Annotated in this window: 55 protein-coding genes and 1 tRNA gene (2 of these 56 only partly in view); 25 read left to right on the top strand and 31 right to left on the bottom strand. The window is 42.2% G+C overall.

What is annotated here, in order from left to right; genetic code table 11:
* Window positions 1–1,082 carry the 3' portion of a nucleotide sugar dehydrogenase gene (locus MN200_RS13445; protein WP_242759643.1) on the top strand. Its footprint begins 88 nt before the window's first position, so the window shows 1,082 of its 1,170 coding nt (coding positions 89–1,170); its start codon lies beyond the left edge, outside the window; its stop codon occupies window positions 1,080–1,082.
* A 53-nt stretch (window positions 1,083–1,135) separates the two neighbouring features.
* Here the strand turns inward: MN200_RS13445 and MN200_RS13450 are convergent, their stop codons facing one another.
* The 4 genes from MN200_RS13450 to MN200_RS13465 all read right to left on the bottom strand — a co-directional run bounded on the left by MN200_RS13450 (window position 1,136) and on the right by MN200_RS13465 (window position 6,635).
* On the bottom strand, window positions 1,136–2,062 hold the full coding sequence (locus MN200_RS13450; RefSeq protein ID WP_004983545.1) for a branched-chain amino acid transaminase: 927 nt from the start codon (window positions 2,060–2,062) through the stop codon (window positions 1,136–1,138).
* Between the two features lie 33 nt (window positions 2,063–2,095).
* Complete coding sequence (gene glnE, locus MN200_RS13455) at window positions 2,096–4,840, bottom strand: bifunctional [glutamate--ammonia ligase]-adenylyl-L-tyrosine phosphorylase/[glutamate--ammonia-ligase] adenylyltransferase (protein ID WP_242759646.1); 2,745 nt, start codon at window positions 4,838–4,840, stop codon at window positions 2,096–2,098.
* Between the two features lie 81 nt (window positions 4,841–4,921).
* Window positions 4,922–6,190, bottom strand: coding sequence for a HAMP domain-containing sensor histidine kinase (locus MN200_RS13460; RefSeq protein WP_242759649.1), 1,269 nt, complete (start codon window positions 6,188–6,190; stop codon window positions 4,922–4,924).
* 358 nt (window positions 6,191–6,548) lie between these two features.
* Window positions 6,549–6,635, bottom strand: a tRNA-Leu gene (locus MN200_RS13465).
* 184 nt (window positions 6,636–6,819) lie between these two features.
* On the opposite strand from MN200_RS13465, the gene queA reads away from it, so the two are divergent.
* The 7 genes from queA to secF all read left to right on the top strand — a co-directional run bounded on the left by queA (window position 6,820) and on the right by secF (window position 14,294).
* A complete protein-coding gene (gene queA, locus MN200_RS13470; RefSeq protein ID WP_004983539.1) occupies window positions 6,820–7,860 on the top strand; it encodes a tRNA preQ1(34) S-adenosylmethionine ribosyltransferase-isomerase QueA in 1,041 nt (346 codons plus the stop codon).
* Between the two features lie 9 nt (window positions 7,861–7,869).
* Window positions 7,870–8,898 (top strand): hypothetical protein, encoded by a 1,029-nt coding sequence (locus MN200_RS13475; protein ID WP_058870293.1) that lies wholly within the window; start codon window positions 7,870–7,872, stop codon window positions 8,896–8,898.
* 25 nt (window positions 8,899–8,923) lie between these two features.
* Complete coding sequence (locus MN200_RS13480; protein ID WP_058870294.1) at window positions 8,924–9,493, top strand: LemA family protein; 570 nt, start codon at window positions 8,924–8,926, stop codon at window positions 9,491–9,493.
* Between the two features lie 296 nt (window positions 9,494–9,789).
* The gene (tgt, locus tag MN200_RS13485) at window positions 9,790–10,920 is read left to right on the top strand and encodes a tRNA guanosine(34) transglycosylase Tgt (protein ID WP_004697695.1); all 1,131 of its coding nucleotides are present in this window, start codon (window positions 9,790–9,792) and stop codon (window positions 10,918–10,920) included.
* A 104-nt stretch (window positions 10,921–11,024) separates the two neighbouring features.
* The gene (gene yajC, locus MN200_RS13490; protein ID WP_004697692.1) at window positions 11,025–11,354 is read left to right on the top strand and encodes a preprotein translocase subunit YajC; all 330 of its coding nucleotides are present in this window, start codon (window positions 11,025–11,027) and stop codon (window positions 11,352–11,354) included.
* 55 nt (window positions 11,355–11,409) lie between these two features.
* Window positions 11,410–13,311 (top strand): protein translocase subunit SecD, encoded by a 1,902-nt coding sequence (secD, locus tag MN200_RS13495; protein WP_058870295.1) that lies wholly within the window; start codon window positions 11,410–11,412, stop codon window positions 13,309–13,311.
* Window positions 13,312–13,319: 8 nt separating this feature from the next.
* Window positions 13,320–14,294, top strand: a complete 975-nt coding sequence (gene secF / locus MN200_RS13500) for a protein translocase subunit SecF (protein WP_005401700.1) — start codon at window positions 13,320–13,322, stop codon at window positions 14,292–14,294.
* A gap of 31 nt (window positions 14,295–14,325) precedes the next feature.
* On the opposite strand, the gene MN200_RS13505 is transcribed toward secF, so the two are convergent.
* From MN200_RS13505 to MN200_RS13600, 20 genes are all read right to left on the bottom strand, one after another.
* Complete coding sequence (locus tag MN200_RS13505) at window positions 14,326–15,000, bottom strand: 4'-phosphopantetheinyl transferase superfamily protein (protein WP_058870297.1); 675 nt, start codon at window positions 14,998–15,000, stop codon at window positions 14,326–14,328.
* A 90-nt stretch (window positions 15,001–15,090) separates the two neighbouring features.
* On the bottom strand, window positions 15,091–16,500 hold the full coding sequence (gene der, locus MN200_RS13510; protein WP_004697684.1) for a ribosome biogenesis GTPase Der: 1,410 nt from the start codon (window positions 16,498–16,500) through the stop codon (window positions 15,091–15,093).
* A 168-nt stretch (window positions 16,501–16,668) separates the two neighbouring features.
* Complete coding sequence (bamB, locus tag MN200_RS13515) at window positions 16,669–17,814, bottom strand: outer membrane protein assembly factor BamB (protein ID WP_058870298.1); 1,146 nt, start codon at window positions 17,812–17,814, stop codon at window positions 16,669–16,671.
* Window positions 17,811–18,509 (bottom strand): tetratricopeptide repeat protein, encoded by a 699-nt coding sequence (locus MN200_RS13520; protein ID WP_234304490.1) that lies wholly within the window; start codon window positions 18,507–18,509, stop codon window positions 17,811–17,813. The genes bamB and MN200_RS13520 overlap by 4 nt, the downstream gene beginning before the upstream one ends.
* A gap of 27 nt (window positions 18,510–18,536) precedes the next feature.
* The gene (hisS, locus tag MN200_RS13525; RefSeq protein ID WP_242759652.1) at window positions 18,537–19,832 is read right to left on the bottom strand and encodes a histidine--tRNA ligase; all 1,296 of its coding nucleotides are present in this window, start codon (window positions 19,830–19,832) and stop codon (window positions 18,537–18,539) included.
* Entirely contained in the window at window positions 19,829–20,944 is a 1,116-nt protein-coding gene (ispG, locus tag MN200_RS13530) for a flavodoxin-dependent (E)-4-hydroxy-3-methylbut-2-enyl-diphosphate synthase (protein ID WP_004697677.1), read from the bottom strand. The genes hisS and ispG overlap by 4 nt, the downstream gene beginning before the upstream one ends.
* Window positions 20,945–20,962: 18 nt before the next feature.
* On the bottom strand, window positions 20,963–21,739 hold the full coding sequence (locus MN200_RS13535; protein WP_058870301.1) for a helix-turn-helix domain-containing protein: 777 nt from the start codon (window positions 21,737–21,739) through the stop codon (window positions 20,963–20,965).
* Entirely contained in the window at window positions 21,730–22,530 is an 801-nt protein-coding gene (gene pilW / locus MN200_RS13540; RefSeq protein ID WP_058870302.1) for a type IV pilus biogenesis/stability protein PilW, read from the bottom strand. Before pilW ends, MN200_RS13535 begins: the two co-directional genes overlap by 10 nt.
* 16 nt (window positions 22,531–22,546) lie before the next feature.
* A complete protein-coding gene (rlmN, locus tag MN200_RS13545) occupies window positions 22,547–23,782 on the bottom strand; it encodes a 23S rRNA (adenine(2503)-C(2))-methyltransferase RlmN (protein ID WP_004697671.1) in 1,236 nt (411 codons plus the stop codon).
* 122 nt (window positions 23,783–23,904) lie between these two features.
* Window positions 23,905–24,336 (bottom strand): nucleoside-diphosphate kinase, encoded by a 432-nt coding sequence (ndk, locus tag MN200_RS13550; protein ID WP_004983508.1) that lies wholly within the window; start codon window positions 24,334–24,336, stop codon window positions 23,905–23,907.
* Between the two features lie 110 nt (window positions 24,337–24,446).
* Complete coding sequence (gene iscX / locus MN200_RS13555; protein ID WP_004697668.1) at window positions 24,447–24,647, bottom strand: Fe-S cluster assembly protein IscX; 201 nt, start codon at window positions 24,645–24,647, stop codon at window positions 24,447–24,449.
* Window positions 24,648–24,736: 89 nt separating this feature from the next.
* Entirely contained in the window at window positions 24,737–25,288 is a 552-nt protein-coding gene (locus MN200_RS13560; RefSeq protein WP_058870303.1) for a phosphatase PAP2 family protein, read from the bottom strand.
* A gap of 192 nt (window positions 25,289–25,480) precedes the next feature.
* On the bottom strand, window positions 25,481–26,761 hold the full coding sequence (locus MN200_RS13565) for a glycosyltransferase family 1 protein (RefSeq protein ID WP_058870304.1): 1,281 nt from the start codon (window positions 26,759–26,761) through the stop codon (window positions 25,481–25,483).
* A gap of 140 nt (window positions 26,762–26,901) precedes the next feature.
* A complete protein-coding gene (locus MN200_RS13570; RefSeq protein ID WP_004983505.1) occupies window positions 26,902–27,318 on the bottom strand; it encodes a hypothetical protein in 417 nt (138 codons plus the stop codon).
* Window positions 27,319–27,331: 13 nt separating this feature from the next.
* Complete coding sequence (locus tag MN200_RS13575; RefSeq protein ID WP_242760543.1) at window positions 27,332–29,635, bottom strand: fimbria/pilus outer membrane usher protein; 2,304 nt, start codon at window positions 29,633–29,635, stop codon at window positions 27,332–27,334.
* Between the two features lie 20 nt (window positions 29,636–29,655).
* Window positions 29,656–30,360, bottom strand: coding sequence for a fimbria/pilus periplasmic chaperone (locus MN200_RS13580; RefSeq protein ID WP_201701623.1), 705 nt, complete (start codon window positions 30,358–30,360; stop codon window positions 29,656–29,658).
* 72 nt (window positions 30,361–30,432) lie between these two features.
* Window positions 30,433–30,921 carry a hypothetical protein gene (locus MN200_RS13585; RefSeq protein WP_201701624.1) on the bottom strand — a complete coding sequence of 163 codons (489 nt, stop codon included), beginning with the start codon at window positions 30,919–30,921 and terminating at the stop codon, window positions 30,433–30,435.
* Between the two features lie 1,012 nt (window positions 30,922–31,933).
* On the bottom strand, window positions 31,934–32,950 hold the full coding sequence (gene ilvC, locus MN200_RS13590) for a ketol-acid reductoisomerase (protein WP_004983494.1): 1,017 nt from the start codon (window positions 32,948–32,950) through the stop codon (window positions 31,934–31,936).
* A 105-nt stretch (window positions 32,951–33,055) separates the two neighbouring features.
* Window positions 33,056–33,547, bottom strand: a complete 492-nt coding sequence (ilvN, locus tag MN200_RS13595; RefSeq protein WP_004697653.1) for an acetolactate synthase small subunit — start codon at window positions 33,545–33,547, stop codon at window positions 33,056–33,058.
* The gene (locus MN200_RS13600; protein ID WP_058870307.1) at window positions 33,544–35,271 is read right to left on the bottom strand and encodes an acetolactate synthase 3 large subunit; all 1,728 of its coding nucleotides are present in this window, start codon (window positions 35,269–35,271) and stop codon (window positions 33,544–33,546) included. Before MN200_RS13600 ends, ilvN begins: the two co-directional genes overlap by 4 nt.
* Window positions 35,272–36,040: 769 nt before the next feature.
* Between MN200_RS13600 and MN200_RS13605 the strand changes: the two genes are divergently transcribed.
* The 7 genes from MN200_RS13605 to MN200_RS13635 all read left to right on the top strand — a co-directional run bounded on the left by MN200_RS13605 (window position 36,041) and on the right by MN200_RS13635 (window position 45,773).
* Window positions 36,041–36,424 (top strand): DUF4124 domain-containing protein, encoded by a 384-nt coding sequence (locus tag MN200_RS13605; protein ID WP_058870308.1) that lies wholly within the window; start codon window positions 36,041–36,043, stop codon window positions 36,422–36,424.
* 149 nt (window positions 36,425–36,573) lie between these two features.
* Window positions 36,574–39,195 carry a leucine--tRNA ligase gene (leuS, locus tag MN200_RS13610; protein ID WP_114392683.1) on the top strand — a complete coding sequence of 874 codons (2,622 nt, stop codon included), beginning with the start codon at window positions 36,574–36,576 and terminating at the stop codon, window positions 39,193–39,195.
* A gap of 203 nt (window positions 39,196–39,398) precedes the next feature.
* Window positions 39,399–39,908, top strand: a complete 510-nt coding sequence (lptE, locus tag MN200_RS13615) for an LPS assembly lipoprotein LptE (RefSeq protein ID WP_058870310.1) — start codon at window positions 39,399–39,401, stop codon at window positions 39,906–39,908.
* A 12-nt stretch (window positions 39,909–39,920) separates the two neighbouring features.
* Window positions 39,921–40,910 (top strand): DNA polymerase III subunit delta, encoded by a 990-nt coding sequence (holA, locus tag MN200_RS13620; RefSeq protein ID WP_058870311.1) that lies wholly within the window; start codon window positions 39,921–39,923, stop codon window positions 40,908–40,910.
* Between the two features lie 115 nt (window positions 40,911–41,025).
* Complete coding sequence (locus MN200_RS13625) at window positions 41,026–42,360, top strand: MacA family efflux pump subunit (protein ID WP_058870312.1); 1,335 nt, start codon at window positions 41,026–41,028, stop codon at window positions 42,358–42,360.
* 2 nt (window positions 42,361–42,362) lie between these two features.
* Window positions 42,363–44,354, top strand: coding sequence for a MacB family efflux pump subunit (locus MN200_RS13630; RefSeq protein WP_058870313.1), 1,992 nt, complete (start codon window positions 42,363–42,365; stop codon window positions 44,352–44,354).
* Between the two features lie 9 nt (window positions 44,355–44,363).
* Entirely contained in the window at window positions 44,364–45,773 is a 1,410-nt protein-coding gene (locus MN200_RS13635; protein WP_058870314.1) for an efflux transporter outer membrane subunit, read from the top strand.
* 24 nt (window positions 45,774–45,797) lie between these two features.
* On the opposite strand, the gene MN200_RS13640 is transcribed toward MN200_RS13635, so the two are convergent.
* Entirely contained in the window at window positions 45,798–46,214 is a 417-nt protein-coding gene (locus MN200_RS13640; protein WP_058870315.1) for a hypothetical protein, read from the bottom strand.
* A 210-nt stretch (window positions 46,215–46,424) separates the two neighbouring features.
* Between MN200_RS13640 and MN200_RS13645 the strand changes: the two genes are divergently transcribed.
* Window positions 46,425–47,018, top strand: a complete 594-nt coding sequence (locus MN200_RS13645) for a hypothetical protein (protein WP_058870316.1) — start codon at window positions 46,425–46,427, stop codon at window positions 47,016–47,018.
* A 102-nt stretch (window positions 47,019–47,120) separates the two neighbouring features.
* Here the strand turns inward: MN200_RS13645 and MN200_RS13650 are convergent, their stop codons facing one another.
* The 3 genes from MN200_RS13650 to orn form a co-directional block, all read right to left on the bottom strand.
* Window positions 47,121–47,924, bottom strand: a complete 804-nt coding sequence (locus MN200_RS13650) for an enoyl-ACP reductase (RefSeq protein WP_004697637.1) — start codon at window positions 47,922–47,924, stop codon at window positions 47,121–47,123.
* 144 nt (window positions 47,925–48,068) lie between these two features.
* A complete protein-coding gene (locus MN200_RS13655; protein ID WP_004697636.1) occupies window positions 48,069–48,803 on the bottom strand; it encodes a Bax inhibitor-1/YccA family protein in 735 nt (244 codons plus the stop codon).
* 158 nt (window positions 48,804–48,961) lie between these two features.
* Complete coding sequence (gene orn / locus MN200_RS13660; protein ID WP_004697635.1) at window positions 48,962–49,516, bottom strand: oligoribonuclease; 555 nt, start codon at window positions 49,514–49,516, stop codon at window positions 48,962–48,964.
* Window positions 49,517–49,640: 124 nt separating this feature from the next.
* On the opposite strand from orn, the gene rsgA reads away from it, so the two are divergent.
* The 4 genes from rsgA to secB all read left to right on the top strand — a co-directional run bounded on the left by rsgA (window position 49,641) and on the right by secB (window position 51,955).
* Complete coding sequence (gene rsgA / locus MN200_RS13665) at window positions 49,641–50,699, top strand: ribosome small subunit-dependent GTPase A (RefSeq protein ID WP_004983468.1); 1,059 nt, start codon at window positions 49,641–49,643, stop codon at window positions 50,697–50,699.
* Between the two features lie 97 nt (window positions 50,700–50,796).
* Window positions 50,797–51,204 (top strand): rhodanese-like domain-containing protein, encoded by a 408-nt coding sequence (locus MN200_RS13670; RefSeq protein WP_004697633.1) that lies wholly within the window; start codon window positions 50,797–50,799, stop codon window positions 51,202–51,204.
* A 19-nt stretch (window positions 51,205–51,223) separates the two neighbouring features.
* A complete protein-coding gene (grxC, locus tag MN200_RS13675) occupies window positions 51,224–51,478 on the top strand; it encodes a glutaredoxin 3 (RefSeq protein ID WP_004697632.1) in 255 nt (84 codons plus the stop codon).
* Window positions 51,479–51,505: 27 nt separating this feature from the next.
* Window positions 51,506–51,955 carry a protein-export chaperone SecB gene (gene secB, locus MN200_RS13680; RefSeq protein ID WP_004697631.1) on the top strand — a complete coding sequence of 150 codons (450 nt, stop codon included), beginning with the start codon at window positions 51,506–51,508 and terminating at the stop codon, window positions 51,953–51,955.
* A 60-nt stretch (window positions 51,956–52,015) separates the two neighbouring features.
* Here secB and MN200_RS13685 read toward each other — a convergent pair whose 3' ends face one another.
* Window positions 52,016–52,405 (bottom strand): cytochrome b562, encoded by a 390-nt coding sequence (locus tag MN200_RS13685; RefSeq protein ID WP_242759653.1) that lies wholly within the window; start codon window positions 52,403–52,405, stop codon window positions 52,016–52,018.
* A gap of 76 nt (window positions 52,406–52,481) precedes the next feature.
* Window positions 52,482–53,756, bottom strand: a complete 1,275-nt coding sequence (gene coaBC / locus MN200_RS13690; protein WP_242759654.1) for a bifunctional phosphopantothenoylcysteine decarboxylase/phosphopantothenate--cysteine ligase CoaBC — start codon at window positions 53,754–53,756, stop codon at window positions 52,482–52,484.
* A 111-nt stretch (window positions 53,757–53,867) separates the two neighbouring features.
* Between coaBC and radC the strand changes: the two genes are divergently transcribed.
* Both radC and MN200_RS13700 read left to right on the top strand, forming a co-directional pair.
* Complete coding sequence (gene radC / locus MN200_RS13695; RefSeq protein WP_242759655.1) at window positions 53,868–54,560, top strand: DNA repair protein RadC; 693 nt, start codon at window positions 53,868–53,870, stop codon at window positions 54,558–54,560.
* A gap of 75 nt (window positions 54,561–54,635) precedes the next feature.
* Window positions 54,636–55,547 (top strand): bestrophin family protein, encoded by a 912-nt coding sequence (locus MN200_RS13700; protein ID WP_004983451.1) that lies wholly within the window; start codon window positions 54,636–54,638, stop codon window positions 55,545–55,547.
* 67 nt (window positions 55,548–55,614) lie between these two features.
* Here MN200_RS13700 and MN200_RS13705 read toward each other — a convergent pair whose 3' ends face one another.
* A complete protein-coding gene (locus MN200_RS13705; protein WP_242759656.1) occupies window positions 55,615–56,466 on the bottom strand; it encodes a PHP domain-containing protein in 852 nt (283 codons plus the stop codon).
* 44 nt (window positions 56,467–56,510) lie between these two features.
* On the opposite strand from MN200_RS13705, the gene MN200_RS13710 reads away from it, so the two are divergent.
* The 3 genes in view from MN200_RS13710 to MN200_RS13720 are tightly spaced (at most 29 nt apart) and all read left to right on the top strand, a layout consistent with a single transcriptional unit that may run on beyond the window.
* Window positions 56,511–57,125: a septation protein IspZ gene (locus MN200_RS13710; RefSeq protein ID WP_004697624.1), complete on the top strand. Its 615-nt coding sequence runs from the start codon at window positions 56,511–56,513 to the stop codon at window positions 57,123–57,125.
* 29 nt (window positions 57,126–57,154) lie between these two features.
* On the top strand, window positions 57,155–57,457 hold the full coding sequence (locus tag MN200_RS13715) for a YciI family protein (protein WP_004697623.1): 303 nt from the start codon (window positions 57,155–57,157) through the stop codon (window positions 57,455–57,457).
* Between the two features lie 4 nt (window positions 57,458–57,461).
* A protein-coding gene (locus MN200_RS13720; RefSeq protein ID WP_242759657.1) for a hypothetical protein crosses the window boundary here: on the top strand, window positions 57,462–57,671 show its beginning. The gene runs 294 nt beyond the window's last position; the window shows 210 of its 504 coding nt (coding positions 1–210); the start codon lies at window positions 57,462–57,464; its stop codon lies off the right edge, out of view.

Consider the following 57,671-nt stretch of genomic DNA (forward strand, 5'->3'; position numbering starts at 1 on the left):
TCGATGAAAATCGTATTCATCAGTTAAATCAAAGAATTTCCCCAATTCAAGATAAAGACATCTCATTATTCCTAGATAATGACAACCTTCATTTTAAAGCAACATCAAATAAAATAGACAGTTACCTCAATGCTGAGGTTATTCTCATTGCAACACCCACCAATTACGACACCATCACCAATCAATTTGACACTTCAAGTGTGGAGCAAGTCATTCACGACATCCAACACACCAACCCGCTTGCGACCATCATCATTAAATCAACAGTGCCTGTCGGCTTTACACAAAGAATGCGACAGCGATTTAGCACAAACAATATTATTTTTTCGCCTGAATTCTTACGTGAAGGCAAAGCACTTCAGGATAATCTCTATCCATCTCGAATTATTATAGGCGAGCAATCAGAACGTGCAGAAACATTGGCTCAACTCTTTCTTAATAGTGCTATTAAGAAAGACTGCCCTGTACTATTTACTCACTCGACTGAAGCAGAGGCTATAAAATTATTTGCCAATACTTATCTTGCCATGCGTGTCGCTTATTTCAATGAACTTGACACCTATGCTCAAGTTTTTGATTTAGATACTCGTCAAATTATTGATGGCGTGTGTCTTGATCCGCGTATTGGAAAGTTTTACAACAATCCCTCTTTTGGCTATGGTGGATATTGCCTCCCTAAAGACACTAAACAACTTTTAGCAAATTATGAGCAAGTCCCAAGTAACTTAATTCAAGCGGTTGTAGATGCAAATAGAACCCGTAAGGATTTCATTGCTGAAACGATTATTCATAAAAATCCCAAAGTGGTTGGTATCTACCGTTTGGTCATGAAATCAGGATCTGATAATTTCCGCTCATCCGCAATTTTAGGGATTATGCGCCGAATTAAGGCGCAAGGCATTAAGGTAATTATTTACGAGCCAAATATTTCAGAAAAAAAATTTGCCAATAGTAAAATTATTCGCGATCTAAAAAAATTTAAGCAAGTCGCTGACTTAATTATTAGCAATCGTCAAACATCAGAACTAAATGACGTCCAAAATAAACTCTACACTCGAGATATTTTCGGTATCGATGACTAAACTGAAGACCAACAAAAAAGGGCTCCGAAGAGCCTTTTTTTTCACCGAATCACTTATTTTACATAAGTTAACCAGTGTGCGTATTTCGGGTCTTTACCCTTAACCGCATTAAAGAATGTGGTTTGAATTTGTTCAGTAATAGGACCACGCGTACCTGAACCGATTTCACGGTCATCATATTCACGAATAGGCGTCACTTCAGCAGCAGTACCTGTAAAGAATGCTTCATCTGCAATGTAGAATTCATCACGCGTAATACGACGTTCAACCACGTCATATCCTAGGTCTTTTGCAATCGTAATAATGGTTTGACGTGTAATACCATCAAGCGCCCCACCTGCGATATCTGGCGTATGTAAAACACCATCTTTCACCAAGAATACGTTTTCGCCAGAACCTTGACATACATAACCTTGAGGGTCGAGCAGCATTGCTTCGTCATAACCTGAATGCGCTACTTCTTGGTGAGCCAAAATCGACAAAGTGTAATTACCTGACGCTTTTGCTTTACACATCGTCACGTTTGGATGGTGATGGGTAAATGATGAAGTTTTCACACGAATACCTTTCGCCATTGCTTCGTCACCGAGGTACGCACCCCAGCTCCACGCAGCAACCACCGCATGAATGGTATTGTCTGTTGCAGCAATACCTAATTTTTCCGAACCAATAAAAATAATTGGGCGCAAGTAGCAAGACGCTAATTTATTTTCACGAACCACATCAATTTGAGCTTGCTCTAGTGTTGCTTGATCAAATGGGACTTTCATTTGATAAATTTTTGCAGAGTTCAATAAACGCTTAGTGTGTTCTTTTAAACGGAAAATAGCCGTGCCATTCGGTGTTTCATAGGCACGGACACCTTCAAACACACCCATGCTGTAGTGCAAGGTATGTGTTAGTACGTGAGTTTTTGCCTCACGCCAGTCAACCAATTGTCCATCTTGCCAAATAAAACCATCACGATCAGCCAAATTCATGACACACACTCCAAATTTATATACACAGTCATGTTACCCAATGCTCACGATTGAGCTTGGATCAATTAATCTTTGCCATAATTTGCAAACGATCACTCGGGTATCGCGCCAGTCCGCAGCATTTACTTGCATGGATTGATTCGCAAGGGCTAAACGGTGGCTCTCGGCTCGTTCACTGAGATAAGCTTGAATCAATACAGTCGCATCGTCACTGGATAAGCAACTGGCTTTTGCGGCGTCTTCAAGGATTCGTACATTGTCGGAATAATGGGCAAGATCTGGATGAGATCCGCTCCATGCCAACACAGCATACTGTGCCATAAATTCGATATCGACGATACCACCTGCGTCTTGTTTTAAATGAAAAATTCCATCTTTTTGTTGTTCTTTAGAAGAACCCAAATGGTCTTTCATTTTTTGACGCATCTTCAGCACTTCTGCGCGAACATTTTCTTCATCTCGTGGCTGCGTCAAAATCCGACAGCGCAATGCTTCAAACTTATCACGCAAACTTGGCTCACCCGCAATCGAGCGAGCACGTACCAATGCTTGATGCTCCCAGACCCATGCATTTTTCAACTGATATTGCTCAAAGGCTTTTAAACTGGTGACCAAGACCCCCGCTTCACCCGATGGGCGTAAGCGCGTATCGATTTCATAAACCCGACCATCGAGGGTCTGCGTAGTCATCAGCGACATAAATTTCTGTGCAACACGCATTGCAAACTCGAATCCACTGATTGACTTCAACCCATCAGTATCGGCTTGCTCATCCATATAATGAATAAAGACCAGATCTAAGTCCGAGCCATAACCCAGCTCAATCCCACCAACTTTGCCATAACCTACAACAGCAAATGCCAAATGATCGATCGAACAGCGCTGTCCTTCAACATCGAGCGGATAACCATGCTTTTTTGCCGTAATTTGGTAAGCCAAATTTAAAGTTGTACTGACCGAAACTTCTGCAATATCGGTCAAAGCATCGGATACTTTCATCAACGGACTTTCAGCCAAGACATCACTGGCTGCAACCGCCAATACATTGGATTTTTTAAATAGGCGCAGCACACGCATCAAATCTTCAACGTCATCAAGCTCAATACGAAGCAACTGTTGACGCAGCGAATCTTCCAAATCTTGACGGCGCGGCAGCTCAAAGTCCATTGACAAAAATTCATCCAAGAGTACTGGATAATGGGTCAATTCTTCACAAATCCATGGACTTACGGTTGCCATTTTCACTAAGCGCTGTAACGCCCCTTTACTCTCAATCAACATGACCAAATATACGGTACGTCGCATCACCGACTCGACCAAGGGCATAAGGCGTAGCAGCGCGGCTTGCGGCTTATCTGACTGTAAAATCGCTTCAATCAAATGCGGCCAAAACATTTTTAAACGCTGCACCGCTTTTGCAGGCAGTTTTTTTAGCGCATGACCATTCCAAAATTCATGAATGAGGTTTTTTGCATTCGCATCCAACACCTCATTTAAACGCGCTTCTAACTGACTAAAGCTTTCTACGAAAGGGTCATGTTCTTTTTCTTTAATTAAATGCTCAAATTGGTAAATAACTTTGGCGCGCTTTTGGTTTAAGTGCTCAATAAATGCATCCCAACTAACAAAACCCAAGGTGTCAATCATCCTTTGTCTGAGTTCTGGTTCTGTTGGCAAAGACTGGGTCTGTTGATCATTTAAGGCTTGAATTGCATGCTCTACACGGCGCAGAAATAAATAAGCATCTTCCAGCTCACTGACCGCCTGACCATCCAGCAAACCCACTTCACCCAAATGATGCAAGCTCACTAAACATTGACGGTCTTGTAATTCTAATTTTGCCCCGCCATAAATTAGCTGAAAAACTTGCACAATAAATTCGACTTCACGAATACCGCCCGCACCCAGCTTAATATCATCTTCGATATTACGGCGTAATACTTCACGCTCAATCATGGCTTTCATTTCGCGCATGGCTTCAAAAGCGGTGTAATCGACATACTTACGGAACACGAAAGGACGAGTCATGTCCAACAACTCATCCCCCTCTTTGCCCCCTGTCACAATCCGTGCCTTAATCCACGCATAGCGCTCCCACTCGCGCCCATGCTGGCTTAAATACTTCTCCAGCGCCGCATGACTAATCGCCAATGCAGAACCATCGCCCCAAGGACGCAAGCGCATATCCACACGGAAGACAAAACCATCAGCCGTGATATGGTCCAACAAGTAAATGAGCTTCTGACCCCACAAAATGCAAAACTGTTGTACATCGATGCATTTACGACCATCGGTTTCACCTTGCTCATCAAAGGCAAAAATCAAGTCGATATCACTGGATAGATTCAGCTCTTGTGCACCGAGCTTCCCCATCGCGACCACAATTAAGTCTTGAATTTTATGGTTATAGCCCACAGGCTGACCATGTTTAGCCACCAATGGCGCTAAGGCAAACGCTTTTGCCACACAAATGGCTGCATCAGCAAAATCAGATAACTCCCGCGTTAGCGTCATCACATCGATCAGTTGATTGGCATCCTGCCAAATCCAGCGAAACATTAAACGCGCACGTAAAATTCGGATGGTGCGCATCCATGTAGTTTCATCACTGATCTCTTTTAAGGTGTTTTGAACGACATCGAAAATTTGTTCGGTGGTCAATGGCTGAGAAAATTGATCAATTGCATAATCTTGTTCAAGATAAACCTGATGTATAGATAGGACTTGTTCCGCATATTGACTTGCGCGCAATGTCTTTTGCAATTGCTCAGCATTCATGATCGACTCTTTCGGATTGTTTTGGTTATTTATAACAGCAGATCATGAGATTAGGCGAATTATTTTATAAGAAAAGTATGATTATTCACTAAATTCTTGCTGGGATGTCTCGAGTGACAATGCTTGATGTGCGCTGTTCGAACGTGGCAGGCTGACGATAAAAGTTGAACCGACGCCTTCTTTCGATGTGACTGAAATTTCACCTTTATTCAAATCAACAAAACGCTTACACAACACCAGACCTAGACCCGTACCTTTCTCCCCCGCTGTCCCCTTAAAACTAACGGTTAGTTTCGGTTCAAACAACGATTCGATTTGCCCCAATGTCATACCTAGACCCGTATCTTGAATGTAGATATCGATAAAATCATCACGTTGTTTGGCATCAATCGTCACAACACCTTCGCCATGCATATGGGTAAATTTCAGCGCATTTGAGACCAAGTTTTGGATCACCGAGGTCACCATATTGATATCTGCAAAAATTTTTAAATCATCGGGTACACGGTCAATCAGTTGAATATTTTTATTGATAGCCAACGCATGCAACACATCAAAAACAATTTGAGATGATTGCTTAAGTTTGTAATGGATGGGGTGATAAACAAAACGTCCACCCTCTGCCATCGCCCAATTCAGTAAACTCTCCAGCAAGCTATAAGTCGACTGTGCGGTATCATGCAGATAATCTGCAATGCTTTGCACACCAGACTCATCCAAACTTTTACGCTCTTCAGCCAACACTTCTGAGAAACCAATTAAGCCATGAAAAGGGGCTCTTAAATCATGTGCAATAATTTGGAAAAATTTGGTTTTACTGACATTCATGGCCACCTGTTGTTCATACAACTCTTTGAGCTCCGCATTTTCCATACGCAAATGCAGCAGATTGAGAAAACCAGAGGCCAGTTCATAGACATTTTCTACAGCATCCTGCGTAAAAGCGTCCAACTGTTCATCAAAGAAAATCACTTGCCCTACAGATTTATCCGATGCCTTTAAATCCAATGCGATGATACGGCGATGTTTAAAGCCTAGAGCACTCACCTGCTGAGAAAGATGATGATATTGACGATGGCGAGCATCAATCGTGATATCACCTTCAAAATGGGTAGAAAAATTGGCTTCAACGGGTAACTGAAAAGCATTGAATGCATGTTTGCCCGCATACCAACTATAGGGTTCATTGCTAAACGTTAAAATTGCGGCATGTGCACCTAAAATTTTTCGCGCAAATTTGAGAAAGCTCTTAATTTTATTGTCATTACTGTTCACGCCCAACAATAAAGATAAGTGACAAGCACTTAACTGTTCTGTATCAGACCCGATATCTAGCAATTGAATACCCATTTCTGCCTCATCTTTTGTGATTTTCGGCACAAACCTATTATTTACTTGTATTTATTAGCAAATTTTCAACATTAAAACAATATAAAAATACAACAATACAAGCGTGGCATTTAACAAAAAAATCAATTATGTCAGAATTTTATCTTGTGATTACTTTCTATTTTTGAAAACTCGTTATTTATCAGAAGGATTAAAACAAAATTGTGAGTCCATCATATGAGGACATAATTAAGCAAACCCGCAACAAACATTCAATTGCTTTAAGCCATCTGTAATGTTTTATGGCGATTTGATTCAAATCTTAAATTTCAGGCAATAAAAAACCCAAGACTGAATATGCTTGGGTTTTTTAATATCTTGGTCCCGAGGGTCGGACTCGAACCGACACGTCATCTCTGACAGCGGATTTTGAGTCCGCCGCGTCTACCAATTTCACCACCTCGGGAAGGTGTTGATGCGTATATTAAACTTTTTGAAAAACTTGTCAACGCAAGTTGATAGTGATTGGCTATTTTTAAGTCACATTTGTTTTTTTAGCTTTATATTTGTGCAATTTCAGCGTTTTTCAACAAAAACGCATATACTAAGCGCAATTTTGACCTCCCTTATTTTGACGCTGCTTTCCCATCATGCAACTTTCTGATTTTAATTTCGACCTCCCTGATGAACTCATTGCCCGTTATCCTTTAGACACACGCAGTGCTTCTCGACTATTACACCTCGATGCTCAAGGTCAGCATCATGACTTTCAATTCACCGACATTTTAGATTTGCTCGATGCAGGTGATTTACTGGTCTTAAATGACACCAAAGTGATGAAAGCACGCCTCAAAGGCAAACGTGCCAGCGGTGGAGCTGTCGAGGTTCTGGTAGAACGCATGCAAGATGCATTTATTGCACACTGTCACATCAAAGCTAGTAACACACCCAAAGCGGGTGCTGAGCTCTTTATTGGCCCAGATGCCGTTAAAGTCACGGTACTAGGTCGTCATGAAAATTTATTTATTGTGGAGTTTTCTCAGCCAATTTTAACGGTGCTAGATTTATACGGACAACTTCCGATCCCTCCCTACTTCAACCGTGAAGCTGAAGCCATTGATACCGAGCGTTATCAAACAGTATTTAATGATCCAACCAAGTTAGCCAGTGTCGCTGCACCTACCGCAAGCTTACACTTCGACCAAAAGCTGTTGGATCAACTTGAAGCCAAAGGTATTCAGAAAACCTTTGTCACTTTACACGTGGGTGCTGGTACCTTTCTGCCTGTACGTACCGATGATATTGCCAATCACATTATGCACAGTGAATGGTGTGATGTTCCAGAGCACGCGGTTGAGCTGATTCGCCAAACCAAAGCTCGTGGTAACAAGGTCATTTCTGTTGGAACAACTGCCACCCGTGCCGTAGAAAGTGCGGCTCAAGCGCATCAGGGTGAACTCAAAGCATGGACGGGAGATACTCAAATTTTTATCTATCCAGGTTATGAGTTCAAAGTGGTGGATCGTCTTATCACCAACTTCCATCTGCCTGAATCGACCCTCTTGATGTTAGTTTCAGCACTGTCAAATCGTGATAATATTTTGGCAGCTTATCAACATGCGGTAGCCAACCAGTATCGCTTCTTTAGTTATGGCGATGCCATGTTAGTCGACCAACTTCAACCCAAATAAGAACCTCACATGCCTATCGATACAATCAAGCATTCCATTCATATTCGACGTAAAAAGAATAAAGTTGTGTTTGATAATATCGACAGGCTTTGGGACATCGGCCGAGGGGCAGATTCGGCACAAGACATTCTTGACCAACTGCACCCTTGGAATGCCCCGATTACCCTGAAATTTGAAAATGTGCTGCCTATTCTACTTGGAATAGTCGGCATTTTTTTTATTATGCCAGTGTTCTTTGCTGGAGAGCATATTTGGACCTTATTCAGCTTTTTATTTGGCTTAGGCTGCCTGCTTTGGGCCTATTTAAGTTATGAGCAAGATGATCCGCTTGAAGAGGTCACCGACTATTTAGAAAAACAAATTATTCATAAAAAATACCTGCTCAATGAGTTTACCCCTCCGCAGCATATTGGCGTGGCCCTACAACCTGCATTTTTTATTGCCCATTTAAAGCAGCTGTTTCCAATTTTTAATCAAGGCACCATCAGCAATGATATTCCTTACTACGCCAGTACCACTTGGCAGGATGAAGAAGGACAACAACATCAAGTTTTGCTTTTTCAATACCACTTTGTCGATGAAATTCGCGTGCGTGATAAAGATGGTAATGAGTTAAAAGTTAAAGAAGTGCATAAAGACTTATGGGGATGTTTTGTCTTTGAAGTACCCACACAAGGACTCGCAATTACCGCATACAATAAAAAATTCTATTATCCTTATAGTTTTCCATGGCATAGCAGTGATATTCAGATTAACCAGAAACTCAAATTTTTTGGTACTGACCAAATGCAGATGGCCAAACTCCTCTCCCCTGCATTTGTGCTGCGTACTGCCGATTTTTTCCGTTCTCGTGAAGGCGATTTACTTTTTCATCCTGAAAAAAATATCTTGTGCTATATCAGCCCACAAAACCTGTTTGAAATATCCAGCAAAGCAAAAAAAATCAATGACATTTCGACATTGCGTGGACACTTACGCACTTTTAAATTACCTTATCTAGAGCGCTTAGAATCTGATCTAACGCAATTTTTAAAATAATGACATTTTGCCGTTTGAGGACTGTATGGGGCTATTGATTTTCTTATTGATTATTATTGCAATCGTGTTTGGCGTAATCGTCATTCGCAATAATATTGTGCGACACCACAATGCAACCATTCGCGCATGGTCGGATGTAGCAACCTATGAGCGTCAGAAAATAAAAATTCTAGATGGCTTAGAACCTTTGGTCGAACAATACTCTAGCTTTGAAAAAGGCACCTTGGAAAAAGTCACTGAGCTCCGTCAAAACATTCTAAACCTGAACTTAAACAATACAGATGTCAATCAGCTACAGCGCATCGAAGCATTAAACCAAGAGCTAATGCGTAGCCTCAATGTTGTGGTCGAAAACTACCCTGAACTTAAAGCCAATGATATTTATCTAAAGATGATGAATGAAATTGAAGAGCAAAATGAAAATGTCGGTGCTGCGATCAGCATCTTTAACCGCAATGTCGAACTGTTTAACAACCACATTCAAGTTTTTCCAAACAACATTGTCAACACCATGACCGTGGGTAAAAAAGCGGTACGTCCTTTCCGCGACGTGACTGCACTACAAAATTTTGATTACCGTCCAAATTTCAATTAAAGCCGTAATGAGCCAAAGGTATATTTAAAGGTCCTCCGATGAGTGCCTTTTTCATCTCCTGTGTTATTTTTTCCAGCAAAGCCTCCCATCACATCTAACACCACTCCACAGCATCAACACAACTTTAAACAACCGTAACCAGCTACGATTCAACTTAAAAAGCTTTGCTTTAAAAGTGTTACAACACTGGTGTTTATTTGCATAATCAAGGAAAATAGCCTCCTTTTAGCGGCGAACTGTTTTTTCGCTCTTGCACTGCAAGCAGAGCAGTGCTTTGCTCTTGTTCAGGATATTTTATGAAGTTTGAAAAATTAGGTCAGTCGGGTCGCGCCCGTCGTGGTCGTTTAACTTTAGAGCATGGTGTGGTTGAAACCCCTGTGTTCATGCCTGTCGGTACTTATGGTACGGTGAAAGGCATGCTCCCGCGTGACATTGAAGACATCAAAGCGCAAATTATTTTAGGTAACACCTTCCATCTTTACCTACGCCCTGGCCTTGAAGTGATTAAAGAGCACGGCGGTCTGCATAAATTCATGAAGTGGGATAAGCCCATTCTGACCGATTCAGGCGGCTTCCAAGTCTTCAGTTTGGGCGCGATGCGTAAAATTAAAGAAGATGGCGTAACGTTCCGCTCTCCAATTGACGGTTCTAAAGTATTTTTGTCTCCTGAAATCTCAATGGACATCCAACATACATTGAACTCAGATATCGTGATGATTTTTGACGAATGTACGCCTTATCCTGCAACGCATGAAGAAGCGCAAAAGTCGCTACAATTGTCATTGCGTTGGGCAAAGCGTTGTAAGACTCAGCATCATGATGTGCTTGAAAATAAAAATGCGCTATTCGGCATTATTCAAGGCGGTATGTATGAAGACTTACGTGATGAGTCTTTAAAAGGCTTGCTTGAAGTGGGTTTTGACGGTTATGCCATTGGTGGGCTGTCCGTCGGTGAACCGAAAGAAGAAATGATTAAAGTGCTGGATTATCTTCCAGAAAAAATGCCAGCAGACAAACCGCGCTACCTGATGGGCGTGGGTAAACCTGAAGACATCGTGGAAGGCATCCGCCGTGGCGTCGATATGTTTGACTGTGTCATGCCTACACGTAATGCCCGAAATGGACATTATTTTGTGACCGACGGTTTAGTGCGAATCCGTAACAGTAAATACCGTCATGATCAAAGTCCGCTTGATCCACACTGTGACTGTTATACCTGTACAAACTTTACTCGCGCGTACTTATTCCATTTGGAAAAATGTGGCGAGATGCTAGGTTCAATGCTCGGTACTATTCATAACTTACGTTACTACCAACGCTTTACTCAAGACATTCGTGATGCATTGGATAATGATCGCTTTGATGCCTTTGTTGAAGATTTTTATGCACGTCGTGGTTTAGAAGTTCCACCTTGCCCCCAAGATTAATTGTTGTGAGCATTTGCGCTTGGTAAAAAGACAAGGTAAATTGCAGAACAAGTCTATTTATGATCAATTCGTTGGTCACCGTTTTTTTAGTTTAGGAATTTGAAATGAGCCTTTTTATTTCTACAGCTCACGCAGCGGGTGAAGCTGCACAACAACCAAGTATGGTCGCAAACTTATTGATGATTGCTGTTTTTATTGCAATCTTCTATTTCTTAATTTGGCGCCCTCAAGCAAAACGTGCTAAAGAGCACCGCTCTTTGGTTGAAAGTCTTGGCGTAGGCAGCGAAGTGGTATTTGCTGGTGGCTTAATGGGTAAAATCACTAAACTCGAAGGTGACTTTGCAGTGGTTGAACTGAGCCGTGGTGTAGACGTAAAAATTCAACGCGCAAGTGTGATTTCAGTTCTTCCTGAAGGCACATTAAATAACCTTTAATCAAAAAAATTAGTCGTGCATCCGCACGACTTTTTTCATTTTAAGAAGAAAACAAATGCGTTACCCAGCATGGAAATATCTACTGATTCTCGTGGTTTTGACGATCAGTACATTATATGCCCTGCCTAGTTTGTATCCGGATGAGCCTGCGGTTCAAATTTCTGGTGCCAAAGCTGGTACCCAAATTGACCAAAGCATCGTACAAAAAGCAGAGCAGATTTTAAAATCTGAAAGTATTTCAAGCCATGACAACAGTTTTAGCAATAATGCTGCACTGTTACGTCTTGACTCTAGCGAAGCACAATTAAAAGCCAAAGAAGCGTTACGTCGTGGCCTTGGTGATGACTATGTTGTCGCGTTGAACTTGGCGCCAACCACGCCAGAGTGGCTACAAAAAATTGGTGCAAAACCAATGAAGCTCGGTCTGGACTTACGTGGTGGTGTTCACTTCTTATTAGAAGTGGATATGGATAAAGCGATTGCTCAACGCATGGAAACCTCTGCGACTGATTTACGTCGTCAGTTCCGTGACAACAAAATTAAATTTAACAGCCTTGCATTAAACAACAACACCATTACCGTTCAGTTCGCCAACAATGATGATCGTACTGCGGCTCAAGACTACTTACGTAGCAATGGTAATGAATTTAATCAGCAAGCGGTCGCAACTGCGACAGGTTCAACCTTACGTTTAACCTATACCGATGTTCGCCGCCAAGAAATTCAATCTTATGCCGTGAACCAAAACTTAACCACTTTACGTAACCGTATTAACGAGTTAGGTGTGGCAGAAGCCTTGGTACAAACACAAGGTAGTAACCGCATCGTGGTTGAGCTTCCAGGTGTTCAGGACACTGCTGAAGCAAAACGTGTCTTGGGTCGTACAGCAAACCTAGAGTTCCGTTTGGTCTCTGACCAAAATGACCAAGTGATTGACCCTTATACCGGCAAGAGCAATGGTCAACCGCTTCCACCAGGAACCGAACTTTTTGCATATCAGTCTTTAGACAGCGGACGTGAATTACTTTTAAACCGTAACCGTATTTTAACGGGTGAACGTGTTCAAAACGCATCAAGTGGCTTTAGCCAAGACACTGGCGGTGCTGAGGTAAACATTACCTTAGACACAGCAGGTGGCAAACTGATGGCCGATGCAACCCGTAATGCGGTGGGTAAGCGTATGGCTGTGTTGTTCATTGAAAATAAACAACGTATTAGCTATATCACCGATCCTGCGACTGGTGCGCAAACCGAAGTCCGTACACCCTATGCAGAGTCTGTCGTGATTAATGCTGCAACTATTCAAGCAGTCCTCGGCTCTCAATTCCGTATTACGGGTCTAGATTCACCTCAAGAAGCGTCTGAACTTGCACTAATGCTACGTGCTGGTGCACTTGCTGCGCCAATGTACTTTGTTGAAGAACGTGTAGTGGGCCCAAGCCTCGGTCAAGAAAACATTGATAAAGGTGTGCTATCAACTCAAATCGGCTTCTTACTTGTCGCGATCTGGATGGTAGTCTTCTTCCGTCTCTTTGGCTTAATTGCTAACTTTGCCTTGGTCTTCAACTTAGCCATGATTCTAACAGTCATGTCTTGGATTGGTGCTTCCCTCACCCTGCCGGGTATTGCGGGTATCGTGATTACCATTGGTATGGCGGTCGATGCCAACGTCTTGATCTGTGAGCGAATACGTGAAGAAATGAAGTGGGGAGCATCACCCAAACAAGCCATTGTGGCGGGTTATGACCGTGCTTATAACACCATTTTCGACTCAAACTTAACCACATTCTTGGTTGCGTTTATCCTATTTGCTATCGGTACAGGCCCAATTAAAGGCTTCGCTGTGACCTTAATGATCGGTATTATCTGCTCTATGTTTACTGCTATTACAGTAACACGTGCGATTGTACAGCTCATTTATGGCAAAAAACGTAACTTGAAAAAGTTGAGCATATAAGGAGATCGATGATGACTGATGTGACTCAACAAGATTCAAAAAAATACGGCCGTCCAGATGATGAACGTGTGATTGATTTTATGAAGATTGCGCTGCCTGCAGCCATTCTTTCTATTGTCTTAACCATCGGCAGCCTATTCTTTATTTTCACCAAGGGTCTTAACTTAGGTTTAGACTTTACTGGTGGTATTTCTGCCGAACTAAACTATAGCAAACCCGTGAAGTCAGCCGATGTCTCTGCTGCACTAACCAAAGCAGGTTTTCATGACCCTGTGGTACAAACCATTGGTTCAGATCGTGATTTGATTGTACGTATGCCTGTACAAGAAGATACAGCGGCAGAAGACTTAACCAAAACCATTACCCAAGCTGTACAGCTACCGGGTAACTCAGCCTCAGTTAACAAAGTTGATGTGGTGGGTGGACAAGTCGGCAATGAACTCTACATTCGCTCAGCGGGTGCTGTGGCTTTAGCATTACTGCTGATGTTGGTCTACGTAACGATTCGCTTTGAATTCAAACTGGCGATGGGTGCGGTACTGTCTTTGTTCCATGACGTGGTGGTCACCATCGGTATTTTTGCCATGATGCAGTGGCCATTTGACTTAACTGTATTGGCTGCAATTCTGGCTCTGATTGGTTTCTCACTGAATGACAACATTGTCGTTTCGGATCGTATTCGTGAAAACTTCCGTAAGATTCGTGGTGCTTCGCCTTTAGAGATCGTTAACATCGCTTTAACTGAGACCCTACGTCGTACCATTCACACCTCAATGACTTTATTATTGGTGGTTATCTCGATGATGATCCTCGGTGGTGATGGCCTTAAATGGTTCTCTGTTGCAATGTTTGTGGGCGTTTTTGTGGGTACCTACTCTTCAATCTACATCGGTACAGCTTTTGCTTTATGGCGTGGCTTAAACCGTCAAGACTTCATTGTTCAAGTGAAACCTGAGTTTGAAGAAGAAAATGAAATTCCATAAATGCATACCATAGTGTGAAAAAGAAAGCCTCTCAATCGAGAGGCTTTTTTATGTCGGTGAGAAGGTGTTGTACCAGCTCAATCTGAGGCAACGCATAGCCACGGCAGGACTGTTCTGCCCGCCAAGCCACGGTCAACATCACATCTCCCAACTCAAAATTTTGATAGGCAAAACTCCCAATCAGCGGATGACTACACATGCCGCCATTATGCGTTGGATGTGCTTGAGTGTTCAGTTCATTTAAGTTTAAACGAATGCCTAAACCTGATGCTTTAAGCACAGCTTCTTTGGTGGTCCAGACCTTAAACCAGTATGCTTTGTCCTGATCATACTGTTGCCACACGCGAAGTTCCTCTACGTGAAAAGCATGTTTAGCCAAAGCCTCAAAGCGGACTTTTCGGCTTAACTCCTCCACGTCCACGCCTAGATCCTGCATCCGCTCACTCGTAGCTAAAGCGTAGTAGTTTTGGCTATGACTATGATTGAAATGAAAAGAAGGTTGATCAAGTAAATAAGGTTTACCTGTCTCACTCAGCGCAATGGAGTGATCATCCACAATCATCTGCCGTTGTTCGGATAAGCATTGATTGCGATATTGATAAATGGCTTGTTTTCGCTGTGCAATTTGCTCAACACGTGACAGGCTGTGATCGACCTGCACAATGTCCTCAATCTTTTTCAGCTCAACACGTATTGTCCTTGCCACTTTGTCTTCCTATCATGGTTTCATGCATCATAAAATAAAAAAGCCCAAAGATCACTTTGGGCTTTTCAGCATTAAAATTTCAATGCCTGATTAGCGTTTGAATTTCTTCTCAGCTTTCTTAAACTTCTGAACATAACGACGCTTACGTGCTGCTGTACGTTCATCCACCTGTGACTTACGTCCTTCAAATGGGTTTTCAGAGGTTTTAAACTCAATACGTACTGGCGTACCTTCAAGTTTGTACACTTTACGGAATACGTTTTCTAAATAACGACGATAATCCGCAGGCGTTTTATCAACTTTGTTACCATGCACTACAATCGTTGGTGGATTTTGACCACCCATATGTGCATAACGCATTTTAATACGACGACCACCGACCATTGGCGGTTGGTGCGCATCCGTAGCATCACTTAAAATTTGTGTGATTTTTGCAGGCGAAACTTTCAAATGGGACGAATCATAAGCACGGTGAATCGATGGATATAGATCCCCGACACCCGTACCATGCAATGCAGAAATTAAATGTACTTTTGCCCAAGGAATAAAGTCAAAGCGACGATCGACATCCAATTTACATTGTTTACGATCATACTCGGACATGTTGTCCCATTTGTTAATCGCAATCACCATCGCTCGGCCCGCTTCAAGCGCGTAACCAATCAAATGTAGATCTTGCTCAACCACACCTTCACGTGCATCAAGTACAACCACGATAACATGGGCATCTTTAATGGCCTGTAGCGTTTTCACAATTGAGAACTTCTCAATCATTTCATCGACTTTACCTTTACGGCGCACACCCGCAGTATCGATTAAGGTGTACTGACGGCCATCACGTTCATACGGGATATAGATCGAGTCGCGGGTTGTCCCCGGTTGGTCAAATGCAACTACACGCTCTTCACCCAACAAACGGTTCACTAGCGTCGATTTACCAACGTTTGGACGACCAATAATCGCTAAACGTAAGCCAGTGTTTTTGTCGTGCTCATCTGCATCTTCATCTTCAGGCACACTTGAAAGCACATCTTCAAGCATTTGCTGTACACCACGACCATGGCTCGCAGCCACTTGCATAGGTTCGCCCATACCCAACTTGTAAAATTCAACAAGTGCAGCTTCGGCATGTACACCATCAACTTTATTCGCTACAAGGTAAACTTTCTTACCAAGTGTACGCAGCTCACGCGCAATTTGCTCATCCGATGCGAGCAGGCCTGCGCGTGCATCGACTACGAAGACAATAATATCGGCTTCATTAATGGCTGTTTTAGACTGTTCCGCCATGTAAGAGTCGATACCGCCTTCATTTTCGCCAATACCACCAGTATCAACCACAATGAAAGACTTATTTTGAAATACAGCATCACCATATTTACGGTCACGAGTCAGACCGGCAAAGTCAGCAACAAGCGCGTCTCGGCTTTTGGTGATCTGGTTAAATAGCGTTGATTTTCCGACGTTCGGACGACCAATGAGCGCAATTACGGGTTTCATAGATTAACCTTTATTCAAGATCAGCCAGTGAGACTGGTCTGAACATCAGAAACTGGAAGAAAATTAGGTGAAAAACCTGAATAAAAACTCGGGGTTTTGACTAAGCAAACACCCCGAGGAATTTAAAAAAATACGAATTTCGACTAGTTTAACATAAGTCGAACAGAATTAACGATTCTGCCAAATGCTTAATGCACCCTTTCGTGTCGCAACATAGAGCTGATCATCAATCACACGTAAAGTACGCACTTCTCCAGACGTCTTCGCACGACCGATCAACTCACCTGTCGCAGGGTTCAGCATATGCAATACACCATCTAGATCACCGACAATCAAGTCTTGGCCCAACATCACTGGATTACTCAATTGGCGGTTCAGCAAGCTGTCATTTTCCCAAAGCTTTTGACCCGTGCTAATTTCATAAGCCACTAACTTGCCGTCAGTTTGTGCCACGAATACACCATTACCCACCACTTCAGGGCGCTGCGTACTACTCGAATCTTCACTCCACACCACTTGCTGTGAAGCCAAATCTGTCATGGTCACTTGACCTTGATAGCTGGTCGTAATCAAGTACTGACCTGCCACTACAGGATCACCATCAACATCATTCAAACGTTGAATATCCGAACGACCATCCGATACAGCTACACGACGCTGCATACGTGGCACGCCAGTAAGCACATCTAAAGCATAAACATAGGCATTAGCTGAAGAAATCAGCACTGTACGCGCATCGACAGGAACAGGCGCTGCATTACCACGTAAGCTAAGTTGTACATTCGGTAAATTATAGGTCCACACTTGCTGACCTGTTGCCAAATCATGCGCAAAAACAGTGCCATCATTACTGACAGAAATGACACGACCAGCTTGAATCAATGATGGTGCAAGAAGTGCACCTGTTAATTGTGCAGTCCATTTTTGCTCACCAGTTGCCTGATCTAAAGCAAACAATTGACCTTTGGCGTTACCTACAATGACATGACCATCGGCAGCTTCAACGCCTGAACTCAAACCGGCTTTAGATACTTCTTTCTGCCATAGTTTTTGTTTGCCTTGATACGCCGTTACGACACCTTTAGGGTCAAGTGCAAAAACTACACCGTTGTCTGCATCTAGGCGTAAACGTAAAGGATCAGCAGTCGAAGTTGAAGACACACTTTGAGAAAATACAGGAGTCAGAGTTTTCGCCTGCGTCAGTTTTGGAAGTGGATTCGGCTTAACTTCTTCTACTTTTCCGCTACTTGCACAACCCGCAAGCGCTAAAGTTAATACGGTTAATGCGCACGAAATTTTGTATTTTCTATTCATTCAGTTTCTTCCGCTGCTGTTTCTATAAGTGGACGTTCGATTTCAGGATCATCAACTAAAATACCAACACTTTCGAGTTTAATTTGTAAAATTTGACGTTCTTGTTTACGTTCAACCAACTGATCCCATGCACTTTGGTAGGCTTTTTTCGCATTATCGATGTCGTTTTTAGCCACATAGACATCACCCAAAGCTTCATCGGCTGTCGCTTTAAAAGCAGGATCTTTTACCAATGCAAGGTTTTTAATCGCATCATCAAACTTCTTTTGTGCCAATTGTGCATACGCTAAACGCAATTTCACAATTTGCACTAAGCCGTCGTCATCCACTTTCGAGTTTTCAACTTTCTTCAACGCTTTTTCAGCACTAGCATAATCCGCTTTGTCATAGGCCAACTTTGCCATCAACAATTGCGTTTGAATGGCCTGCGCCGAATCTGGGGCTTCTTTCACAATTTTGTCCGCAGTTGCAGACAAGGCTGTAAATGCATCGCCTTGCGTTGCACGTGCTTCATCCATCAATTGCTGAACTTTAGCCGTGTTCATTTGGTTCTCGGCCAAAGTTTTCTTCTGCCAGTATTGCCATCCAAAAAAGGCAATCAGCGCAATTAAAATCCCACTAATAATGGCTGAACCATATTTCTTAGTGAAAGACTTTAAACTATCAAGTTGTTCTTCATCACTTAATGCGCTCATGTGACTACCCTTTCCTTATATTTTGGCTTATTTTGAAGAAAATTTTTCAATCATAAATGGCACGATGTCATCCACCGCAACCAAAGTTTGTTCAGCTGTCGCCAACTCTTTTACGGCAAACTGCGCAGCTTCCACCTCGCGCTCACCCAAAATGAGGGCAAACAATGCGCCAGACTGATCCGCTTTTTTCATTTGCGACTTCATTGAACCATGTGATCCAACTTTCAAACGAAGCGTGCTTGATGCAGCATCTAACTGGTTACGAATTTGTTCTGCAAGAACCAAAGCTTTGCCTTGAGAAGCGGGATCTGCCAACAAAAACATTTCACAGTCACGTACAGGTGTAGCGTCTTCCACTTGTTCAAGCAACAACAACAGACGTTCCATGCCCATCGCAAAACCAACTGCAGGTACAGACTGATCGGCCTTGCCTTTAAACTGACCCACTAAGCCATCGTAACGACCGCCCGCACACACTGTGCCTTGTGAACCTAAATGCGTGGTGGTCCACTCAAATACAGTTTTATTGTAATAATCTAAGCCACGCACCAGTTTTTGGTTAATCACGAAGCTCACACCTGCATCAGTTAAATATTGCTGCAAAGTTGCAAAGTGCTGTAGTGTCTCCTCCCCCATAAAGTCATGCAACTTCGGCGCATTTTCTAAAATGGCTTGAGTTTTGGCATCTTTAGAGTCAAGGATACGTAGTGGGTTGGTGGTTAAACGACGCTGTGAATCTTCATCTAAATCATTTTTATGTGATTCTAAGAACTCCACCAATGCCGCACGATAAGCTGCACGCTCATCAGACTCACCGAGAGTATTCAACTCAAGTTGAACTTTATCTGCTACACCCATGCGTTTCCACAGACGTGCCGTCATCAAAATCAGCTCAGCATCCATATCTGGGGTTGCCACACCAAAGGTTTCCACGCCGAACTGGTGGAACTGACGGTAACGACCCTTTTGCGGCTTTTCATAACGGAACATCGGCCCGATATACCAGACACGAGGCGTCGCACCTCGAAGCGAGTTATGCTCCAGCATGGCGCGTACACAGCCTGCTGTTCCTTCAGGACGCAAAGTCAAAGACTCAGGCGGATTACCTTTGTCCAAGAAGGTGTACATTTCTTTTTCAACGATATCCGTTGCATCACCAATTGAACGTTTGAACAAATTGGTTTGTTCAACAATAGGCAAACGAATTTGCTGGTAGCCATACGCATCCATCAATGATGCGAGATGCTGTTCAAGACGTCTCCACGCTGGTGTTTGCGTAGGAAGAATGTCATTAAAACCTTTGATTGCGACAATTGAACTCATGATGAACTACGGATGATCTCTTTAGATTTAGCTTCTTCAAGCTCTGAAACACGCTGACGAACCATCGTTTCGATTTCGTCAACCAACTGATTTGTGTCAATTAAATGGCTCTTTTCACCATTACGATACACCAGTGAGCGTGGACTTGCACCAACTACACCAATATCGGCTTCTTTGGCTTCACCCGGACCATTCACTTTACACCCAATCACCGACACATCCATTGGGGTACGAATATCTTCTAAACGCTCTTCTAAGGCTTGCATCACTGAAATCACGTTAAACTCTTGACGTGAACAGCTTGGACAAGCAATGAAGTTAATGCCATTTGAGCGAAGACTGAGTGATTTTAAAATATCAAAACCAATCTTAATCTCTTCTTCAGGTTCCGCTGCCAAGGAAATACGCATGGTGTCACCAATGCCATCCAACAACAAACCGCCCAATGCAATCGCAGACTTCACTGAACCCGTACGGTAAATTCCAGCTTCCGTCACACCCAGGTGTAACGGATTATCAATTTGCTGTGAAAGTAGGCGATAAGCATCCATGGTTAAAAACACATTGGATGCTTTCACTGAAACTTTGAATTCGTGAAAATCTAAACGATCTAGAATATCAATATGGCGCATCGCCGACTCAAGCAAAGCCTGACCTGTTGGCTCACCATATTTCTTTTGAATATCTTTTTCCAGTGAACCTGCATTCACCCCAATACGCATAGAAATATCGTTATGGCGCGCTGCAGCCACCACTTCACGGATTTTAGCTTCAGAGCCAATATTCCCTGGGTTAATTCGTAAACAATCCGCACCCAAGTCCGCAACACGCAGTGCAATCTTGTAGTCAAAATGAATATCTGCAACCAACGGCACCGATGAACGCTTACGAATTTCACCAAAAGCCTCTGCCGCTTCCATCGTCGGTACAGAAACACGCATGATGTCCGCACCCACATCTGCACAACGCTGAATTTGCGCCAGCGTTGCTTCCACATCACAAGTTTCAGTATTGGTCATACTTTGAATGCTGATGGGTGCATCGCCACCGACATAGACTGAACCTACACGAATCTTACGAGTAGGCTTGCGTTTAATTGGATTTACAATCATTGCTTTTCCTTGATCCCATTAACGTGACAAGCGGAAATCTGCTTTTCCACCGACGGTATATGGTGACAATGAAATACTTTCATTATTTAAGCTGAGTGACACAGCAGCGGCATCATCGATACGAATTTGAAAAGGAGTCTCACCCGCAAGCGCAAGCGTAGAAGCTTGACGCCCTGTTGCCAGTACCTTCCCCGTTGAATCGACAATATGTACAGATGTCGGACGATTGAACTCAAGTTTCAACTGATCCCCTGTGGTTGCAGCAGCTCCATTCATATTGATGATTTGTACATCAGACTCAGTCTGCGGAGTCGCAGTCTCATCTGTACTGCCTGACCAATTCTGAATTGTGCCGAACAACGCTGCCAAAATCACAATTACAACAATCGCAATCAGTCCACGTTTCAACCATTTACGGTTACGGTCACGGTTAGAACCAGGTAATTTACCCATAATTTTAATCGGTGAATTATTCAATGCGTGATTCGGTAATAGTCCCGTATCATTGGCATAGATGTCATCAAAACGCTGAATAATCGTAGTGGCATCGACTTTTAGGAACTTCGCATAAGTACGATAGTAACCTTTAATGAAGGTTGCTTCTGGAAGCGCCGTATATTCGTCCTGCTCAAGCGCAGTTAAGGTCTTGAGTGGAATATTCAACTCTTTGGCAACATCGCTTAATTCACGTTTTTGTGTAATACGAATTTGACGAAGATAATCACCTGGACGTTGGATATTTCCTAAAGCATTGCTAGAACCATTCGATTGTGGTGAATTAGGATTTACTTCCATACGGCCTCAGTAGTGTACTGTAATTGCAAATAACGTTTGTATTCTTGACTGTCTGGATACAATGCACGTAGCTGGTTGACCAGTACTTGCGAACCCATCGTGTCATGATTTGCTCGCGCAATTCGGATCCCAATCCAAAGCGCACGTGCATCTAAGTTTTTCTCGCCAACCGCTCGCACAAACTGTTCATAGTACTGCGTAGCTTCAGCATTTTGCTGACGTAAATATGAAATTTCCGCCATTTCGATCATGGCAAGATAGGCACCTGAGTTTACCTGTAGGGCTTGCTTAAAAGCTGCTTCTGCTTCCGCCACTCGACCTACTTGTAGATACGCACGACCTAAATTTTCCAATGCTCGATAACGTTGATCATATCCTAAAGTTGAACCTGCAACTCGAAGTTGATCAATCGCGTCATTATAACGCCCAATTTGATATAAATACGTACCGTAGTTGTTACGAGCCTGTGCATTTTTTGGCTCAGCCGCAATTGCATGCTTAAAATAACGCTCTGCCTTTTCCACATTTTGTGGACTGCCTTCACGCTGTAACAACACGCCCATCATCATATTTGCAGATGCATCACGAGAGTCGATGTCTAATGCCTGATCCAATGTACGTTTCGCAGCATCATAATCATTCGACTTAATATATTCAGCCGCCAACTGCGTTCTAACTTGTACTGCTTTACTTGGATCACCTTTCGTATTCACAGTTTGGCAACCCACCAAGTACCACACTGACACACCCAGTGTCAGCGCAAGGCAAAGTTTAGAAACGGGTTTTTTCAATTGGCATCCCCTTATATTATCCTTGTGAACGTAGAATCTCGTTTTTCTCTGCTACTTTCTTTTTCCACTGCTCAGCACGACGTGTTCGATCAGCCACTTGACCGACCAATTGTCCGCAGGCAGCATCAATATCATCACCACGCGTTTGACGAATCGTACACACAAATCCAGCATCAGACAAAGTTTTTTGGAAAGAAATAATGCGGTTGCGACTTGAACGACCATAAGGTGCATGTGGAAATGGATTAAACGGAATTAAATTAATTTTACTTGGTAAATTCTTCAACAGTTTAATCATCTGCTGTGCATGCTCAGGATGATCATTCACCCCATCCAACATCACATATTCAATCGTGACATGCTTACGCGCACTTTCATTCCCGTCTTTAGCGATATAACGCTGACATGCTGCAATCAATTGTGCCAATGGATATTTTTTATTGATTGGAACCAATTCATTTCGCAGTTCGTCATTTGGTGCGTGTAGGGAGATTGCCAGTGCAACATCAATATCTTGTGCCAATTGATCAATTTTCGGCACCACACCTGAAGTTGACAAGGTCACACGGCGCTTAGACATACCATAAGCAAAGTCATCCAGCATAATACGCATTGAGCTCAATACGGCATCATAGTTGAGTAATGGCTCGCCCATCCCCATCATTACCACATTGGTCACCGAGCGCTCACGCTCAGCTACAGGCACATCTTCCATATAAGAATAGTTCGCAACCCATAACTGACCAATAATTTCATCTGGGTTTAAGTCGCGCTGAAAGCCTTGTTTACCGGTTGAACAAAATGAACAATCCAGTGCACAGCCCACTTGAGATGAAATACATAAAGTACGGCGCAAACCACTGCGATGCTCAGCAGGAATCAATACAGTTTCAACCAAAGAGCCTTCGCCCTCACCGACGCGAAAGACCCACTTACGCGTACCATCTTTAGAATAGTTTTTATGCACCACTTCTGGTGCTTTAATTTCACAGAGCTTTTCAAGTTTTTCACGCAACTTGCCTGAGATATTGGTCATCTCAGCAAAATCAGTCACAAAAAACTGGTGAATCCATTTCATCACCTGTCCTGCGCGAAACTTTTTTTCTCCCATATCTTCGAAGAATTTTTCAAGCTGCGGACGTGACATGCCAAGTAAGTTCACTTTCGCAACAGAATTTTGCTGTGCAGGAGCGGATGGAGATTGTTGCTGTTCAGCCGAAACTGTAGAGACAGCGACCACTTCAGTACTCATGTGTATTACCTAAACCATGTCTAACGATGAAAGGAGAAGCTCAATAAACGAGCAGAAATTTATTCAGGGAATAAAAAAACCAGATAAGTATAATAACACTTATCTGGTTTGAATACTTCGAATTAACGAGTACGTGGAGCAATCTCAGTTTGAGCGAAGAAGTAGTTAACTTCACGATCAGCAGATGCTACAGAGTCAGAACCGTGAGCAGCATTTTCGTCGATGCTTACAGCGAAGTCAGCGCGGATAGTGCCTGGAGCAGCTTCTTTAGGATTCGTTGCGCCAAGAATTTCGCGGTGAGCAAGAACTGCGTTTTCGCCTTCAAGAACAGAAACAACAACTGGACCAGAAGTCATGAACGCAACTAGGTCAGCAAAGAAACCACGTTCTTTGTGCTCTGCGTAGAAACCTTCAGCTTCAGTTTGAGTCAAGTGTTTCATTTTAGTTGCAACGATTTGAAGACCAGCTTTTTCAAAACGAGCAAAAATGTCACCGATGTGGTTTTTAGCAACTGCGTCTGGTTTTACGATAGATAAAGTACGTTCAATAGCCATGATTGGCTCCTTAAGTCAATGTAGACATGAAAATTTTGGCGCATTATACCGACATAATGCACAATTTTCTGCTTTTACTCTGTAAAAAGTTGCTTTTTTCTATGCAAGGATTATCGTGCTTCGTCAATCCATGCCATTTGAATTGCTTCAAGCAAACCTTCAGTCGACTTGGTCGGATCATCACTAAAGTCTGGTAAGGCACACACCCAAGCATGTAAGTCCGTAAAGCGAATCCACTGCGGATCGACATCTGGATGAGCTTCATACAACTCAATAGCAATATCAATAGTGTCTGACCAACGTAAGCCCATGGTGGAGTCTCATCACAATGTAGAAGATACTGTACTGTAGCAAACTCTGAAATTTAAGCGCTAGTTTGTTTGAGATAAAATTGGGCTTTTTACAACGCGATATTTAAAAATGGTGCACTACAAATTAAAGTAACAGCTACCACCGCACCTATAGCCGCTCCCACCAACACATCACTTGGATAATGTAGCCCTAAAATCATGCGTGACGCGGCAACCAAAACAGTAAAAGGCAACATGAGCACCAATAAAATGGGCTGTACAAAGCCCAATAAAGTACTGACCATCACCGCATGTAAAGTATGACCTGAAGGAAAACTAAAATGGTCAAGCGGTCGCTCACCCATTCGAATCACCTGATGTACTTGATAGGGTCTTGGGCGAATAGTTTTGATTTTTAAAACTTTATAAATTAAAGTCCCGCACAATGAACCAAGCACCAAATACACGATTTGTAAACTGTAGACCAATCCTTGCAACAACCAAGTTAAAGCCAACATCGTGTACCAAAAGATGCCATCTCCCAATCGACTGATCCGCTTAAAAAAATTGGCTACAGCATGCGAATGGGAGAAATGATTGAGATAGACACAACCCTTTAAATCTAAATCTAATATTCTTATTTTTGCAGTTTTAAGATTCATACCACTTCTCCTTAACAACAATGTTGAAAGTTCAGCTGGAAAATCATTGTTATATGACGATTTAATGCATCAAAATCGCTTCTCGTTAAGCTCATATTAAAGGGTGTTTTTGACAGTTTGATGATTTAAGTTAAAACTCATCAAAATTACCCAACTCATCTTTATCACTGACGCTTTTAAAACAGCTATTGGCTAAGGTGCTGCCTTAATATTTGCCGCGTGATATAAGGCTTGCTCAAACTGTTTTACAGGATACTGCCAGCCCACACTTTCAATGTCCTGACGCGCTTGAGTTCCCATACATCTAAGTACCTTTTGCTCTGGCAACTGAATAATAGTTTGCATAAAGTGTGCCACTTGTCCAAAAGGACTCAACCACCCTGTTATACCTTGCTTGATATAACGCTGCGGACTGGCATAGTTATAGGCCACCACAGGTAAGCCACTGGCCATAGCTTCGAGTACCACATTACCAAAAGTCTCTATTTGACTAGCAAAAACAAAAGCATCTGCACTGGCGTAGGTTTGAGCGAGTGACTGCCCTGTTAAGCTTCCCGTAAAAATAACATCTGAGCCATTTGCCATCTCGGTTAATCGCTTACGATCCGGACCATCTCCCACAATCACCATTTTCAACTTGCGTGACTGCTGTTTCTTGATATTCAAATAACTTTGAATGAGCACATCGACTTCTTTTTCCGGAGATAAACGCCCTACATATAACAACACAGAAGTATTTGCATCTGCTTGCCAACGCTGACGGAATTGTTCTGAGCGATGCTCTGGATGGAAGCGAGCTGTATCGACCCCTCTCCCAACCTCAACCAAAGGACAAGTCACTCCAAAGGCCTGGAGTTGATTTAACGTCGTTTGACTCGGCACACAGGTGAGTACCGTATGGTTATGAAACCAGCGGAGATAACTTTCAATCGGTTTGACCAGCAAAGCCAAATCAAAGAAGCGGCTAAAATCATGAAAAGTTGAATGAAAGCCACTTGATACTGGAATTTGATGCGCTTGAGCTGCATACAGTGCAGTCAGCCCTAGAGGACCTTCCGTCACAATATGGACCACATCTGGCGCGAAGCGCTCAATCGCTTTGCTGACTTTAACATACTGTGGCATACCAAATTGCATGTCAGCATATTTAGGAATGCTCTTTGCCCAAACCAAACACTCCTGCTCTGCCTGAAAGTCAGTACATATGGTTTTTTGTATTGGGCGAATGAGCTGAATACGATGCCCCAGTTTCTGCAAACCTTTACACAGTTGTAATAAAGAGTTCGCCACACCATTGATTTCTGGTGACCATGTTTCCGTCACGATGGTTATTTTTAACTTTGGCTTAAGTGTTTCTTGAAGGATAGAGAGTTCTTGCTGAATATTATGCTGATGTTGTTGTTTGAGGTAAAACCGCTGAGTTTCTGGAAAATTGTGCTGTTTGAATAATTTTGTTGTTATTGAACCGATCATGTTATTCCAAACTTTTCTTATTTTTGCTCAAGTTTAGTTAAACTATTTGACAGTTTGATGATAATGAATGCAATCAAATAAAAAGACACCTATGATTAGTAGGTATCTTTTTACATATTAATAGTTTAAAGGCCTAAAATTTAAAACATCAAATTAATATACAAGCTATCCTTATACACACCTGCTGGGGTTAAGGCAGTTGGGCGTTCCATCAATTGCACCAAGACTACAAACTTATTTTGCTCAGTTGCTGGTTGAGCAATAGGGCTATTCCAACGTGATGCACTTGCTCCTGAAATATTCATTTGAGTTCTCAATTTATAGTTTTTCTCATTGACTAAATAACTACTCCCTGTTGCATTAGTTAAATTACGCGAATTGAATTTAATCGCGTAATTACTATCACAAGCCACTGAGAAAGAGGTTGCAGCTTGACTAAGATACGATGAACTTAGATTCAACTGGCTTGAAGTTAAACGCTCAATTTGACACTGTTTTGCATAAGCTATTGGGGTGGCCGCTACACAAAACAGCAGTATAATAATGTTCAGTTTCATGGCTCTACTCCATTTATTTACACTGAAGATCTAGTACTGATGAGTTGTCATCATTCTTAGTATCTGTAATTGTAAGTTCTGCCGAACAACTGCGTGCTTCTTTAGTTTTAATTTGTATCTTATATGTTCCCGGAATCAAACCATAAAGCGTTACGCTACCATCGGTAGAAATCGGATAAACCTCTCCTTCACCATTGTTATCAATATAAAGCTCCGAACCAGCAGCAAAAGACCGATTGTTACTATCTACTGGCTTAACAGTGACTTGTTTCGCATGGAATACTGGGAAATTGATGATATAACCGCGTTGATTTAAAGCTGTTAATTGTTTGCTTGAATACTGTATTTTATCTTCGATAGGTAGTTGATTTTGATCAAATGCAATGTCGTATTTAACATAAGGAATAACATCATGAATAAAGGTATACCCCTTTTTATTGGTTTTATCAACATAGGTCAGCGATCTTAAAATATCAATATCTTGATAATCCCCTACTTTGACTAGAGTAAATGCGTTATCAACCATTTTAGTAAAACTGATTTTATTACCCAACCAAACAACTGCTCCTCGATAATTTAACTGTGATTCACGATCTTCACGACCTTGCACATGATAGAAATCTAAATCTCCTACGTCTGTTTTAACAACACCATTAAAGTTAAACATCGTGTCTTCACTACGACGGTTTACGCCAAGAGAATAATCGAACCCGACTTGATTGGAGTCATATTTCACTAACTGGAGGTTTGTATTTTGGTCAGCTGATTGACTAAAGTAAACGGACTTATTATCAAAACTGTAGCTAAGTGAAAGAATGCCGCCTGAGTCTTTCCTGTCACCAAAAGAGTTGAAATAGCTTAAACCAAATGAAATTCGACGACCAAAATTCCGATTAAACCCAACATTTATTACCTTTTGGTTACTATTAGGAAACTCAGGATTTTCATAGTATTTTTGTTCTACATAGTTAATATTTAGATTATGTAAATAGGGCACATTACTCATACCAAAATATGCAAGATTTTCAAACTTCGGATAGTTAGAATTGGCACCTAACTCATCTCCTAAAAATTTAAAATCTTTTTCTGTATATTTTGAACTCGCCCCCATTGAAAATCGACCAAAGTCTTTACTTGCGGATAACCCATAGGAATAATTAAATTGGTTTTCATCATCATGAGAAGCAAGAACAACACTATCGAGAACAAAAATATTACTAATCGCTTGTGTCCACATGAACCCTATATTTTGTATATCTTTACTGTAAGATAAATTGCTTCCTAACGTTGTTGAGTTTGACATACCTCTGCGAAAATAAGTATTCACAAAGAAGTCCCTATAATCACTGCTATCCAAATTATAGTTATAACGAAGTTTACCTGCTGCAACACTATATTCATTCAAACCAGATCGTAATAGTCTATTGGTCACCATAATAGGAAAGCTTTGTACACTTCGATTCCCGAGTACATCCTCAACTACAATTTGCGCATTACCAGCTTGTTGGATTTGTGCCCCCATCAGTAAGTTATAATCACCAGGGCTCACCTTCTGATTATAAATATTTACGCCATTTATATATAAATCAACAGTAGAAGGAACGCGCGCACTCCCTTGTAAACTTGGCATATTCCAGTACACAAAATTCGGTCTTTCAGTGTAATTCGTACCCCAATTTAAACCTGCAAAACGTAAAGAATTAATCAAAGGGTTATATGTAGTTGTAGTATCCCCTACCGTTAAGCGGGTCATGTGTTCAGGAAATTCAAAATCGACACTACTACTTAAGCGAACCACTCGCTCATCTGTGGGGGTATTCTGATACAACATCGAGTTTTTCATGATCCAATAATCTTTGAAAACCCCTAACTCCATCAGTCCACTATAAGAGTTATTAGAATTACTAGTTGCATAAAGAAAATCATAATTTATGAAACCGCCAAAACTGGCCTTTTCAGGAATGATGCTATTGTTTAATGCATTAAAGTCCGTTTCAAAAAGTTCTGTTGGAATCGTGAGTTTAATGGATTGCGATGAATCATCAAAAGTTGACTGAACACTACTTGATGACACCAAGCAGAATTCTGGTCGCGAAGCTAAGGTTTTTAATTGCGCAGTTGAAATTTGACGTTCTGCCAGTACCTGACATTCAAGATAATATTGATCGCCCTGCTTTAATAAGGCAACATCCGTATGATGATCTAAATCATTAATCCATAAATTTGCAATATTTTCTTCCAGCACAGCTTCACTGGCATTCACATTTAGTGCAAAAAAAATATGAATAACGATAAGTATTCTTATTTTCGTATTCATCATAAACTCCCCACCTCAGACTAATCCGAGAATTTGAGTTCCACCATTTTATCGTTCTTATCAGTAAACAATTGAACATAATAATTTTTAGGATTTGATATTCGTGTATTGTTTAAATCATAGGACGTGCTTTTATTTGCAAGCAAATAACTCATAGTCTCCGTTTTAAAAACTTCTTTTTTATTAGCATCGACAATCTTCAAATTTGCAATTTGAATATGGGAATTCGCGTTATTTTTAACAACGAGTTTATTATTTTCCACATTAAATTTGAGTTTAACATCTTCTTGCTTACCAACAAAGAGGGGTAAATTAAAGCTGACCAGAAAATTTACTGAAGATTCTTTTACAGCCTGTGGAATTTCATCAACAATCACACGCCATGTCCCTTCTTGTTGCCCTTCTAAAACCGACTCTACTGGACGATTAAAACCGACACGAATGGTTTGCTTGCCATTGGCTTGTAAAATAAAATTCTTAGGGTTAATAATTAAACTATTGTCAGGCTCAAGCACATTTTCGCCATTGTCTTTTTGAGTCCACTTAAATGCTTTAACTTCAAAAATTCGCTTTTCTGTCTCATCTTTAGATTCTAGGGTTAATGTTGTTGTTCTTTGCTTTGCGGGATTTTGAATATACATTTGGACTGGGTCAACTGAAACACCAGCATGTGTTCCCGACATATAAAACATCGAAGACACCAAAATCGTTATTATTTTATTCATGTTACACCCCTTATTATAATTTTAAAAAACCTAACCTGATACTGTGATCAAGTTAGGCTTAGTTTGACCAGATTAGTAGTAAACTTTAATTTTATAAGTATCGTTGTATGTACCCGCACGTTGGAAGGCACTTACTGCTGCATTTGTAACAGATACAGAGTATACATCATCAGCTAGACCATTGTGATTTGAATTACCGAATGGAATTACACCACCGCCTGTTTTATTTGTAACAATTGTTGTTGGTACACGAACACTACCATCATCTTCATGTTTCACATAAGTGGTGTCACTTATACCAGCGTTTGCTGTTTGAATGTTAAGCGTATAGTGGGTATTACTACGCACAGTGTAGGTTGAACTCTGAGTTCCACCTTTTTTACTTAAGGTAATTGCACCACCACCGCTTACTTCACATTTTTTAGGGATTTCTAATTTAATAGGAATATCTTTTTCACAACCTACAGAAGTACAGTTCCCCCAGTTATTACCTGCATAAAGGGCTGTAGAACCTGCACTCATTAGCGTTGCAACTAGCGATGCTTGTAGTAATTTATTCATAGCGACTCTCCGAGATTTTTCTTTTAAAACTGATTAATTGTTATGATCACCCTTAATTAAACTGGACCTTGTTTGGCTACCAAGCTTTTCTTAAGCGTGTTTTTATTCTAGTTGTTCTGTATAAAAAACCATCTATGCAGCCTTTTTCACTCAAATAGAGACCCAACTTTAAAATCTCAACAAAGTAAAATTAATATATTGTTTTTATTGTCATTTTATTTATTAATTAATTTAATAAATCCCTGAAAATAGTTACACTACTTTCAGTGATGCACAATTTTAGTGCTTTTTTATATTTTAAATAGATCTCTGTTTTATCTTAGAAATTTTCAATATTTCAAATTTACATTTAATTACATATTTGGGTGAATAATTTCTTAACCCGCTAAAAAATCCATTTTCCATCTTTTTTTTACTTTACATTTCTACTAATTATTCAATTTAGGTCGATCATCTCGCTAAAATTCAAAGTTTATTCACATGCTATTTACCCAATTTCAGTGATTGAACAATATGACTAAAATCACATAATCAAGCCTTAAATTTACATGACCTACTATTTTAGAAATCAAAAACTCACACTAAAAACCCAAACGTAATGATAGGTACACTTTTTTGAGAGTTTCATTTATTGCAATAAACCCCATGGATACGTTATTAATCCAATAGTTTTTTGACAATATATGCTGCCCATATATCTAGCACTGAAATGGAATTCTCGTTGACTCCATATAACGATTTTGAACACGGGTAAGATCAACTTATAGCTGTGTACCGATAGCCATATCATGGCCCTATTTATACTCACATTTTTTTAATTAATAGCTTTGCCCTACATAAAACATGATAGTAGATCAATAAAAAACCCTACCGAAGCAGGGTTTTATTACTTAAAATAAGCTAGATTAGAAACTTAGTTCTTTTTTATCTACAATTTTGTTTGCTTAAATCTAAGGTACGAAAAAAAAGGGAAAGCATTGTTTTCCCTTTTTTAAAGGCACGTAACGTAACCTTAGTTCTTTTCTTTATCGACGATCTTGTTTGCCTGAATCCAAGGCATCATCGCGCGTAACTTACCACCTGTTACCTCAATACCATGCGCTGCGTTTTGACGACGACGCGCAGTCATTGATGGGTAGTTCAACGCACCTTCGTTAATGAACATTTTTGCATATTCACCAGATTGAATACGTTTAAGTGCATTGCGCATCGCTTCACGAGACTGTTCGTTGATTACTTCAACGCCAGTTACGTACTCACCATATTCAGCGTTGTTTGACACTGAATAGTTCATATCCGCGATACCACCTTCAAACATTAAGTCAACGATTAACTTAAGTTCGTGTAAGCATTCAAAGTAAGCCATTTCAGGCGCATAACCTGCTTCAACCAAAGTTTCGAAGCCCATTTTCACAAGTTCTACTGCACCACCACAAAGAACTGCTTGCTCACCAAATAAGTCAGTTTCAGTTTCTTCACGGAAAGAAGTCTCGATAATACCTGTACGACCACCACCTACGCCTGAAGCATAAGAAAGTGCTAGGTTACGTGCATTACCAGACGCATCTTGATGAATCGCGATTAAGTCAGGAACGCCTGAACCACGTTGGTATTCAGAACGTACAGTATGGCCTGGTGCTTTTGGAGCAACCATGATCACGTCTAAATCAGCACGTGGAACCACTTGGTTATAAAGAACAGAGAAACCGTGAGCAAATGCTAACGTTGCACCTTCTTTGATATTTGGCTCGATCACGTCACGATAAAGTTGTGATTGGAACTCATCTGGAGTCAAGATCATGACAACGTCAGCTTGAGCAACTGCAGCAGGAACTTCAGCAACTTTAAGACCTGAATTTTCAGCTTTTTTCCAAGAAGTAGAACCAGCGCGTAAGCCTACAGTTACGTCTACACCAGAATCTTTAAGGTTAAGCGCGTGTGCGTGACCTTGTGAACCGTAACCAATGATCGCTACTTTCTTAGATTGGATGATAGATAAGTCGCAGTCTTTATCGTAAAAAATTTGCATTGCTGTCTCCGCTAAAATGCTTGGTATTCTGTAATTCCATCAAGGGGTTTATTGTTTGATGAAATCCTCCTCTTTCTCAAAAGGAGGTTGAATCGTGTTAATTAATTAAATGGTTAAAACTTTTTCGCCACGCGCGATGCCTGAAACACCTGAGCGTACAACTTCAAGGATGGTGTTCTCTGCGAGTGCATCAATAAAACCATCAATTTTTTCAGTCGTACCCGCGATTTGAATGGTGTAAGTCGTTGGGGTGACATCAACAATTTGCGCACGGAAAATGTCCGCAGTTCTTTTGATTTCAGCACGTGCCGAGCCAAGTGATTTGACTTTAATCAACATCAACTCACGCTCAATGTGCGCACCTTCAGACAGGTCAACCACTTTCACCACTTCAACCAATTTGTTGAGCTGTTTGGTGATTTGTTCAATTTTATGGTCATCGCCATAAGTCGTTAACGTCAAACGAGATAAGGTCGGATCTTCGGTTGGTGCAACATTTAAAGTCTCAATGTTATAACCACGTTGAGAGAATAAACCCACCAAACGAGAAAGCGCACCAGCTTCGTTTTCTACAAGTACAGAGATAATGTGTCTCATGACGTGCGCTCCCCTTTACCTAACCACATATCTTGCATTGACTGACCTGCGATAAGCATTGGATAAACATGCTCTGTACGGTCAACCATCACATTAATAAATACGCATTTATCGTTGATCGCCATTGCTTCAGCAAGCTTCGACTCTAGCTCATCCGCATGGTCAATTTGAATGCCAACATGACCATAGGCTTCCATTAATTTAGGAAAGTCAGGCAATGAATCAATATAAGAACTTGAGTGACGTCCCTCATAGTTCATATCTTGCCACTGCTTCACCATCCCTAAAGCTTGGTTATTCAAGCAGAGGATTTTTACGTTTAGGCCATATTGCTTACACGTCGAAAGCTCTTGAATACACATCTGAATCGATGCTTCACCTGTGATACACACCACTTGTTGGTCAGGGAAAGCCAATTTCGCCGCCATCGCATAGGGTAAACCAACACCCATGGTGCCTAGGCCACCTGAGTTAATCCATTGGCGTGGACGTTTATACTTGTAATAGTTCGCACCAAACATTTGATGCTGACCTACGTCAGAAGTAATGATCGCATCACCATTGGTGATTTTATCCAACGCTTCCACCACTTGTTGTGGTTTCATTACGCCGTTTGCACCAGACTCATAACGCATACCATGAACTTTACGCCATTCATTAATTTGCGCCCACCAAGCAGCCATGTCTTCAGGATTTGGTTTAGACACATTCATTTGTTTCAACTGTGTCAACATTTCTTGAAGGACAGGTTCTACCGCACCCACGATCGGGATATGCGCCATGATGGTTTTTGAAATCGTCGCAGGGTCGATATCAATATGAATCACTTTGGCATTTGGACAGAATTTTGCTGGATTATTCGTCACACGGTCATCGAAACGCGCACCGATACACAAAATCACATCAGCATTGTGCATGGTCATATTGGCTTCATAGGTACCATGCATACCCAACATGCCAATAAACTGCGGATCATTGCCTGGAAATGCACCAAGCCCCATCAAGGTATTGGTTACTGGGAAGCCCAAAATGTGCGCCAGTTCAGTTAACTGTGCAGAAGCATTACCTTGAACCACGCCACCGCCTGAATAAATCACAGGACGTTTAGCATGAATCAGCTCTTCAATCGCTTTACGAATTTGACCTGAATGACCACGATGCGGCGGTTGATACGAACGCATCTTCACTTTTTCTGGGTATTCGTAAGCAAATTTCTCAGCAGGATTGGTTGCATCCTTTGGAATATCGACCACAACTGGACCTGGACGACCTGAAGCTGCAATATAAAATGCCTTCTTAATAATCGAAGGAATTTCGCTGGCATGGCGCACTTGGAAACTATGTTTTACGATCGGACGAGAAATACCGACCATATCTGTTTCTTGGAATGCATCTTCACCAATTAAATGTGACGCAACCTGACCTGACAAAATCACCATTGGGATTGAGTCCATATAAGCCGTTGCAATTGGAGTCACAGTATTGGTTGCACCCGGACCTGAAGTCACGAGGACCACACCCGTCTTACCTGTTACGCGTGAGTAAGCATCTGCCATATGGCCAGCAGCTTGTTCATGGCGCACGAGGTAATGATTGATTTTGTCTTGTTGAAAGAACGCGTCGTAGATATGTAAAACTGCGCCGCCTGGATATCCAAATACATGTTCAACGCCTTCGTCCGCCAATGCGCGAACGAGCATTTCACCACCAGATAAAAGTTCCAACGTGATTCACCCTAATCTTTATCACTGCAATGGTGGAAGGCACCAGCAGTGTTTCATTCATTGATTGTCTGCACTGTTATAGCACACATATTTCTTAGTTTTCATAGCAATAGGAAAAAATTCTGATCTGTATGCTGTTTGAGCAATATGAGATCTAAAACGTGTTGGGATAAACACATTTTTTTACTTTGTTCACGGTCTCGGCTAGAAAGCGTGTCCATTGCATGAAATGACACTTTATCGAAGGGTGATCGAGTAAAGGCATATAAAACTCAAGACAGCATTTTTAGGAGTTTCGTGACTAAAGTCAAGTTTAAAAATTAGCTTTTTTTTGTTTATTTACAGAGCGTTTGTTTTTTATTCATCACGGACAAAGAAAACTGAGCTGCTTTTTCTTGGTTTTTTAGTGCAAAAACAAATAGATTTCTATTTCACTGAATTTATTAATAAAAAAACATAATAAAACCCATAAATAAGTTTAATAAGATATTCACCCAAATTTAAATCCAACATCTATCTCAGATTTTTTCAGTTTTAAATATAGATCAGCATTTGTTCATCAGGTTTTAGCATAACCTTCTTATTTTCATACTGTGCCATAACGCATATTTCACGCATTAAACTGAGGATTTGACCTGCAAAATATTTCAAAAACACAGATGAAAAAATGCATCAAACAATGCTTATTGTTCTAAAATTGGCATAAAATAACGACAACGATAAACCCGATAAAATCCAATGATTACGGATATAAAAAGGACAATGGTAGATGAGTATTCAGTTTGCAAAAATGGCAGCATGTTTGGTGGGGATGGGGCTTGCAATGGGCAGTACACAAAGCTTTGCCAAGACGTATTATAAGTGGGTTGATAGCCAAGGCTCGACACATTACACCACGACACCTCCACCCAAAACAGCAAAGAAAAAAGGCAAAGTCGATACCTATGGTTGGAAAAATTCGCCACAAGCTGCGTCATCGGAAGCACCTCCACCTGCCAATATGCCAAATACCGTACCAGCTCCCCCCAATGCTGTACCAAGCGCTGCCCCAGCAGCACCAGCAGTTGATTTAGAAAATCAACGACGTGAAGCGAATGAAGCACTTGAACGTGGACAACAAGCTCGCCCTGCTGAAGTACAATCGAATAGATAACAACTTTCTCTACGCTAACTCATGAAGTAATTCTCATTATTTTGAGACTACTGCATTTTATAATTTATCTCAGGCGCAAAATTCACTTTTAGGTGCATTTTGCGCTATGCTGTGCAACAAACTTTTTAACCATTGTTCTACATACGTATATGACTACTCACATTGACCCTGAATATCAAGCGAGCGCGATTGAACCTACCGTCCAACAAGACTGGGAAGCTCGTAAAGCCTTTAAAGTTGCCGACTCTGTAGAAGGTCCACGTCGTTATATCCTCTCGATGTTCCCTTATCCAAGTGGCAAACTGCATATGGGTCATGTGCGTAACTACACCATTGGTGATGTCATCAGCCGTTTCCACCGCCTTAAAGGGGAAACTGTCCTGCAACCTATGGGTTGGGATGCTTTTGGTTTACCTGCTGAAAACGCTGCGATTGCACACCAAGTTGCACCTGCGAAATGGACCTTTGAAAACATCGCATATATGCGTGACCAATTAAAAAAATTAGGTCTATCCGTCGATTGGGATCGTGAATTTGCAACGTGTACCCCTGAGTACTACCGCTGGGAACAGTGGTTGTTCGTGCAACTTTATAAAAAAGGCCTTATTTACCGCAAACTTTCAACAGTAAACTGGGATCCTGTGGATCAGACGGTACTGGCCAATGAACAAGTTGAAAATGGTCGTGGCTGGCGTTCAGGTGCATTGGTTGAAAAACGTGATATTCCAATGTACTACTTCCGCATCACCGACTATGCACAAGAATTATTAGACGATTTAGACACATTAAAAGACGGTTGGCCACAGCAAGTCTTGACCATGCAACGCAACTGGATTGGTCGTTCACAAGGGATGGATATTACCTTCCCTTCTGCAAATCCTGACGTATATGCAGATGGCTTAACAGTATTTACAACACGTGCTGACACCTTAATGGGTGTGACTTATGTTGCAGTTGCAGCAGAACATCCAATGGCGCTGAAAGCCGCTGAAAGCAATGATGCTTTAAAAGCATTTATTGAAGAATGCCGTATGGGTTCTGTGGCTGAAGCTGACCTTGCCACGGCTGAAAAGAAAGGCATGGCAACAGGTCTGTCTGTGAAGCATCCTGTCACTGGCGAAGCAGTTCCTGTTTGGATTGCCAACTACGTGTTGATGTCTTATGGTTCTGGCGCAGTCATGGCTGTACCTGCACACGACGAACGTGATTTTGAATTTGCCAATAAATATGGCTTAACCATCAAACAAGTCATTGATGCTCAAGGTGCAGAAGATGCAGACTTTGATGCTGCACAATGGCAAGAATGGTACGGCTCTAAAGAAGGTAAATTGGTCAATTCAGCAGAATTTGACGGTTTAGACTTCCAAGCTGCTTATGATGCGTTCCTTGCAAAATTAGAACCAACAACTCTTGCAAGCACCAAAGTTCAGTTTCGTTTACGTGACTGGGGTGTATCGCGTCAGCGTTATTGGGGTTGCCCAATTCCAATGATCAACTGTGAAAAATGTGGTCAGGTTCCTGTACCTGAAGAGCAACTTCCAGTGGTCTTACCAACTAATGTCGTACCTGATGGCTCGGGTAACCCATTAAACAAGATGCCTGAGTTTTATCAAACCTCTTGTCCAAGCTGTGGTGGCGACGCACGTCGTGAAACCGATACTTTAGATACCTTTGTAGAGTCATCTTGGTACTATGCACGTTATGCATCTCCTGATTTTACTGATGGTTTAGTTAAACCTGAAGCTGCTCAAACATGGCTTCCTGTAAACCAATACATCGGTGGTGTTGAACACGCGATTCTGCACTTACTTTATGCACGCTTCTTCCATAAGCTAATGCGTGATGAAGGCGTAGTACAAGGCAATGAACCATTTACCAACTTGTTAACTCAAGGTATGGTTTTGGCAGACACTTATTACCGTGAAGCTGAATCAGGTAAGAAAACTTGGTTTAACCCTGCGGATATCGACCTCGAACGTGATGAAAAAGGTCGTATTCTGTCTGCGAAATACCAAGGTGATGGTCAGGACGTGATTGTGGGCGGCCAAGAGAAAATGTCGAAATCGAAAAATAATGGTATCGACCCGCAAGCTATTATTGATCAGTACGGTGCAGATACGGCACGTGTGTTCATGATGTTTGCTGCTCCACCAGATCAATCTCTTGAATGGTCTGATGCGGGTGTGGAAGGCGCAAACCGTTTCTTGAAACGTGTATGGCGTTTGGTTGCAAGCTTCCTTGAAAAAGGTAATGCTGCTTCTGCAATTGATACTGCTCAACTGTCTACAGAAGCACAAGACTTACGTCGTAAAACGCATGAAACCATCCAAAAAGTGGGTGATGACATCGAACGCCGCCATGCCTTTAACACGGCTATTGCAGCGATGATGGAACTGTTAAATGCGAACAACAAGTTTGAAGTGAAAAATGATAATGATGTTGCGGTTGCTCGTGAATCGATTACAACGCTTTTAACTTTACTTGCGCCATTTGCACCACATTTAAGCCAAACTTTATTGGCTGAATTTGGACTGGACTTAACCAGCGTGTTGTTCCCAACTGTGGACGCATCTGCTCTCACACGCAATACGCAAACGATTGTGGTTCAAGTGAATGGTAAACTGCGTGGCAAACTAGAAGTGTCTGTCGATACATCGAAAGATGAATTGCTTGCACTGGCTAAAGCATTACCAGAAGTTCAACAATTCTTGACAGGTCCAACCAAGAAAGAAATTGTGGTGCCAAATAAATTAGTGAATTTGGTGGTTTAAAAAGCTTTAAAACGCCTTCTTAAGTTCCCTCTCCTTCAAGGAGAGGGCTAGGGAGAGGTAAATTCCCCTCATCCCTAAGGGAGAAGGAACTGAAAACGATAAACAAAACCCAAACAAAGCCCGTTGCCAGTCAACGGGCTTTGCACATACAATCACGACATATTATTTTTCTTTTATCAAAAAGAGCAAACAGAGGACAACACATGCATTTAGGCAAACGTTTGGCAGCTATTGTTTTAACTTGTGGCCTAAGTGCTGGCTTGGTCGGGTGTGGCTTTCATTTAAAAGGCACCAATCCAAGCGCAACACCGATTGCTTATTCAAAAATGAATTTGGTGCTTCCGAAGAACACCGATGAGTTGCATGAAAAATTGGCCATTTATTTGGGTGCGTCGGGTGTACAGTTGAGCAGTGGTTCAGATGCCTATGTGCTTCGCGTGCTAGACTATAAACCACAGCGTTTAGAGCTGAACGGTAAACTGATTGAAGTATTACTACGCCTCAATGTCACCTTCCGTATCGAAGATGCCCAAGGCCGTCCAATCACTGAACCACGCACCGTAGTTGCAACGCGTAGTTATCAATACAACGTTGAAACCGTCAATACCGATGACCAAGAGAAAAACTATTTGAATCAAGTCATCGTGGATGATGTCGCACAGCAAATTGTGCGTCAGATTTCATCGAACCGTCTACCACCTGCACAGCAGTAAGGTTTATTAACAATGAAACTTGACTATTTGCAAGCCTTAAAACGTGTCGATGAAGCTCGCGGCGCGTGGATTATGCAAGGTCAAGAACCATTGCTTGAGCAAAATTTACTGGATGCCTTTCGAGCAAGTTGGCAAAAGCAAGAGATTGAACGACAACGGCATGACATCAACAATGTCAATGACTGGAAAAATGTCTTTAATGCACTCAATAGCTTGTCCTTATTTTCAAGTCAGCTTGCCATTGAAGTTCATGGCAATATTAAGCCCGATGCTAACGCCTTAAAGTTGCTAAAAAGCTATATCCAAACCAATGAACAAAACTTGCTTTTGGTGGTAATGCCAAAACAGGACAGCGCCAGCCTAAAAACGGGCTTTTTCCAAACGGTTGAAGCCAATGGAGTACATGTTGCCCTGACCGCGAATTATCCGCGTGACCGTCAGCAGATTTTAAGCATTGAAGCAGATAAGCTTGGGGTTAAACTGAGTCAGGATGCATGGCAGTGGTTAGAACAACACCATGAACACAACTTACTCGCAGCTAAAAATAGCTTAATGCGTGTCAGCGACACCTTTGCCGAGGTTGAGCTGATTCAGATTGATCATTTACATGCCTGCTTACAAGATCAGTCCCGCTATAGTACTTTCGATTTAAGTGATGCTCTGCTCGAAGGCAATTTGGCGCAATCCATTAAAATTTACCAATACCTAATTGCCTCAGGTGAACCCCTCAGTCTGATTTTGTGGAGTATCAGTAAAGAAATGCGTTTACTCATGCAACTGTTTGAGCAACCGCAAAATGCACTGCAACTGGGGATTTGGAAGAATAAAGTCAGCGTCTATCAACACGCCTTACGTCGACTGAATCCGCAGTGCTTTTTAACGTGGCCCAGTCTCCTGCTTCGCATTGATGCTTCGATTAAAGGTTTGGGGCATGAAAATGCTGAACATGTCGTGATGCAAGCCATTGCAACGCTGTGTGGAAAGTCACTCTTTCCCGCTTAAATTACCGCAACGAGTCTTTTTAAAATAATAATCATTTCTATTTGTTCAAAAAATTCACGATTTATCCGTATTTCGCTTTTATACTATCTGCAATTCTGTTTACTCCCTGATTCCAATGCAAAAAATAAAAGCTGTCAAAATGGTTATCGCGGTACTGTGTTTTGCCGTACTTGCTTATGTCGCGTGGACATATTTCAAACCAAAACAAGAACAACCACAGTATATTAGCGAATCGGTCACTCGTGGTGATCTTGAAAATACGGTATTGGCGACAGGTACTTTAGATGCAACTAAACTGGTGAGTGTCGGCGCACAGGTCTCAGGTCAAGTACAGAAAATGTATGTGCAACTTGGCGATGAAGTTAAACAAGGTCAATTGATTGCTCAGATTGATTCAACCACCCAAGAAAACAGCTTCAAAACAGCAGAAGCCAATATTAAAAATTTGCAAGCGCAGCGTCTACAACAAGAAGCCAGTCTTAATGAGGCGCAACTGGCATATAAACGTCAACAACAAATGTATGCACAAGATGCCACGTCAAAAGCAGAATTAGAATCGGCTGAGGCCAGCTATAAAACAGCACAAGCACAAATTAAAGCCATTGATGCACAGATTGAATCTGCAAAAGTAACCAAGTCGACCGCACAAACCAATATCGGTTATACCCGCATCGTGGCACCGACTGATGGTACCGTGGTGGCGATCGTGACTGAGGAAGGTCAAACGGTAAACGCCAATCAAAGTGCACCGACCATTGTTAAAATTGCAAAATTACAAAATATGACCATTAAAGCGCAGGTCAGTGAAGCCGACATCATGAAAGTTGAAAAAGGCCAACAGGTGTATTTCACCACTTTAGGTGATGACAGCAAGCGTTATGCCAGCCTACGTCAAGTTGAGCCTGCACCAGACTCGATTACCGATGAAAGTACCACCAGCACATCAACCAGCACCGCAATTTACTACAATGCTCTATTTGATGTACCCAACCATGATGGCAAGCTACGTATTGATATGACTGCACAAGTCTACATCGTGCTCGATTCTGCAAAAAATGCGTTATTAGTCCCTTCTTCTGCGATTTCCACTCGCCCTGCAAATGCAAAGCGTAACAGTGGTTCAAATACGCAAGCTGCGTCATCGACACAAAGCAAATCGGACCCAGACCGACCTCAAGGTCCACGTCTTGAACGTCTGAATTTAAATGCAACACAACAACAATTGGTTAAAGAAGGCAAAGCTACGCTGAGCGTGGTTCGTGTCTTACAAACGGACGGCTCAGCTCAACCCAAACAAATTTTGGTGGGGATCAATAACCGCGTCAATGCACAAGTGCTTGCAGGCTTAAAAGAAGGCGATCAAGTGGTGATTGCAGACAGTTCGGAAAACTCTGCGGCTTCTGCCAATAGCAGCAACCGCCGTCGTAACAGTCCACCAATGGGAATGTAAGCATGACCAAAAAAGCCTTGCTTGAAGTCAGCAATTTGGTGCGAGAGTTTCCAGCTGGCGAAAGTACTGTCCAAATTCTCAAAGGCATTGATCTAACCATTTACGAAGGTGAATTGGTTGCCATTGTCGGCCAGTCAGGTTCAGGTAAATCGACCCTGATGAATATTTTGGGCTGTCTCGACCGCCCAACCTCAGGAAGTTATCAGGTCAATGGTCGCGAAACTGGTAAACTCGAACCTGATCAATTGGCCGAATTACGTCGTGAGTATTTTGGTTTTATTTTCCAGCGTTACCATCTTCTAGGTGACTTAACCGCAGAAGGTAATGTTGAAGTCCCTGCGGTTTATGCAGGGGCAACACCATATGCACGGAAACAACGTGCCACTGCTTTACTGACAGAATTGGGACTGGGCAATAAAACTCAAAACCGTCCAAGTCAACTTTCTGGGGGGCAGCAACAACGTGTCTCCATTGCACGTGCGTTGATGAATGGCGGTGATGTCATTCTCGCTGACGAACCGACAGGTGCCCTAGACTCGCATAGTGGCGTGGAGGTGATGCGGATTTTGCGTGAGTTAAATGCCGCAGGCCATACCATTATTTTGGTCACCCACGATATGCAAGTGGCGAAAAATGCCTCGCGGATTATCGAGATCAGCGATGGCCAAATCATTGCAGACCGTGTCAATCAACCTGAGCACGACACTGAACTACACAGTGACCCTGATGCAGAAACTGCGATTTCTGCCCAGCAAGAAAAAAATAAAAGTGTTTCCGCATGGCGTTCCCTGCTCGACCGTTTAGGTGAAGCCTTCCGTATGGCACTTTTGTCGATGAATGCACACCGCATGCGAACCTTTTTGACCATGCTTGGTATTATTATCGGGATTGCCTCCGTCGTGACAGTGGTGGCTTTAGGAAATGGATCACAACAGCAGATTTTAAGTAACATCAGCAGTTTAGGCACCAACACCATTACGGTGTTCCAAGGTCGCGGTTTTGGTGATAACTCCAAAACGGCCAACTTTAAAACTCTTGTTCCTGCCGATGCTGAAGCGCTCGCCACCCAACCGTATGTGAGTGCGGTTAGTCCAATGGTGAGTTCATCTAAAACCATTCGCTATCAACAAAGTGAAGCCAATGCCACCATTAATGGTGTCGGTGGCGATTATTTCACAGTGAAAGGCCTGACCTTCAAAAATGGACAAACCTTTGACCAGCGGAGCGTCCGTGACCGCACCCAAGACGTGGTCATTGACACCAATACACAAAAACAGTTTTTTAGTGATGGTAGCAGTCCGATTGGGCAGGTCGTACTTTTGGGCAGTGTCCCTGCACGAATTATTGGTGTCGTCGAACCACAAACCAGCGCTATGGGTTCCGATGATACGTTGAATGTATATATGCCCTACACCACGGTCATGAGTCGTATGCTCGGTCAAAGTAATGTGCGTAATATCGTGGTGCAAATCAACGATAAGTACTCCACCAGCGCGGCTGAAAACGCAATTGTGAACTTACTCACCTTGCGTCATGGTCAACAAGATGTGTTCACCATGAACAGTGACAGTATTCGCCAAACCATTGAAAAGACCACCAGTACCATGACTCTGCTGGTTTCCGCAATTGCCGTGATTTCTTTGGTGGTGGGCGGTATTGGTGTAATGAACATTATGTTGGTCTCAGTGACCGAACGGACGCAAGAAATTGGGGTTCGAATGGCAGTGGGTGCGCGTCAAAGTGATATTTTGCAGCAGTTCCTGATTGAAGCCATTTTAGTCTGCCTGATTGGTGGGGTGTTAGGGGTATTGCTCTCGCTGGGTCTAGGACAAATCATTCAAAAATTTGCTGGGGGTAATTTTGGGGTTGCCTACTCAACCACGTCTATTATCGCCGCATTTGTATGCTCGACTTTAATTGGTGTGGTGTTTGGTTTCTTGCCTGCAAAAAATGCAGCCAAACTCGACCCTGTTGCAGCACTTGCCAGAGAATAAGGAAAAAATATGCCTTTTTTATTAACGCGCCTTTGTACCGCGATGCTGCTTGGCAGCACTTTGGTTGGCTGTGCAGCTGTGGTTAAAACCCCTTATCAAGCACCAGCAGTACAGACGCCGACTCAGTTTCAATACGACAAAGCAACCTCACAACAACGTCAACAAGCCCTGTATGCCGATCAATGGTGGACGTTATTTGGCGATGCACAACTCAATCAACTGGTCGATGCTGTGCTCGCAAAAAATGCTGATTTGGCCGTTGCAGGGATGACCTTAAAACAAGCGCGCTTACAAGCAGAACTGGCTGAGAATCAGCAAAAGCCACGGGTGAACTCTACGGTGTCTACAGGCCATCAGTTTGACTTAAACTCAGGCAATGACAGCTCAAGTGGTCTGTCTTTGGGTGCTGGCTTAAGTTATGAAGTCGATTTATTTGGTAAATTGGCCCGTCAAACTGAAGCAAAGAGATGGGAAGCACTGGCAACTGAGCAAGATTTACAAGCCACTGCTCAAAGCTTAATTGGCACCACGGCGAAGTTATATTGGCAGTTGGCCTATTATAATGAAAGCCGTACAACTGCCGAGCAAAGCCTTGCGACCTCACAAAAACTCTACGATCTGGTTAAAGTTCAGTATCAAGCTGGTGCTGTATCAGGACTGGACTTAACTCAAGCTGAACAGTCCGTACAAAGTCAAAAAGCCAGTCTAAGTCAAATTCAACAAAGCTTGGTCGAGACCCGTACCGCAATTGCCGTGTTACTACATATGCCTGTACAGCAGTTGAGTATTGATGAACCTCAGCGTTTACCACGATTAGCTTTGCCTAGTATTACTGCGGGTTTACCTGCCGACATTTTATCGCGCCGTCCAGACTTAAAAGCGGCTGAGCTACGTTTACGTGAGAGTTTAGCGACCAAAGATGCCACCACGGCAAGCTATTATCCTTCGATCAGCTTGACTGGGAATCTTGGTTCAAGCAGTACCTCACTCACCCAACTGCTCAAAAACCCTGCCCTAACCTTAGGCGCAAGTTTAAGTCTACCGTTCTTGCAATATAACGACATGAAACGCGACCTTGCGATTAGTCAATTGGACTATGAAAAAGCCATCGTGCAATATCGTCAAACCTTGTACCAAGCCTTTGCCGATGTGGAAAATGCACTGTCTGCGCGAACTGAGTTGAGTCAACAAGTGCAATTGCAACAGCGGAATTTAGAGCTTGCTGAGAAAGTGGAGCGTTTGACCCAAGTGCGTTATCGCTATGGTGCCGTGGCTTTAAAAACCTTGTTGGATCAACAAGAAACCACGCGTACTGCGCGCTTAACATTGGTCAATACCAAACAAAGCCAATACAACGCCTATGTGACGTTGATGCAAGCCTTGGGTGGAAGTCCTGTAAAAGAACTACCAAAACAATAGCCCTAGCACTATTGCTTTATTCTCTTATTCTTTCACCAGATCTGGATTATTCTGGATCTGGTGAATACGTTTAATATTGTCTTGATCATCAAAAACAACTTCATACGAAAGTTGCTGACCATCGAAATACATCTCGGCTGGAGAGCCAATCACTTCCCATAGACCAATCGAGGCAATATCCGCAGTCGTGTGCCATAACGTACGGCTGATTCTAGCTGCTTTTGAGTAGCCCTGTTGGAAAGTATAAATCTCTTTACGCTCTCCATTGATGGTTTCTGAGGTAACTGGTGCACCCAATTCAGAAATCACATAGTTACGATGCTTTCCAACCTCTAAAACAGTCAAATTCTTTTTATGCGGCTGGTTACTCGCCATCACTGCGGCACAACCTTGAAGTGAAAGAAGAGTGACTAATCCAAAAACAACTGTTATTTTTTTCACGCTTTAACCTACCCCGAAAGCTAAAAATTATATTTTTATCGACATTATCTTTAGAATTTTAATTCAACAAAAACTAGGATTTATTAGCATATAAAATATTCGATGACAAATGATTAGTTATATCCGTCAGTTTATTTTTAATATATTTCTAATAGTGATAGAAATATATCATATGTATAACAGTAATAAATTTCTTTATAGAGATCGAATATGGATGAAAAAGTTAAGGCGTCTTGGGAACGAGCACTTCATCCCAAAACACTTAAAACGAATATTATTACTGCATCAATATTTTCAATGGCTTTCGAAATGCTCAAAAGTAGTATTATCGAAAAAATTGAGAGCTTCTTTACAAATGGATTCAATGAAAATGGAATGATTGTTGATCCAGAATATAAAGAAAAGGTACTTTCACTCAATAGAAGTCCTCTCTATGCATCATTGAAATGGTTGCAAGATATGGATGCCATTGACGATAATGACTTAGAGAGATTCGAGCATATTAAAAGATGCCGTAATACCTTAGCTCACGAAATGCTTACCTTTGCCTCATCAGGTGTCGACTTTGATGTAACGGAGGCATTCAATGAGATGATCGGACTACTACATAAAATCGAAATTTGGTGGTTTGAAAACTTAGAAATGGCAATCACCCCAGAAGCTTACCCTGAAGATCTTGACTTAGATCAGGTGACACCAGGTCCAGTATGGGCTCTTCAAATGCTTATTGATGTAGCACTTGGTCCAGAGGAAGTGGCGAGAAAATATTATGACTACTTTTTCGAAAATGCAGATAAAACTTAACAATGGGCTGCTATCAGACAGACTTTCTCTACATAATTAAGTTTTTTCTAAAAACAAAGCCGCTATAAAAGCGGCTTTGTCATATGATTTGAATCAATCTAATTAGTCATCGAGCATCAAGTCTGGGCTCATCCCCACAGTATTGAAACCTGCATCGACATACATGATTTCACCCGTAATACCATTTGCCCAAGGTGAGCAAAGGAATAATGCAGCATTCCCCACATCTTCAATGGTCACATTACGTTTAAGTGGTGAAATTTTTTCGTTTACGTCTAACATTTTGCGGAACGATTTAATACCTGATGCCGCCAAAGTACGGATTGGGCCTGCTGAAATCGCATTCACACGAATCCCTTCTGCACCCAAGCTTGAAGCCAAATAACGTACGCCCGCTTCTAATGATGCCTTCGCCATACCCATCACGTTGTAGTTTGGCATCACACGCTCAGAACCTTGGTAAGTCAAGGTCAATAAGCAACCTTGACGAACTAAAAGCAATGGCTTCGCAGCACGCGCCATAGCAATAAAGCTATATGCACTGATGTCATGTGCCACTTTAAAACCATCACGATCCGTTACATCGGTAAAGTCACCATCTAAGGTATGCGCAGGCGCAAAACCAATCGAATGCACCACACCGTCTAAACCATCCCAATGTTTTGCCAATTCAACAAAAGTTTGTTCAATTTCAGCGTCGACAGCCACATCACATGGTAGAACAATCGTTGAGCCAAATTGTGCTGCAAATTCATCTACACGTTTTTTCAGTTTTTCATTTGGATAAGTAAACGCAAGCTCCGCGCCTTCACGGTGAAGCGCTTGAGCAATACCAAATGCGATTGATAATTTACTTGCAATACCTGCTACTAAAAAACGCTTTCCAGCCAATAGTCCTTGTGCCATGTGACTCTCACTCAAAATAATTTATCTGCATAATGCCAAGTTTAAGTTGAAACCGAAATTGCATAATGCGCCTTTTTTCAATTCATCAACATTCAATAACAAATACGCCCCAATGAAGGGGCGTATTTGTTAAAACTAGGGCGATTAGTCATCGCCACGCAGCATGCTGAGTAGACGTAGGAATGAATAGTACATCCACACCAAAGTTGCTAGTAGCGCAATACCACACAGCCATTCCATCGCTTTCGGAGCGTGTTGTGCCGCAGCACTTTCAATCAAATCAAAATCTAGAATTAAGTTCAGTGATGCAATCACTGCAACAAAAGCGGCAAAACCTAGACCTAATAAGTTGTTTTCGAATAAAAATGGAATACTTGAACCAAAAGCCAAACGCATGACCATCTGCACCACAAAGACAATCGCGATGGCAATTGATGCTGACATCACTACCGATTTGAATTTTTCAGTGGCACGAATAATTTGAAAACGATACAAACCAAACATCACTAAAGTGGTGACAAAAGTTGCCAACAACGCTTGTAAAGGTACACCCGGATATTTCAATTGGAAGATAACCGACACCCCACCTAAAAAAGCACCTTCAAACAAGGCATACGGAATGGCAAGGGTACGCGCAGTATTTGGTTTAAAGGTCGCAATTAAACCTAGAATCAGACCACCAATTGCCCCGACTAAGGTTGCAGCATAGGCCAGCGAAATATTTAAGGTCATGAAACAGTATAAAAATAGTGCCATACCGACCACAGCTGCAATCACTGTAAGTAATACAGACTTCTGAATAGCACCTTGAACAGTCATCGGTTGACTATAGTCCGCATGTGTTTCCACGCGGTTCAAAATAGGGTTATTACTTTGCATAACTCAACTCTTTGTTATAATTTAATTAATTTACTTTATCATAAAGCGTGTTTTAAACTTGTATAGCAAAAAAGTGTTTCTTTTTTCTACACAAACACCCTCAGCTCTATTCTATTCGATTTCAATAAAAAAGAGGCTAACGCCTCTTTCTTTACTACTTATTTATTCATAATAAAAAAGTATTCACGATAATACTTCAGTTCCGCAATCGAATCACGAATGTCATCCATCGCTAAGTGTGAAGCATTCTTTTTCAAGCCACTCATAATTTCTGGACGCCAGCGTTTTGCCAACTCTTTTACCGAAGACACATCTAAATTACGATAATGGAAATATTGTTCCATTTCAGGCATTAAACGATGTAAAAAACGGCGGTCTTGGCAGATTGAATTGCCACACATCGGTGAGCTTTTTGGATTGACCCATTTCTTTAGAAATTCTAAAGTTTGCTGCTCCGCATCTTGCGCAGTCAATTTACTGCGACGTACACGTTCAATTAAGCCTGATTGACCATGTTGACGGGTGTTCCACTCATCCATTGCATTCAGTACACGGTCTGGCTGATGTACAGCAAGCACAGGCCCTTCAGCTAAAATATTTAAGTTATCATCCGTCACAATTGTAGCAACTTCAATAATTTGGTCATTATCAGTATCGAGACCTGTCATTTCAAGGTCAATCCAAATCAAACGCGTATCAGCGGTGCTGCTCATAAATGTGCAATCTTATTCGGCTTAAAAACGATGATAGTAGCAAATTAATTGCTTCGATGCTGTAACTGATACCCTGCTTCGTGCTATTTTTGCCATCTTGAATTCATGGTTTTTTAGGATATGAATGGCTTTAATTCGTAAACGTCGTTTAACTGAACAGCAACAACGTCGCATTCAGAAACAACAGCAAACACGTCAAGAAGATATCGACACTTCAAATGATTTAGAAGGCTTGGTGGTACAACACTACGGCCGTCAGCTTGAAGTGCAAGCCCTTACGACTCCAGATCCACATCCCATCAAACCGACGGTACAAGCAGGTGAACCTGAGCCGTTTTGGAAACCGATTGAACTCGGCAGTATTTGGCGCTGTCATACACGCACCAACCTCGAACTACTGGTCACAGGTGATCGTGTCAAATGGCAAGCCGACCCAAATACAGGGCTCGGGATCATCAATGCCATACAGCCACGTCAGTCACTACTGACTCGTCCAGACCGTTACCATAAAGTAAAACCTGTCGCGGCCAATATCAGTCTGATTGTGATTGTGTTTGCGCCACTGCCTGAGCCTGCACCAGGTTTGATTGACCGTTATTTGGTGGCCTGTGCCGATGCCAACATTCCAGCACTTTTAGTGCTGAACAAAACCGATTTGCTCAAAGACAATGACCCGATTTTAGCGTTGATTGCGGAATATCAAGCCTTAGGCTATGAAGTGATGCAAACCCAAGCTGATGGCGATTTAACCGCACTGACTCAGCGTTTAAAAAATGAAACAGTGGCTTTTGTTGGCCAGTCTGGTGTTGGCAAAAGCACCCTGATTAATGCCATCGTGCCTGACGCTGCACAAAAAACCAATGTGATTTCTGAAAACTCCGCCTTAGGGCAGCACACCACGACCTCTACCCGTTTGATTGGTTTTGGTGAAGGCGCTTCGCTGATTGACTCACCAGGAATTCGTGAGTTTGGTTTATGGCACTTAGATGCGGACAAAGTGCAACGCGGCTTTCCTGAAATTGAAAACTTGCTGGGCTACTGTCAGTTCCGTAACTGCACCCATAAACATGAAAAACAATGCGCTTTACGCTTAGCTGCGGCAAATGGTGAAATTTTAACGCGCCGTTTAGACAGCTATTTACGTCTGATTGATGAAATTGCTGAAGCTCAGCAAAAAAATTAATTTTTATTCAACCTTAGCCCTTGAAGCGGTGATTTTGATCACCATATTTTATGAGCTATACTCTCTAGCAATTTTTGAATTGTAATTTAGGTGACTTGTGGAACGTTGGTTCGAGTTTATGGGGAATCACCCCTTCTTATTTGGAACACTTGCGGTATTGGTTGTTTTGTTTTTCGTACTAGAAGGACAACGCAATGGTCGCAAAATTTCACCACAATCTTTAGGTATTTTAGTGAAAGCTAAAAATGCCATGTTGATTGACTTACGTGATGCCAAAGATTTCCGTGAAGGTCATATCAGTGGAAGTCGCAACATTCCCTACAGCCAAATTACAAAACATGCTGAAGAGTTAAAAGCTGCAGATCGTCCACTCGTGTTCATCTGTAACTTAGGCCAAGTGGCAGGTACCGCTTTACAACAAGTTGCACATACTGACAGCTATCGTTTAGATGGCGGGATTAGCAACTGGAAGGCTCAAGGCTTACCACTGGTTAAAGCTAAATAATTCGCACAAGGAGAAACTCATGGCTCAAGTCACTATTTACTCAACGACTGTATGTCCATATTGCGTTCGCGCAAAGCAGCTCCTTGAGCGTAAAGGCGTCGAATATAAAGAAATTAATTTATCTAAAGAAGCGCCAGAAGTCCGCATTGAATTGATGCAACGCACCAATCACCGTACGGTTCCACAAATTTTTATTGATGACCAATTTATTGGTGGTTTTGATCAACTTTATGCTTTAGAGCGTGAAGGCAAACTCGACCAACTATTGGCATAATTAGCTCAGCATATTAAGGATTAGAAAATGAGTGAAGCTCAACCACAACTTGCTTTAGAACGTATTTACACAAAAGATATTTCTTTTGAAGTCCCTGGGGCGCAAGTTTTTACCAAAGAATGGCAACCAGAGTTGAACATCAACTTGTCATCTTCTGCTGAAAAAGTTGATCCAACTCACTACGAAGTTTCACTTAAAGTGGTTGTACAAGCAAACAATGCAGGTGACACGGCGTTTATTGTCGATGTTACTCAAGCAGGTATTTTCCTTGTAGATGGTGTTGAAGAAGAACGTCTTCCGTACATCTTAGGTGCATATTGCCCGAACATCTTGTTCCCGTTCCTTCGTGAAGCGGTGAATGATATGGTGACTAAAGGCAGTTTCCCACAATTGTTGCTTACACCAATTAACTTTGATGCTGAGTTCGAAGCAAATATGCAGCGTGCTCAAGCAGCCGCTGTTGAAGGTCAAGCTTAAAACTTTAAGCCCTTCGAACAATAAAAAGACCGCTTTTGCGGTCTTTTTTATTGTACTGAATTATTTAAATGCTTTATGGCCTTGCTGCTTAATAGCCTCAAACTTGGCTGAACTTTGTTTGGCTTCCGCAAGTTTCCCTGCCTGTAGCAAATGTTGAGCATGTTCAATTTCTTGGGTTAATGCATCAAACTTTTGTTCATATTGTTTCACTTTAACACTGTCTTTTGGTTGTTTCACCAAACGGTCAGGCTTGTTTTGTTTGGCGGTTGCCGCAGCTTTTTGCATTTCAGTTAATGCGGTATTCGCCTCTGTGGCAGTCTTGGCTTGATTAAAAGCTTTTGAGTTTTTCGCCAAAGATTTCATCGCACCTTCTAGCACTTCCGACGCTTGTGCAAGTCCTGCCAAACATAAACCGCTGCTCAACAGCACAACCTTTAATAATATTTTCATTCTTATTCCTATGAGTTTGCAAAAAAATGCAGCCTAAGGCTGCATTGAATATCGCAAAAATTAAGACCAATGTAAATTAAAAATCATCATCACTTTCAGGGTCTCGATGTAAAGCATCGTGAATCGCTTCAACCAACTGTAAAGCAATTTCTTGTTTTGATGCTTTTTCCAAATCGCGCTTTTCCATTTTATAGCTTTCTGCAAAAAAGACCGTCATCGCATTTTCATCAGAAGCAAAACCAATATCAGGACGTGACACATCATTACAGGCAATCATATCGAGCTTTTTCGCCACCAATTTACCTGCGGCATATTCCTCAACATTGCGTGTTTCTGCTGCAAAACCCACCATGAATGGGCGTTTATCTTGCTGTGCAATGGTCGCCACAATATCAGGGTTTTTGATTAAAGAAACATTGAGCTCGTCCCCTGCTTTCTTAATCTTATGCTCTGCAACTTCTGCGACGCGATAGTCTGCAACAGCAGCGGTCGCGATAAACACATCACAGCCTTCATCCAACATTTGCATGCTGGTATCCAGCATTTTCATGGCAGATGAAACATTGATACGACGTACACCGTTCGGTGTGTCTAAACTGACAGGGCCTGCAATTAAAGTCACTTGGGCTCCAGCCGCATAACATGCAGCAGCAAGGGCAAAGCCCATTTTTCCCGTACTATGATTGGAAATATAACGTACAGGATCAATCGCTTCACGTGTTGGGCCTGCGGTAATGGTGACCTTTTTACCCGCCAACATCCCAAACTTTTCCGCCATGGCACGTTGTGCCTTATGGAAGTATTCTGTTACCTGATGCGCCAAATCCTCAGGCTCAGGCATACGGCCTAACCCGACATCACCACAAGCTTGTGCACCCGCATCTGGCATGATCACATGCACGCCATCTTCCACCAAAGTCGCTAAATTACGCTGTGTCGCTTTTGCTGCCCACATTTGTTGGTTCATGGCTGGTGCGACCCATACAGGGGCTTTGGTGGCTAAATATAAAGTAGAAAGCAGGTCATCGGCTAAACCCGCAGCAAACTTTGCAATGGTGTTGCAACTGGCAGGCGCAACCAAGAGTAAGTCTGCCCAACGTGCCAGCTCAATATGCCCCATGCCCGCTTCAGCTTCAGGGTTGAGAAGTTCTGTATGGACGGGGTTACCCGACAAAGCTTGAAAAGTTAGCGGCGTAATAAAAGCCTGTGCACCTTCGGTCATCACCACACGGACTTGAAAACCCGCATCTTTTAAACGGCGAACCAAAATGGCACTTTTATAGGCAGCAATACCGCCCGTAACAGCTAAAAGGATATTTTTATTTGGAATTACACTGAGATCAAAGCTCACGAACAGGCTACCTTTCTGTTGCAGTGGCGCTCACAATAGCATTAAATAGTCTCGTACCCAATCATCGATTGGGCCCTGTTTCTCAGATTAAGAATAAAAAAGTATAAAATAATGCACTTATCCATAAAAAAATGGCCTGAACAAGAACGACCACGTGAACGCTTATTACAACAAGGGCCAGCCAGCCTCTCCGATGCAGAACTGTTAGCCATTTTCATCCGTTCGGGTTCAACGCAACATTCTGCGGTCGAATTGGCACGTCTTTTGTTGCAACATTTTGGTAGTCTGAATGCGGTTTTCGATGCTGAACTGCCCGAGCTCAGCCAATTTCACGGCATTGGCCCGACCAAGTATTCACAATTAATGGCCGTCAAAGAATTGGGACGACGCTACAGTAGCCAGCAGCTCAAGCAACAAAAGTTGGAACTCAATCATTCAGCTCAATTGCTCAAGTTTTTACAGTATGAATTTTCTGGCGAAAACCAAGAAGTCTTTGCGGTACTCTGCTTGGATGCACATTTAAGAAAAATAAACTTTAAAAAATTGTTTTTTGGCGCAGTCAATTCTTGTGAAATTTCGATCAACCAATTGCTCCGTTATTGTATTGCTCAACATGCTACCTTTATCGTGATTGCCCATAATCATCCGCTTGGAAAAGCTCAACCCTCCAGGGCGGACATCGAACTGACCGAGCGCATTCTTCAAGCCACTCAGCTCGTGGACATTCAACTGATTGATCATTTCATTTTATCGCCCGAAGGTGCTTTTTCTTTTGCTGAACACGGTCTGATCCAACCCGCTTAAATATGCAGACAAATGATTGACAAATACGGTGACAAATATGAAGATCAAGCAAAATTGTAAAAGAATTCTAATCACATGATTGTGCGTGATCAGCCCAGTATTTTTAAGGTGCTTTTTTCATGGCGTGGCACCATTCTTCCCAAAGTTTTACCCCCTTTGGGCGTGGTCATGTTGGTCTCTGCCATTATTGGCATTTTGTCCTATGTCGGCTATTTCCACTTCCCTGAACTGCCTTTGGTCGGCTTCACCCTCATTGGGGTGGTACTTTCTATTTTCCTCGGCTTTAAAAATAGTGCCTGCTATGACCGTTGGTGGGAAGCGCGAAAGTTATGGGGCATTTTAATTGCTAACTCACGTCACTTTGACCGCGACTGTCGTATCTTGACTCAAGGTCGTCGTGAACGTGTGATTCAACATGTGATTGTCTTTGCCAATGTCTTGCGTGACCGTTTACGCCATCAAACAGCCAATCCAACAGAACTGGTGGAAACCAGTGGCTTAAGTCAAAATGCACTGACTCAGCTATATCAACAAGCCAATGCCCCGCAGTACACGCTCAGCTTAATTCAGTGGGAGTTGATGCAGGCATTAAAAGAAGGTGAAATTAGTGACATTGTCTATGCGCAGTTGAACCAGCACGTTGCTGACCTGAGTGTGGTGCAAACTGGTTGTGACCGTATTGCGACAACGCCGCTACCTTTTGCGTACTCGGTATTACTCAATCGTACGGTGTATTTTTTCTGTCTCATTTTACCGTTTAGCTTAGGCTCAACCTTGGGTATTTTCACCCCGCTATTGGTTGGTGTGTTGGCCTATACCTTCTTAGGACTCGATGCTTTGAGCTCGGAAATTGAAGAACCTTTCGGAACGCAAAGTAATGACTTGCCGCTGGACTCGATGGTACGCACCATCGAAATTGAACTGCTTGGGACTTTAGGTAAACCGACCCCTCCACCCATTCAAGCACAAGACAATAACTTACTCTAATCAAGCGCACGCTGACCTTCTCTTAGGCTATATAGCTCTTGGAGAAGGTAGGAATGGTCAAAAATCTTTAGACAAAACTTTCCCAAATCCCCACTTGCCCGTCTTTAACTCTGGGAATATTGCCCAACTTAATCCACGGCATATTGTCGCCATGAAAATCACTCCCGACCGATACTTTTAAACCATGCTCGGCAATCATCCGATCCACCATTTGACGGGTAGATGTCGGTTCAACACTGGGTGGTAATTCAACTGCATCTCCACCAAACTGCGCAAATATTTCAATCAAATAACGAATGTTCGTAGCAGATAAGTCATATCGTGTCGGATGCGCCAATACGGCAAAACCACCACTGGCATGAATCACTTGAATGGTTTCTTCTAAACCCAGCCCATCAAATTTCACGTAGGCTTTCTTACCTTCCTTAATATATTTATCAAACGCTTGTTGCGCACGACTCACATACTTTTTTTCAACCAAGGTCTTGGCAATATGGGTTCGAGTCACACGGTCAGGCGTCTGTTCAACTTTCGCCAAAACATCGAGATAAATATCTTCACCAATCAGTGGAATCAACAAATCACAGATTTGCTTAGCACGTCGCGCACGGATTTGTTTTTGCTGTTCAAGGCATTTTTGCAGTGGTTCTAAGTCTTGCATATTCAATGCAACCACATGTACACCATAGTTTTTCTGGGTTGAGGGTCTCGACCACTGACTCGAAATTTCGACACCCGAAATAATACGCATCGCATGCGACTTTGCAGCCAACTCTGCCAACGCAAGACCATCCATGGTGTCATGGTCTGTCAAAGCCAAGGTGTGGATGCCTTTTTCCGCAGCAGCATCAACCAATTGCTTCGGTGTGAAAGTACCATCAGAAATATTGCTGTGAGTATGTAAATCTACGCCTTCCATCACTTATACTAGCTATTTATTTGAACAGATTTAGATACTCTAACATGAAAGCACTTTTAGACTTTGTGCCGCTGATAATTTTCTTTTATTTATATAAAACTGTAGATCCTAAAAATACTGATCACCCATTGCTCCAGTTGATTGGTTCTGCTGGGGGTGTCGATAACAATAATATTCTTGTCGCGACCACAGGTTTGATTATTTCGATGCTAGTGGTTTACGGTGCACTGTTCTTCATGCAAAAGTTCCGTTTAGACAAACAACAGTGGATTGTGTTGTTTATGACGGTTATTTTCGGCGGTGTCACCTTAATGCTGTCGGATGACTTTTACATCAAACTCAAAGCAGCCTTACTGAATATTATTTTCTCAGGCGCTTTCTTACTTTCTCCTTATTTTGGCAAAGAACGTAAACCGCTGATCAAACGCTTGTTCGGCCCAATCTTCAATTTAACCGACTCGGGTTGGATAAATTTAAACTTTGCATGGGCTGCTATGTTTGCCCTCATGTCTTTTTTACATGTATTTTTCGCATTTTTATTTATGGACGGAAAATATTGGGGAGAATTCACGGCTTTTGGTGACATGATCGTGATGTTTTCCTTTATCATTATTCAGTTTATTGTATTGCGTAAATACTTTAAATCTTCTGAAGAGTAATTTAGCCAGAACCTACATCGAGAACTCTTATGCCGCTATTCGTCGTCACATGTACCGATCAAGAAGGTACAGTCGAAAAACGTCTTGCTACACGTCCAGAACATCTTGCTCGTTTACAAAAGCTCAATGATGAAGGTCGTTTAATTGTTGCAGGAGCGATGCCGAAAGATCCAAGCAATCCGCAAGCAGGCTTTTACGGCAGTACAATCATTGTTGACTTTGACTCACGTGAAGCACTCGATGTCTGGTTACAGGAAGAGCCATTCTTAAAAGCAGGGGTTTATCGTCAGATTGATGTTAAACCATTTAATAAAGCATTCCCTCAAGGATAAGGTCATGCGCGTTGTTGCCACAAGCTTATTGGGCTTATCTCTTCTTTCTTCTATGGCGTGGGCCGTTGAAACTGCTCCTGCCCCGAGTGTAGCCTCTTCTGTACCAGCAACGACTGCCGCACCTGTTCAAGTGCAAGGTAGTACAACTCAACCGAAAATCATTCCTGCGGTGGCCACAGTTAGCCCAACAGGTCAACCGCAAGAAGCCAAACCA

The organism is Acinetobacter sp. LUNF3, from assembly GCF_022699605.1.
GTDB lineage: Bacteria > Pseudomonadota > Gammaproteobacteria > Pseudomonadales > Moraxellaceae > Acinetobacter > Acinetobacter johnsonii.

Excerpts from the sequence above, each read along its gene's own strand:
- MN200_RS13565 (WP_058870304.1), bottom strand. The coding sequence starts at position 26,761 with ATGATCGGTTCAATAACAACAAAATTATTCAAACAGCACAATTTTCCA.
- rlmN (WP_004697671.1), bottom strand. The coding sequence starts at position 23,782 with ATGAGTACTGAAGTGGTCGCTGTCTCTACAGTTTCGGCTGAACAGCAA.
- yajC (WP_004697692.1), top strand. The coding sequence starts at position 11,025 with ATGAGCCTTTTTATTTCTACAGCTCACGCAGCGGGTGAAGCTGCACAA.
- queA (WP_004983539.1), top strand. The coding sequence starts at position 6,820 with ATGCAACTTTCTGATTTTAATTTCGACCTCCCTGATGAACTCATTGCC.
- MN200_RS13710 (WP_004697624.1), top strand. The coding sequence starts at position 56,511 with ATGAAAGCACTTTTAGACTTTGTGCCGCTGATAATTTTCTTTTATTTA.
- rsgA (WP_004983468.1), top strand. The coding sequence starts at position 49,641 with ATGGCTTTAATTCGTAAACGTCGTTTAACTGAACAGCAACAACGTCGC.
- ilvC (WP_004983494.1), bottom strand. The coding sequence starts at position 32,950 with ATGCAAATTTTTTACGATAAAGACTGCGACTTATCTATCATCCAATCT.
- MN200_RS13655 (WP_004697636.1), bottom strand. The coding sequence starts at position 48,803 with ATGCAAAGTAATAACCCTATTTTGAACCGCGTGGAAACACATGCGGAC.
- MN200_RS13480 (WP_058870294.1), top strand. The coding sequence starts at position 8,924 with ATGGGGCTATTGATTTTCTTATTGATTATTATTGCAATCGTGTTTGGC.
- glnE (WP_242759646.1), bottom strand. The coding sequence starts at position 4,840 with ATGAATGCTGAGCAATTGCAAAAGACATTGCGCGCAAGTCAATATGCG.
- secB (WP_004697631.1), top strand. The coding sequence starts at position 51,506 with ATGAGTGAAGCTCAACCACAACTTGCTTTAGAACGTATTTACACAAAA.
- ilvN (WP_004697653.1), bottom strand. The coding sequence starts at position 33,547 with ATGAGACACATTATCTCTGTACTTGTAGAAAACGAAGCTGGTGCGCTT.
- MN200_RS13685 (WP_242759653.1), bottom strand. The coding sequence starts at position 52,405 with ATGAAAATATTATTAAAGGTTGTGCTGTTGAGCAGCGGTTTATGTTTG.
- MN200_RS13605 (WP_058870308.1), top strand. The coding sequence starts at position 36,041 with ATGAGTATTCAGTTTGCAAAAATGGCAGCATGTTTGGTGGGGATGGGG.
- grxC (WP_004697632.1), top strand. The coding sequence starts at position 51,224 with ATGGCTCAAGTCACTATTTACTCAACGACTGTATGTCCATATTGCGTT.
- bamB (WP_058870298.1), bottom strand. The coding sequence starts at position 17,814 with ATGAATAGAAAATACAAAATTTCGTGCGCATTAACCGTATTAACTTTA.
- secF (WP_005401700.1), top strand. The coding sequence starts at position 13,320 with ATGATGACTGATGTGACTCAACAAGATTCAAAAAAATACGGCCGTCCA.
- MN200_RS13475 (WP_058870293.1), top strand. The coding sequence starts at position 7,870 with ATGCCTATCGATACAATCAAGCATTCCATTCATATTCGACGTAAAAAG.
- MN200_RS13585 (WP_201701624.1), bottom strand. The coding sequence starts at position 30,921 with ATGAATAAATTACTACAAGCATCGCTAGTTGCAACGCTAATGAGTGCA.
- MN200_RS13450 (WP_004983545.1), bottom strand. The coding sequence starts at position 2,062 with ATGAATTTGGCTGATCGTGATGGTTTTATTTGGCAAGATGGACAATTG.
- MN200_RS13460 (WP_242759649.1), bottom strand. The coding sequence starts at position 6,190 with ATGGGTATTCAATTGCTAGATATCGGGTCTGATACAGAACAGTTAAGT.
- hisS (WP_242759652.1), bottom strand. The coding sequence starts at position 19,832 with ATGAGTTCAATTGTCGCAATCAAAGGTTTTAATGACATTCTTCCTACG.
- MN200_RS13625 (WP_058870312.1), top strand. The coding sequence starts at position 41,026 with ATGCAAAAAATAAAAGCTGTCAAAATGGTTATCGCGGTACTGTGTTTT.
- MN200_RS13520 (WP_234304490.1), bottom strand. The coding sequence starts at position 18,509 with ATGAGCGCATTAAGTGATGAAGAACAACTTGATAGTTTAAAGTCTTTC.
- MN200_RS13700 (WP_004983451.1), top strand. The coding sequence starts at position 54,636 with ATGATTGTGCGTGATCAGCCCAGTATTTTTAAGGTGCTTTTTTCATGG.
- MN200_RS13705 (WP_242759656.1), bottom strand. The coding sequence starts at position 56,466 with ATGGAAGGCGTAGATTTACATACTCACAGCAATATTTCTGATGGTACT.
- tgt (WP_004697695.1), top strand. The coding sequence starts at position 9,790 with ATGAAGTTTGAAAAATTAGGTCAGTCGGGTCGCGCCCGTCGTGGTCGT.
- MN200_RS13570 (WP_004983505.1), bottom strand. The coding sequence starts at position 27,318 with ATGAAACTGAACATTATTATACTGCTGTTTTGTGTAGCGGCCACCCCA.
- secD (WP_058870295.1), top strand. The coding sequence starts at position 11,410 with ATGCGTTACCCAGCATGGAAATATCTACTGATTCTCGTGGTTTTGACG.
- MN200_RS13630 (WP_058870313.1), top strand. The coding sequence starts at position 42,363 with ATGACCAAAAAAGCCTTGCTTGAAGTCAGCAATTTGGTGCGAGAGTTT.
- MN200_RS13580 (WP_201701623.1), bottom strand. The coding sequence starts at position 30,360 with ATGAATAAAATAATAACGATTTTGGTGTCTTCGATGTTTTATATGTCG.
- der (WP_004697684.1), bottom strand. The coding sequence starts at position 16,500 with ATGAAACCCGTAATTGCGCTCATTGGTCGTCCGAACGTCGGAAAATCA.
- leuS (WP_114392683.1), top strand. The coding sequence starts at position 36,574 with ATGACTACTCACATTGACCCTGAATATCAAGCGAGCGCGATTGAACCT.
- MN200_RS13645 (WP_058870316.1), top strand. The coding sequence starts at position 46,425 with ATGGATGAAAAAGTTAAGGCGTCTTGGGAACGAGCACTTCATCCCAAA.
- ispG (WP_004697677.1), bottom strand. The coding sequence starts at position 20,944 with ATGATTGTAAATCCAATTAAACGCAAGCCTACTCGTAAGATTCGTGTA.
- orn (WP_004697635.1), bottom strand. The coding sequence starts at position 49,516 with ATGAGCAGCACCGCTGATACGCGTTTGATTTGGATTGACCTTGAAATG.
- holA (WP_058870311.1), top strand. The coding sequence starts at position 39,921 with ATGAAACTTGACTATTTGCAAGCCTTAAAACGTGTCGATGAAGCTCGC.
- ndk (WP_004983508.1), bottom strand. The coding sequence starts at position 24,336 with ATGGCTATTGAACGTACTTTATCTATCGTAAAACCAGACGCAGTTGCT.
- lptE (WP_058870310.1), top strand. The coding sequence starts at position 39,399 with ATGCATTTAGGCAAACGTTTGGCAGCTATTGTTTTAACTTGTGGCCTA.
- MN200_RS13650 (WP_004697637.1), bottom strand. The coding sequence starts at position 47,924 with ATGGCACAAGGACTATTGGCTGGAAAGCGTTTTTTAGTAGCAGGTATT.
- MN200_RS13575 (WP_242760543.1), bottom strand. The coding sequence starts at position 29,635 with ATGAATACGAAAATAAGAATACTTATCGTTATTCATATTTTTTTTGCA.
- MN200_RS13715 (WP_004697623.1), top strand. The coding sequence starts at position 57,155 with ATGCCGCTATTCGTCGTCACATGTACCGATCAAGAAGGTACAGTCGAA.
- MN200_RS13535 (WP_058870301.1), bottom strand. The coding sequence starts at position 21,739 with ATGGAAGTAAATCCTAATTCACCACAATCGAATGGTTCTAGCAATGCT.
- MN200_RS13560 (WP_058870303.1), bottom strand. The coding sequence starts at position 25,288 with ATGAATCTTAAAACTGCAAAAATAAGAATATTAGATTTAGATTTAAAG.
- radC (WP_242759655.1), top strand. The coding sequence starts at position 53,868 with ATGCACTTATCCATAAAAAAATGGCCTGAACAAGAACGACCACGTGAA.
- iscX (WP_004697668.1), bottom strand. The coding sequence starts at position 24,647 with ATGGGCTTACGTTGGTCAGACACTATTGATATTGCTATTGAGTTGTAT.
- MN200_RS13635 (WP_058870314.1), top strand. The coding sequence starts at position 44,364 with ATGCCTTTTTTATTAACGCGCCTTTGTACCGCGATGCTGCTTGGCAGC.